50 protein-coding genes and 2 pseudogenes are annotated in these 47,020 nt (G+C 39.1%); 34 read left to right on the forward strand and 18 right to left on the reverse strand.

All coding sequences use genetic code 11. The features are described 5' to 3' along the window. A pseudogene (locus AAEY68_RS17470) lies at positions 1–287 on the reverse strand (DapH/DapD/GlmU-related protein); the annotation flags it as partial. A gap of 145 nt (positions 288–432) precedes the next feature. Between AAEY68_RS17470 and AAEY68_RS17475 the strand changes: the two are divergent. Continuing rightward, complete coding sequence (locus tag AAEY68_RS17475) at positions 433–1,026, forward strand: hypothetical protein (RefSeq protein WP_024594307.1); 594 nt, start codon at positions 433–435, stop codon at positions 1,024–1,026. 2 nt (positions 1,027–1,028) lie between these two features. Here AAEY68_RS17475 and AAEY68_RS17480 read toward each other — a convergent pair whose 3' ends face one another. Then, the gene (locus AAEY68_RS17480) at positions 1,029–1,409 is read right to left on the reverse strand and encodes a hypothetical protein (RefSeq protein WP_024591701.1); all 381 of its coding nucleotides are present in this window, start codon (positions 1,407–1,409) and stop codon (positions 1,029–1,031) included. A 99-nt stretch (positions 1,410–1,508) separates the two neighbouring features. Between AAEY68_RS17480 and AAEY68_RS17485 the strand changes: the two genes are divergently transcribed. Further along, on the forward strand, positions 1,509–1,949 hold the full coding sequence (locus tag AAEY68_RS17485) for a tellurite resistance TerB family protein (RefSeq protein ID WP_007584919.1): 441 nt from the start codon (positions 1,509–1,511) through the stop codon (positions 1,947–1,949). A 21-nt stretch (positions 1,950–1,970) separates the two neighbouring features. Here AAEY68_RS17485 and AAEY68_RS17490 read toward each other — a convergent pair whose 3' ends face one another. Continuing rightward, positions 1,971–2,537 (reverse strand): NADPH-dependent FMN reductase, encoded by a 567-nt coding sequence (locus tag AAEY68_RS17490; protein WP_007584922.1) that lies wholly within the window; start codon positions 2,535–2,537, stop codon positions 1,971–1,973. A gap of 119 nt (positions 2,538–2,656) precedes the next feature. Here AAEY68_RS17490 and AAEY68_RS17495 point away from each other — a divergent pair, with 119 nt between their 5' ends. Next, positions 2,657–3,556 (forward strand): LysR family transcriptional regulator, encoded by a 900-nt coding sequence (locus tag AAEY68_RS17495; protein ID WP_121955622.1) that lies wholly within the window; start codon positions 2,657–2,659, stop codon positions 3,554–3,556. Between the two features lie 32 nt (positions 3,557–3,588). On the opposite strand, the gene norR is transcribed toward AAEY68_RS17495, so the two are convergent. Next, on the reverse strand, positions 3,589–5,145 hold the full coding sequence (norR, locus tag AAEY68_RS17500; protein ID WP_024594305.1) for a nitric oxide reductase transcriptional regulator NorR: 1,557 nt from the start codon (positions 5,143–5,145) through the stop codon (positions 3,589–3,591). A 160-nt stretch (positions 5,146–5,305) separates the two neighbouring features. Between norR and AAEY68_RS17505 the strand changes: the two genes are divergently transcribed. From AAEY68_RS17505 to hmpA, 3 genes are read left to right on the forward strand one after another with little or no spacing between them, the layout of a single operon-like run. Next, a complete protein-coding gene (locus AAEY68_RS17505) occupies positions 5,306–5,575 on the forward strand; it encodes a hypothetical protein (protein WP_007584928.1) in 270 nt (89 codons plus the stop codon). After that, positions 5,575–6,807: an NnrS family protein gene (locus AAEY68_RS17510; RefSeq protein WP_024594304.1), complete on the forward strand. Its 1,233-nt coding sequence runs from the start codon at positions 5,575–5,577 to the stop codon at positions 6,805–6,807. Before AAEY68_RS17505 ends, AAEY68_RS17510 begins: the two co-directional genes overlap by 1 nt. A gap of 20 nt (positions 6,808–6,827) precedes the next feature. Beyond that, positions 6,828–8,009, forward strand: coding sequence for an NO-inducible flavohemoprotein (gene hmpA / locus AAEY68_RS17515; protein WP_002959635.1), 1,182 nt, complete (start codon positions 6,828–6,830; stop codon positions 8,007–8,009). Between the two features lie 80 nt (positions 8,010–8,089). Here hmpA and AAEY68_RS17520 read toward each other — a convergent pair whose 3' ends face one another. The 3 genes from AAEY68_RS17520 to AAEY68_RS17530 all read right to left on the reverse strand — a co-directional run bounded on the left by AAEY68_RS17520 (position 8,090) and on the right by AAEY68_RS17530 (position 10,812). Further along, on the reverse strand, positions 8,090–8,461 hold the full coding sequence (locus AAEY68_RS17520) for a hypothetical protein (protein WP_002959634.1): 372 nt from the start codon (positions 8,459–8,461) through the stop codon (positions 8,090–8,092). Further along, positions 8,461–10,059: a S41 family peptidase gene (locus AAEY68_RS17525; RefSeq protein WP_350586573.1), complete on the reverse strand. Its 1,599-nt coding sequence runs from the start codon at positions 10,057–10,059 to the stop codon at positions 8,461–8,463. The genes AAEY68_RS17520 and AAEY68_RS17525 overlap by 1 nt, the downstream gene beginning before the upstream one ends. Positions 10,060–10,158: 99 nt before the next feature. Next, positions 10,159–10,812, reverse strand: a complete 654-nt coding sequence (locus AAEY68_RS17530; protein ID WP_029751433.1) for an endonuclease — start codon at positions 10,810–10,812, stop codon at positions 10,159–10,161. Between the two features lie 231 nt (positions 10,813–11,043). Here AAEY68_RS17530 and AAEY68_RS17535 point away from each other — a divergent pair, with 231 nt between their 5' ends. After that, positions 11,044–12,012, forward strand: coding sequence for a DnaJ C-terminal domain-containing protein (locus AAEY68_RS17535; RefSeq protein WP_024594302.1), 969 nt, complete (start codon positions 11,044–11,046; stop codon positions 12,010–12,012). Further along, entirely contained in the window at positions 12,012–12,332 is a 321-nt protein-coding gene (locus tag AAEY68_RS17540; RefSeq protein WP_007584937.1) for a chaperone modulator CbpM, read from the forward strand. The genes AAEY68_RS17535 and AAEY68_RS17540 overlap by 1 nt, the downstream gene beginning before the upstream one ends. A gap of 75 nt (positions 12,333–12,407) precedes the next feature. Here AAEY68_RS17540 and AAEY68_RS17545 read toward each other — a convergent pair whose 3' ends face one another. Next, positions 12,408–13,133: a membrane protein gene (locus tag AAEY68_RS17545; RefSeq protein ID WP_024594301.1), complete on the reverse strand. Its 726-nt coding sequence runs from the start codon at positions 13,131–13,133 to the stop codon at positions 12,408–12,410. Between the two features lie 313 nt (positions 13,134–13,446). On the opposite strand from AAEY68_RS17545, the gene AAEY68_RS17550 reads away from it, so the two are divergent. Beyond that, the gene (locus AAEY68_RS17550) at positions 13,447–13,827 is read left to right on the forward strand and encodes a hypothetical protein (protein WP_008138697.1); all 381 of its coding nucleotides are present in this window, start codon (positions 13,447–13,449) and stop codon (positions 13,825–13,827) included. Here the strand turns inward: AAEY68_RS17550 and AAEY68_RS17555 are convergent, their stop codons facing one another. After that, a complete protein-coding gene (locus AAEY68_RS17555; RefSeq protein WP_007584940.1) occupies positions 13,828–14,268 on the reverse strand; it encodes a PaaI family thioesterase in 441 nt (146 codons plus the stop codon). Between the two features lie 167 nt (positions 14,269–14,435). Here AAEY68_RS17555 and lexA point away from each other — a divergent pair, with 167 nt between their 5' ends. From lexA to AAEY68_RS17580, 5 genes are all read left to right on the forward strand, one after another. Next, on the forward strand, positions 14,436–15,053 hold the full coding sequence (lexA, locus tag AAEY68_RS17560; protein WP_007584941.1) for a transcriptional repressor LexA: 618 nt from the start codon (positions 14,436–14,438) through the stop codon (positions 15,051–15,053). A 483-nt stretch (positions 15,054–15,536) separates the two neighbouring features. After that, positions 15,537–16,679, forward strand: coding sequence for a cytochrome c oxidase subunit II (coxB, locus tag AAEY68_RS17565; RefSeq protein ID WP_024594300.1), 1,143 nt, complete (start codon positions 15,537–15,539; stop codon positions 16,677–16,679). Continuing rightward, on the forward strand, positions 16,679–18,271 hold the full coding sequence (gene ctaD, locus AAEY68_RS17570) for a cytochrome c oxidase subunit I (RefSeq protein ID WP_024594299.1): 1,593 nt from the start codon (positions 16,679–16,681) through the stop codon (positions 18,269–18,271). Before coxB ends, ctaD begins: the two co-directional genes overlap by 1 nt. Then, a complete protein-coding gene (locus AAEY68_RS17575; protein ID WP_002959612.1) occupies positions 18,271–18,801 on the forward strand; it encodes a cytochrome c oxidase assembly protein in 531 nt (176 codons plus the stop codon). The genes ctaD and AAEY68_RS17575 overlap by 1 nt, the downstream gene beginning before the upstream one ends. Positions 18,802–18,836: 35 nt before the next feature. Continuing rightward, positions 18,837–19,712: a cytochrome c oxidase subunit 3 gene (locus tag AAEY68_RS17580; protein WP_024594298.1), complete on the forward strand. Its 876-nt coding sequence runs from the start codon at positions 18,837–18,839 to the stop codon at positions 19,710–19,712. On the opposite strand, the gene AAEY68_RS17585 is transcribed toward AAEY68_RS17580, so the two are convergent. After that, a complete protein-coding gene (locus AAEY68_RS17585) occupies positions 19,615–19,923 on the reverse strand; it encodes a DUF2909 family protein (protein ID WP_076916441.1) in 309 nt (102 codons plus the stop codon). The genes AAEY68_RS17580 and AAEY68_RS17585 overlap by 98 nt on opposite strands. Positions 19,924–19,937: 14 nt before the next feature. Here AAEY68_RS17585 and AAEY68_RS17590 point away from each other — a divergent pair, with 14 nt between their 5' ends. The 13 genes from AAEY68_RS17590 to AAEY68_RS17650 all read left to right on the forward strand — a co-directional run bounded on the left by AAEY68_RS17590 (position 19,938) and on the right by AAEY68_RS17650 (position 32,018). Beyond that, positions 19,938–20,678 carry an SURF1 family protein gene (locus tag AAEY68_RS17590; protein ID WP_024594297.1) on the forward strand — a complete coding sequence of 247 codons (741 nt, stop codon included), beginning with the start codon at positions 19,938–19,940 and terminating at the stop codon, positions 20,676–20,678. Next, positions 20,668–21,162: a hypothetical protein gene (locus AAEY68_RS17595; protein WP_007584950.1), complete on the forward strand. Its 495-nt coding sequence runs from the start codon at positions 20,668–20,670 to the stop codon at positions 21,160–21,162. Before AAEY68_RS17590 ends, AAEY68_RS17595 begins: the two co-directional genes overlap by 11 nt. Before the next feature lie 28 nt (positions 21,163–21,190). Continuing rightward, positions 21,191–22,180 carry a COX15/CtaA family protein gene (locus AAEY68_RS17600; protein ID WP_024594296.1) on the forward strand — a complete coding sequence of 330 codons (990 nt, stop codon included), beginning with the start codon at positions 21,191–21,193 and terminating at the stop codon, positions 22,178–22,180. A gap of 12 nt (positions 22,181–22,192) precedes the next feature. After that, on the forward strand, positions 22,193–23,122 hold the full coding sequence (gene cyoE / locus AAEY68_RS17605) for a heme o synthase (RefSeq protein WP_024594295.1): 930 nt from the start codon (positions 22,193–22,195) through the stop codon (positions 23,120–23,122). Then, the gene (locus AAEY68_RS17610) at positions 23,119–23,736 is read left to right on the forward strand and encodes an SCO family protein (protein WP_024594294.1); all 618 of its coding nucleotides are present in this window, start codon (positions 23,119–23,121) and stop codon (positions 23,734–23,736) included. Before cyoE ends, AAEY68_RS17610 begins: the two co-directional genes overlap by 4 nt. 152 nt (positions 23,737–23,888) lie before the next feature. Continuing rightward, on the forward strand, positions 23,889–24,161 hold the full coding sequence (locus AAEY68_RS17615) for an STAS domain-containing protein (protein ID WP_024594293.1): 273 nt from the start codon (positions 23,889–23,891) through the stop codon (positions 24,159–24,161). An 8-nt stretch (positions 24,162–24,169) separates the two neighbouring features. Further along, a complete protein-coding gene (locus AAEY68_RS17620) occupies positions 24,170–24,532 on the forward strand; it encodes a response regulator (protein WP_007584956.1) in 363 nt (120 codons plus the stop codon). Positions 24,533–24,542: 10 nt separating this feature from the next. Then, positions 24,543–26,633 carry a chemotaxis protein CheA gene (locus AAEY68_RS17625; RefSeq protein WP_024594292.1) on the forward strand — a complete coding sequence of 697 codons (2,091 nt, stop codon included), beginning with the start codon at positions 24,543–24,545 and terminating at the stop codon, positions 26,631–26,633. Beyond that, complete coding sequence (locus tag AAEY68_RS17630; protein ID WP_007584959.1) at positions 26,630–27,115, forward strand: chemotaxis protein CheW; 486 nt, start codon at positions 26,630–26,632, stop codon at positions 27,113–27,115. The genes AAEY68_RS17625 and AAEY68_RS17630 overlap by 4 nt, the downstream gene beginning before the upstream one ends. 45 nt (positions 27,116–27,160) lie before the next feature. Continuing rightward, positions 27,161–29,467 (forward strand): methyl-accepting chemotaxis protein, encoded by a 2,307-nt coding sequence (locus tag AAEY68_RS17635; RefSeq protein ID WP_010554953.1) that lies wholly within the window; start codon positions 27,161–27,163, stop codon positions 29,465–29,467. Positions 29,468–29,546: 79 nt separating this feature from the next. Next, positions 29,547–30,377, forward strand: a complete 831-nt coding sequence (locus AAEY68_RS17640; RefSeq protein WP_024591684.1) for a CheR family methyltransferase — start codon at positions 29,547–29,549, stop codon at positions 30,375–30,377. Beyond that, entirely contained in the window at positions 30,361–30,978 is a 618-nt protein-coding gene (gene cheD / locus AAEY68_RS17645) for a chemoreceptor glutamine deamidase CheD (RefSeq protein ID WP_024594291.1), read from the forward strand. Before AAEY68_RS17640 ends, cheD begins: the two co-directional genes overlap by 17 nt. An 8-nt stretch (positions 30,979–30,986) precedes the next feature. Further along, positions 30,987–32,018: a protein-glutamate methylesterase/protein-glutamine glutaminase gene (locus tag AAEY68_RS17650; protein ID WP_007584963.1), complete on the forward strand. Its 1,032-nt coding sequence runs from the start codon at positions 30,987–30,989 to the stop codon at positions 32,016–32,018. Here AAEY68_RS17650 and AAEY68_RS17655 read toward each other — a convergent pair. After that, complete coding sequence (locus AAEY68_RS17655; RefSeq protein WP_024594290.1) at positions 32,008–33,045, reverse strand: polysaccharide deacetylase family protein; 1,038 nt, start codon at positions 33,043–33,045, stop codon at positions 32,008–32,010. The two genes, AAEY68_RS17650 and AAEY68_RS17655, sit on opposite strands and share 11 nt — an antisense overlap. A 42-nt stretch (positions 33,046–33,087) precedes the next feature. On the opposite strand from AAEY68_RS17655, the gene AAEY68_RS17660 reads away from it, so the two are divergent. Continuing rightward, complete coding sequence (locus AAEY68_RS17660) at positions 33,088–34,359, forward strand: MATE family efflux transporter (protein ID WP_024591683.1); 1,272 nt, start codon at positions 33,088–33,090, stop codon at positions 34,357–34,359. Between the two features lie 14 nt (positions 34,360–34,373). On the opposite strand, the gene AAEY68_RS17665 is transcribed toward AAEY68_RS17660, so the two are convergent. Then, positions 34,374–34,643 (reverse strand): hypothetical protein, encoded by a 270-nt coding sequence (locus AAEY68_RS17665; protein ID WP_002959572.1) that lies wholly within the window; start codon positions 34,641–34,643, stop codon positions 34,374–34,376. A gap of 9 nt (positions 34,644–34,652) precedes the next feature. Then, positions 34,653–35,228, reverse strand: coding sequence for a Fe-S biogenesis protein NfuA (gene nfuA / locus AAEY68_RS17670; RefSeq protein ID WP_007584966.1), 576 nt, complete (start codon positions 35,226–35,228; stop codon positions 34,653–34,655). Between the two features lie 146 nt (positions 35,229–35,374). On the opposite strand from nfuA, the gene AAEY68_RS17675 reads away from it, so the two are divergent. Continuing rightward, positions 35,375–37,924, forward strand: coding sequence for a M14 family zinc carboxypeptidase (locus AAEY68_RS17675; RefSeq protein ID WP_350586574.1), 2,550 nt, complete (start codon positions 35,375–35,377; stop codon positions 37,922–37,924). Between the two features lie 223 nt (positions 37,925–38,147). Here AAEY68_RS17675 and AAEY68_RS17680 read toward each other — a convergent pair whose 3' ends face one another. Then, complete coding sequence (locus AAEY68_RS17680; RefSeq protein WP_350586575.1) at positions 38,148–38,825, reverse strand: ComF family protein; 678 nt, start codon at positions 38,823–38,825, stop codon at positions 38,148–38,150. Between the two features lie 74 nt (positions 38,826–38,899). Here AAEY68_RS17680 and bioH point away from each other — a divergent pair, with 74 nt between their 5' ends. The 3 genes from bioH (at position 38,900) to AAEY68_RS17695 (ending at position 40,895) form a co-directional block, all read left to right on the forward strand. After that, positions 38,900–39,637 (forward strand): pimeloyl-ACP methyl ester esterase BioH, encoded by a 738-nt coding sequence (gene bioH, locus AAEY68_RS17685; protein ID WP_350586576.1) that lies wholly within the window; start codon positions 38,900–38,902, stop codon positions 39,635–39,637. 90 nt (positions 39,638–39,727) lie between these two features. Continuing rightward, positions 39,728–40,036: a hypothetical protein gene (locus tag AAEY68_RS17690; RefSeq protein WP_007584971.1), complete on the forward strand. Its 309-nt coding sequence runs from the start codon at positions 39,728–39,730 to the stop codon at positions 40,034–40,036. Positions 40,037–40,040: 4 nt separating this feature from the next. Then, positions 40,041–40,895, forward strand: coding sequence for a putative metalloprotease CJM1_0395 family protein (locus AAEY68_RS17695; RefSeq protein WP_350586577.1), 855 nt, complete (start codon positions 40,041–40,043; stop codon positions 40,893–40,895). A gap of 72 nt (positions 40,896–40,967) precedes the next feature. Here the strand turns inward: AAEY68_RS17695 and AAEY68_RS17700 are convergent, their stop codons facing one another. The 4 genes and pseudogenes from AAEY68_RS17700 to AAEY68_RS17715 form a co-directional block, all read right to left on the reverse strand. Further along, positions 40,968–43,295: a Tex family protein gene (locus tag AAEY68_RS17700; RefSeq protein WP_024594285.1), complete on the reverse strand. Its 2,328-nt coding sequence runs from the start codon at positions 43,293–43,295 to the stop codon at positions 40,968–40,970. Between the two features lie 168 nt (positions 43,296–43,463). Then, entirely contained in the window at positions 43,464–44,045 is a 582-nt protein-coding gene (locus AAEY68_RS17705) for a CBS domain-containing protein (protein ID WP_024594284.1), read from the reverse strand. Between the two features lie 50 nt (positions 44,046–44,095). After that, the gene (locus AAEY68_RS17710; protein WP_007584977.1) at positions 44,096–44,407 is read right to left on the reverse strand and encodes a hypothetical protein; all 312 of its coding nucleotides are present in this window, start codon (positions 44,405–44,407) and stop codon (positions 44,096–44,098) included. A 116-nt stretch (positions 44,408–44,523) separates the two neighbouring features. Beyond that, a pseudogene (locus AAEY68_RS17715) lies at positions 44,524–44,862 on the reverse strand (GreA/GreB family elongation factor); the annotation flags it as partial. A gap of 138 nt (positions 44,863–45,000) precedes the next feature. Here AAEY68_RS17715 and gmtY point away from each other — a divergent pair. Both gmtY and AAEY68_RS17725 read left to right on the forward strand, forming a co-directional pair. After that, positions 45,001–46,305 carry a gamma-mobile-trio recombinase GmtY gene (gene gmtY / locus AAEY68_RS17720; protein WP_024591678.1) on the forward strand — a complete coding sequence of 435 codons (1,305 nt, stop codon included), beginning with the start codon at positions 45,001–45,003 and terminating at the stop codon, positions 46,303–46,305. Next, entirely contained in the window at positions 46,302–46,961 is a 660-nt protein-coding gene (locus tag AAEY68_RS17725) for an integrase repeat-containing protein (RefSeq protein WP_350586578.1), read from the forward strand. The genes gmtY and AAEY68_RS17725 overlap by 4 nt, the downstream gene beginning before the upstream one ends. Positions 46,962–47,020: the final 59 nt, after the last annotated feature.

Raw genomic sequence — 47,020 nt, forward strand, 5'->3', positions numbered from 1 at the left:
GCATTACATTTTTAGTAACCACAGCACCCGCACCCACAATACTATTTTCACCAATACTCACACCCGCTAAAATAATTACACCTGCGCCAACCCATACGTTATTGCCTAACACGATAGGTGCTGCAAAGTTTTCCTTATTAAGCCTTTCTGCTGGATTAGTAGCATGTGACACAGCTAAAAGCTGAACGTTCGGGCCTATTAAGCAGTCATCACCCATGGTGATTGAGTGATTGGCCAATGGCTAGTTGAGGTGTGTAATTAATATTTATAAAAGTAGGATTGTTAATGAAGGCTGAGATATTTAGTCGTTAATCGCTATTTAGTAGTTTTACCTAGTTGTCTTGTTCTAAATTTTATATAGATACTTCTAATAAAGTACTTAAGAAAACTGTACTATTACAGGTGTTTTAAAATAACTATAACGAGAAACATATGAAATTATTAACTGCAGCAACTTTAATAGTTGCTTCATCGACAGCTTTTGCACGCCCTGCACCGCTAGTGTCTATTCCTACTCATGATGCCTTTTTTAATAGTATTGCAGCGCATTGCGGTAAAGCTTTTGAAGGTGAAGTAGCGGTAGATAACGCGAAAGGGCCAAGCTCATTTACAGATAAAAAGCTGGTTATGCATGTACGTAAATGTAGCGAGACTGAGTTACAAGTGCCGTTTCATGTAGGAGACGATGCATCACGTACGTGGATCATAACTAAAACGGGTAGTGGCTTGAGTTTAAAGCACGATCATCGTCATAAAGATGGAACAGACGACGCATCAACTATGTATGGTGGCCATACGCTTGATGCAGGGTTCGCGCAAATGCAGTCGTTTCCAGCAGACCAATACTCTAAAGAGTTATTTGTAAAACAAGGCATTGCACAGTCTGTAGGTAATACATGGCAAATGTATATTTACCCAGAAGTATTTACTTATCGATTAATTCGCCAAGGACGTGAGTTTAAGGTGGATTTTGATTTAACTAAACCGATTACTCCACCATCAGCACCTTGGGGTTATAAAGACTAAGGCTACTTACCCTTGTTTGTATCTTCTTTAGTTTCGCATTGTAGTAAAACACTTAAATCTGGTTGGTAAGCACGTGGTTTTGTTGGAAAGCGCTCGTACTCTTGCACGCCTTCAAGTATTTTCAACATAAAGGTATTGCCGCGGCATAGACGGTCCGCATGGCGTAATAAAAATACACTTTGATTGGTAAAGTGTTTGTAATCGTCTGACTGGATTTCTATTTTATAGTTGTCTTCGCCAATTTTGGTTTGGTAGTAATGCACTTTGTTGTCAAAGTCGTAGAGCTTCTCTGTTTCGGCTTTTTCAGCAAGTGCAGTATTTGCACTTGAAAGGGCCACCAGTGTAGCGCCTATAAATAAGCGTGGTGCGTTTATTCCTTTCATAAAATATATCCTTTAATTTGCGAACTTTATACCCATTAATAAGAGTAATAAGGTCAATTTCTTTACGTATTAGTCTAACACCCAAAAAGGGAAAGTGTGATGTTCAAACAAATAAAACAACTTTTTGCTGTATTCGATGAACAGCAGCCAAGTATGCAAGAGCACGATTTAAAAACAGCTGTTGCTGCATTATTAATTGAAGTTATGCGTGCAGATACCAAGCTTGAACATGATGAACAACGAACCCTGACTGTAACCTTAAAAAAGTATTTTAATTTAACAGATATTGAGGTTAATGAGCTTACTAATAACGCGGCAAGCAGCTTAGATGATTCGATAGATTACTTTCAGTTTTCAAAACAGATTAATGAGCATTGCAGCGCGGCGCAGCGAATTGAAATAATAGAGTTATTATGGCGCTTAGCGTATGCCGATGGAGAAATAGATCCCCAAGAAGACTACGTAATACGTAAAGTAGCAGGGCTTTTATATGTAACGCATACCGATTTTATCGCCGCAAAACTCGCGGCGACAAAGTAATTAGTTATTTAGGCGTGCAAGTTACCTTAACTTACTTGCAACGCTTACTAACTGATGAGCAAGCGCCGATACTCGCTCTGCAGTAACAGGTTCATTAATTTGCCCATTTTCATCAAACAATGTGTGTACAGCGGGTACTGCAAGTTGATCGGCAAGCACTAACGATCCAATACCACTTAGTATATCACGTACATGATTTAAACCGCGTAACCCACCAAGTCCACCTGGTGATGCTGAAAACAGCGCCACTACTTTATTGCGAAAAGCAGGAACAGCACCTTGTTCCGTGCGCGATGCCCAATCAATCGCATTTTTAAGTGCTGCAGTTATAGATCCGTTGTACTCTGGGCTTGCTAGTAAAATACCGTCAGCTGCACGTAGTTTGTCTTTTAAAAGCTGTACATCGCTTGGTGTACCTTGCGCTTCAATATCTTCGTTAAATAGTGGGATGTTTAATTCGTTTAGTTTTATTACTTCTACTTCAGCACCTGTTTGTAGAGCAAAACGTGCTGCCTCATTAATAATTTTTTGATTAAAGCTTTCTTGTCGAAGACTTCCTGCTAGGGCGATAATTTTTGGTGCTGACATGCTAGTGACCTTTTAGTGTTTAAACTTACAACGCTAATGTAGCAAAATTTTGCTTGTAGAAAACCCCAATAAACGCAACACTTGTGTGCGTAAATGCACATAAGTATAAGGTAAGCAGAATGGCGATAAAATTTGAAGATTGGCAAGACGTTAAAGTAGCGTTTGAAGTAGCACGATTAGGCACGTTAACGGCGGCAGCAGAAGAGCTTAATGTGCACCACAGCACAGTACTTAGGCGAATTAATAATCTTGAAAAAAACTTAAATGCACGCCTTTTTCATCGCCATGCTCGTGGTTACAAGGTTACTGAAATTGGCACCAAGTTATTTGCAACAGCACAAACTATCCATAGCTCCTTAGAGCAGTTACATAACGATATAGCAGCAGCCGATAGCACCCTTAGAGGGAGTTTATTGCTAACGACGGTAAGTGGCTTTATGGATGTACTTGGTGATGTATGTGAGCAATTTCAGGTATTACATCCGCAAGTGCAGTTAGAAGTTATTTTAGAACAAAAAAGGTTAAGGCTCGATCACGGACAAGCACATATTGCAGTTCGTGCAGGCCCAAGACCTGATGAGGGCGATTATATTGCTCAGCATTTAGCGCAGTTATCATCGGGTTTATACGCGAATAAACGTTACATTAATAAGTACGGCATGCCTAAATTATTAAGTGATTTACAACAACATAATTTTGTATCGGGTGTGGCGGGTTTTAATGCCCGCGTGCCTTATTTTGCATGGGCTGATGAACATATTCCTGCATCGCAAATTAAGCTGCGAGTATCTGAAACCGCAGAAGCGACTCGTGCAATAATTAAAGGGCTAGGCATTGGCGGATTACAGCATGACGTAGCGGCGCAATATTCTGATTTAGTACCTATATTACACAGTGAGTTAAGCTGGCCTACCGATGTATGGTTAGTCACGCATCACTTAGTGCATCGCACTGCTAAAGTACAAGCTTTTGCAGGGTTGTTAAAAACACATTTTAGTAAGTTAGCTGCTAATCAATAGTTTTAGCAGCATTTTAGCTGTGTTTTAAATGATTATAGTGTTTTTTTTACTTCTATCCCTAGGCGTTTGGCCAAGCGTACTAAGTTAGCTCTATCTAATTCAAGTACTCTTGCTGCTGCTGACCAGTTGTAGTTATGCTTCTTTAATTGCTCAGTAATTACGTTGTATTGCAACGATTCTACAGCTTGCTTTAAAGGTTGGTTGATTAAGGTGTTGGTTGTAATTTGGCTTGCTACTAGAGAGTTTTGCGGCGCACTCGGGGTTAAATCACAGTGCTCGCTTGTAATGGTTATTATTGGATTTTGCCATTGGCTTTGTTTTGCTTTTAGGGCGCTGCGGCTAATGACATGTTCAAGCTCGCGAACGTTACCTGGCCAGTTGTACTGATTAAGCAGTACTTGTGCTTCAGGGCTTAGTTTTAATTGTTTTATCCCTAATTTACGGGCTGTTTGCTCAATAAAATAACCAGCTAAGAGTGTTATGTCGTGCTCGCGTTTACTAAGTGGTGGCACAGTAATAGGGTAGACACTGAGGCGATGGTATAAATCGGCTCTAAAGCGACCTTGAGCTACTTCTTCTTTTAAATTTCTGTTGGTTGCGGCAACGACGCGTACATCTACGTACTTTGGCGTGTCTTCTCCTACCGTTTGTATTTCGCCACTTTGTAGCACTCGTAATAGTTTACTTTGCATGGCAAGGGGTAGTTCGCCAATTTCATCTAAAAATAACGTGCCGCCATCAGCTAATTGAAATTTACCTTGGCGCGAGTTTTGTGCGCCTGTAAAAGCCCCTTTCGCATGACCAAAAAATTCACTTTCGGCGAGGTTTTCGGGAAGCGATGCACAATTTAAGTGAATAAGCGGTTGATCTTTGCGAGCTGAATTTAAGTGAATATTACGCGCAACAAGTTCTTTCCCTACCCCTGTTTCACCTAATATAAGCACGCTAAAGTTAGATGCTGCAACGAGTTTAATTTCGTTTTTAAGTGTTTGCATTAGCGGACTTTGACCAATAATTTCACCGCCGTCCCGTGTTAACGCTTCACGATTTAGTTCTTGCACTAATGCACTTGAGTGCTGTGCATGCTGTTTGTAATGGGCAAGCTCTAAAGCTGTTTTAAAATGCGCACTACACAGCGTTTGTAAGGTATTGAGTGTATCAGCGCTTATGCTGTTAAATGCATTGGCGTTAAGGCTATCAAACGTAAGTACGCCAAGTAGCGCGTTTTTATCATAAAGAGGTAAGCCTAAACATGCATGTACCGGTATGTCGCCGGTTTTAGCTAATAGCAATCCGTCGTATGGATCGGGTAGTGGGCAGTCGTGCGCAAATTGCAGCGCGAGTGTGCTTTTGCAAATAGCTTCTAGGCGAGGGTGTTCTACTATTTTAAATCGTCTGCCAAGGCTGTCGGACATTAACCCTTTAATTGCCAGTGGTTTTAATTGCTCGCCCTGAAGCACTAATAACGCACTTGCATCACTAGGAATCACCCGCTCAACCGTTGCTAGTAATTGATCAAAGCTATGCTCGTGTAGTGTACTTTGAGCAAGCTCTAGAGCAACTTGTGTAAGGTTGAATTGCTGATTCATGTCAAAATGACCTATTCGAGTTTTTATGAGTTAATTTATAGTAGGTCATAAAGACTCATACTGTAAAGTGGTTTAATTTAACATATTGAATTTAATTAATTAAATTTGTTGGCACAGTATGTGTAATAGCTAAGTAACGTAGTTAGTTACAGAGATCGCCATGAACACACTAATGCTGAATAATTTAAATAATCAAACACAGTTTAGTTCACTATACGAAACAGTATTATTTGCTGCCAATACTGCATTAGCTGTGAGTTTAGTGTGTATTACGGCAAGTATTTTAATTAGCTACCCGTTTGCTGAGTACTTTTCCATGGCGGTGCAAGTATCAGCTCATATTGGGACTATTGTTATTGCTGCTATTTTAAAAGTAAGTTACGTACTGCGCTGTGTTGCACAACATGGTTTAGGGCAGGAGGTACGATAATGCGCCCTATAAACTTAATTGAGCCAATGCCAGCACGCGTTGCTATTCATAAAGTATCTCAATGGCCATTATGGATGCTCGCTTTTAGACCTTTCTTTTTAGGCGGTGGCTTATTGGCATTTTTGTCGGTGGGGTATTGGCTACTTATTTTAACAGGCCATGCAAGTTGGCACTCATCGATACCTGCGACATTATGGCACGCGCACGAAATGCTGTTTGGCTTTGCAGGAGTTGTAGCTGTTGGCTTTTTACTTACCGCTGCACAAACATGGACAGGCGTACCGAGCATAAGTGGGAAAGCCCTTATGTGGCTTACGTTTATATGGCTTGCAGCGCGCTTAGCCTTTTTTGTGATATTGCCTGATATTGCTCATTTTAATTTATATGCTGCACTTACATTACAAGTTATTTGGTGGCTAGGCGCCATAGCAGTACTGGCTAATATGTTATTAAAAGCCAATAGCAAAAGTAACTATCCGTTTTTAGCTATTTTAGCTGTGCTTTGTGGGCTCAATGTATTGTATTTAATACTTGTTTTAAAACAAAACATGCAGCTTGCACTTGGTGTGGTTGATACCGCAGTACTGGTAATTACTTTACTAGTTGGCATTGTTGCGGGTCGCGTTCTACCATTTTTTACCGCTAAAGGTCTAGGTTTAACCGCACAAGTTCGCACTCCTAAAATAGATAAAGCGGTGATGTATTTATCTATTTTGGCTATCACTTTATTTTTCATCAACAAGTTGTTTTTGAACACGATTAATCCTGCGTTAGTTGTTGCAACTGTTGCTGCGCTTCACCTGGTCAGGGCTGGTTTTTGGTGGGATAGCAAGGTATTGAGAGTGCCGTTGTTATGGTCTTTACATTTTTCCTACTTAGCGTTAGGCGTAGGGTTAATGATGGTTGCATTTAGCTTTTATAGCAGTGCAATACAATTTAAAGATGCGCTGCACTTAATCACTATTGGCATAATAGGTATGATGATTTTAGCAATGATGACGCGTGTATCACATGGTCATACAGGGCGTACACTCGCTATTCCTCATTACATGGCTGTTGCTTTTGCGTTTTTGCTTGTGGCCGCTATTACTCGTTCATTACTCCCTTTTATTATTGGGCCTCACCTTGCTTGGCAAATAAGTGCTTTGCTGTGGTTAGTGGCTTTTTCATTATTTTTAATTCACTGCACACCTATATTAACGCGGCGTCGTGTTGATGGGCGTCGTGGTTAGTTCATCCATAGGAAACACATATGTTATCTGATAAAACCATTGAGATTGTAAAAAGCACAGTTCCGTTATTAGCGCAGGCGGGTACGGTTGTTACCGATCATTTTTATAAGCGTTTATTTAGCCATAATCCTGAGCTTAAAAATATTTTTAATATGGCGAATCAAGATACAGGTCGTCAGCAATTTGCACTTTTTAATGCATTGGCTGCGTATGCACAAAATATTGATAATTTAGCCGTATTAAAAGAAGCGCTAACACGTATTAATCATAAGCATACAAGCTTGAATATTTTACCTGAGCATTACCCTATTGTAGGTGCACACTTAATTGGTACGCTTAAAGAGCTTCTTCCTGAGCAATTTACTCCCGATGTTGAATACGCTTGGCGCGAAGCTTACGGCGTACTTGCTGATATTTGTATAACCGAAGAAGCTGCTTTGTATGAGCACAGTAAAAATAAACACGGTGGTTGGGCGGGAACTCGCCAATTTGAAATAACCAACAAACAGGCTGAATCAGAACTAGTAACGAGTTTTACACTTACGCCAGTTGATGGCGAAGCTGTTATTACACATAAACCAGGGCAGTATTTAGGTATTAAAGTTAAGCCAGAGGGCGCTGAATATGAAGAAATTCGCCAGTATTCTATTTCACAAAAAAGTAACGCTAAAAACTACCGTATTAGTGTTAAAAAAGAGCTACAGCCAAAGCCTGGTATGGTGTCTAATCATTTACACTCATTAGAGCAAGGCACTATTGTTGAGCTATACCCGCCGGCAGGAGACTTCTTTTTACGTAATAATACAAGTCCAGCGGTACTCATTTCAGCAGGTGTTGGGCAAACGCCAATGCTGGCTATGCTTGAAACGTTATTAAGTGACAACTCTAATCAAGAGATTATGTATTTACATGCCTGCGAAAATACTCAGCAGCATTCGTTTTCAAAATATTTAAATGAGTTAAATGCAGTTTATAACCGCTTACAAACAATGACGTGGTTTAACCAAGCGACAGAGGGCGCTGACTTTACTGGGTTAATGAACCTAAACGCAGTACAAGCACAGCTACCATTGAGTAATGGTGACTTTTACTTATGTGGTCCTGCCGGTTTTATGGCATTTATAAAAAACCAGTTACTTGAATTAGGTGTTAAAAACGAGCAGATTCATTATGAAGTGTTTGGTCCGCATCAAGACTTGTAATAACGCTTTAAAATAGAAAAAGGCGCGCAGCGATATGCTGCGCGCCTTTTTTATTAATTTATAAACATTAATAAAGTGCCTTATAACTCTTTACAGGTAACACCTTCAAGTACTGTAGTAAGCTCTTTTTTAGGATAGTAAAGCTCGCATTGGTTATTACGTAGTTGCAAAATAAACTTCTCAGATTTTATATTATGCGCGCCCATAATTACTCTGCCATCAGACCCTTTACTCATTGCATGATCAATTAGCAGTTCGCTACGTTTAGTAAATACCGAATCGGCAAGTGTTACTAATGTGCCTCCCTTAGCTTGTTGAATTGCCTGTTGTAGTGTTGTAATAACGCTGGGATTAACGCTCGTTAATATAGCGGGTTTAGCAGGCTCACTATCTACACTTTGGCATCCGCCTAAAGCGAGCAAGGTGGCTAATGGGAGTAATAATTTAGCCATTACCTTTCCTCACCCAGCGTTGGCCAAGTTAAGTCCATATTACGCTGGGTAAATTGTACCGGCATATTTAAAGGAATGAGAGATTCACGAGAGCTTGAAAAATTAGCTGGTTCTGCTTTTGCAGCAGCCGTTCTAACTGGACAACTGCCATTTTCAACATGAAATAATGCGGTGGCTAAAACGGCCTCGTCACTGTCGCCTAACTGATGATCAAAGTCGTCCTCAATTTCACAACCTTGAACATCAGCATCAAATTGTGGAGTAGGGGTTGGTGTAAAACCCGCAGCGTATTCGCCAAATCCTTTGCTATTTACGCCACTAAACTGAATAGTGTAATAGGTTGTTGCGCAGTTATGAGTTGGGGTAAAGCCATAGGGCTTACCGCAGGTTGTGTCGCCAATTAAAATAACTTCTGCGTCTATACCTTTTAAACCATTAATAAAAGCTTCTGATGCCGAACAGGTGCCTGATGTGCTTAATACATAAACCTTTGATAGGTTTAAATCAGGTAGGTTTTCACCTGTGCTAAAAAAAGTAGAGTAATCTATTTCCTCATCAATAAATGGGAAGGGCGAATCAACAGGTTGTTTATCGTTTTGTTGAGTTTGATAATAAAAGCGGTTGTTAACGTTGGCATTACCGGCAACCATATAAGCTAATTGTGCCGACAGTGCTAATAAACCACCACCGTTATATCTAAAGTCGATTACAAGCTCATCAATACCATCGGTTTTAAACTTATTTACCGCATCAATAAGTCCTTCTTGGGCAATGCTTATATGGCTATTAAATTGCATGTAACCCACGCTTGAACCATTTGCGGTTGTAATCGTTTTAACATTTTGAACAGGTGTTTGTTCAATATTACCAGCGGTTACATTAAATGTTTTTTCGGCGCCATCGTTACTGCGTACAACAATAGTATGTGAGTCGCCGTTAGTAGGACTAAATAAACCTTCGTTAAGCGTATCTACACCCGACTCTGTATTGGTATTAATGCTAACACCGTCAACTGAAAGTACAGTATCACCACGTTGAAAGCCTATTTGGCTTGCAGGTGAATCATCTTCAAGATAAGCGACGCGTAAAATACGGTCGGCTGTATCGCCAATAAATGCCCAATTTATACCGTAACCAGAAGTAACGCCCGATTGCGCTTCTTGAAAGTAATCTTCAGTAGGTTCTGAAAAATGAAAGTTATCTTTTTTTGCCCCTGAGTCGGTAAGCTGCTCTGTTTTTAATTGAGCGAAGTAATCGGCTACTGTTGTAAAGCTTTCAGGGTCGTTATCGGCAATCTCATCATACCAAAGGTAGGTTTCGTCGCTCCAAGAGCGAAGCCAGAGCTTTTCATAAAGGGCAGAACCCGCTTGATCTGGGTAGGGGTTGTTGTTATTAAAGGGATCGTTACCCGTACGAGGGGTTTCGCAAAAGTTTTTTAAATCGTTAGAGGGCTCAAATACCGCCGCTGTCCATGTTGGGCTGCTACTAACAGGTGTTGTAACTACAGGAGCAGAGTCGATACCGCCTCCGCAACCCGTTAAAGCAAAGCCCGAAAGTGCTGCAAAAATGGCAAGCGAGGTTTTATTATTTTTAAACATAGTTAAGGACTTTCTGTAAATAAGTTGTTTAAAATATTACAACACTCGCTCGTTTATTCAACATTTATAACTTTGATTTATGTAAATGAGTGTTAAAGCTTAGAGCTTGCTCGCACTACTTGTATCTGCAAATGCTTGCTTTTTCCACGCATTAAATAACTTTTGCTGTTTATCAGAGATTTTTAAACCGTATGTTTTCTGCATGTAAGCGTAAGTGTCGGCTATACGTTTACGTGCATAGACAGGCGGTTCAACTACACGTTGCTTAAAGTTTACTTTTACTTCGCAGCGACCATACTGTGTGGCGTTTTCGCTAAGCATGCCAAAACGATAATTAGAGCGATCGGCATTAATTTCGCCAATAGCTGGCGCTAAGTTATTTATATCAGCTTCCATTTTTCTAAATTTAGCACTTACTTTACGGCAGTTTTTACGTCCGCCATCTTGCCAACATTGTAGCTGATGACCAAATTCCCACGCCGGAACAATATGTTCCCACTCAATGCGTAGTGCTCGCACATTTACTTTGCCTGAGCGGGTAAGTGTATTTCGAGGAATGTAACCACAGTTAGAAGGATCAGGAATGAGTTTTTTGCCTTCTTTTTTAATATCACAACCGCAGTAAATACTTTTGGCGTTGTCAGGGAGGGTTTTAATTAAATGTCTTTTAGCCGTTGAAAAACGGGTAAATTGTTCGGCAGATACCGAAAAACACACACAACAAGCCAGTAAGGCCAGAATAAATCGAGTCATATCCATCACAAATGTGAACTACAGGAACAGGCAGTTTAAAGCCTTGAAGATAAAAGATAAAGTTAACTTAAGGCCTGCACTTATATTACTAAAAAGTGTCCGATTAATTTTTTATTCAAAGTTATTTTCACTATTCATTTATTTCTTACTATTTATCGTATTTTAACCACACAAGATTATACGTTAAGGAGTATGCTTAAAGCTTACTCAATATGGGGATTTGGATTGCAAATGAAATTTGTTGATTATTATGCAGTGCTTGGAATATCGCCTGATGCAGACGATAAAGCGGTTAAAGTAGCTTATAAAAAGTTAGCCAGAAAATATCACCCAGATGTAAGCAAAGAGCCTCAAGCAGAAGATAAGTTTAAAGAAGTAGCAGAAGCTTACGAAGTCATTCATAACAAAGAAGAACGCACTAAATACGACGAGTTACGTCGTCATCAACAAAATCGTGCTCGTCAACAGCAAGGTAATTATGGTGGTAACAATGCTTCATCGCAAAGTAATTATCAGCAAAGCGATCCTCAAACCGATCAAGAGTTTTCTGATTTTGTTAATTCAATGTTTGGCGGCGCCGGTGGATTCAATCGTTCCGGGCAGGGCAGAAGTAACGCCGCTCGCGCGCAAAAAGGACAAGATGTGGAAATAGAGTTCCCGATTTTTCTTGAAGAGACTTTAGTTGATACCGTTAAGCCTGTTGAGTTTATGTTACCGCAGCGAGATAGTAGTGGTCGTGTCTCTGAAATTAAAAAATCACTTAAAGTGAAAATTCCCGCAGGTTCAGTAAATGGCGAACGAATTCGACTAAAAGGGCAAGGCGGATTAGGGTCAGCGAACGGGCAAAATGGCGATTTGTACTTACAAATTAGTTTAGTGCCCCACCCATTATTTGATGTTGAAGGTCATAACCTAAATATAGTCGTCCCTCTTGCACCATGGGAAGCGGCTCTTGGTACAAAAATAAATTTACCTACGTTGGCAGGCAAAATCCAATTAACTATTCCATCTAATAGTCAGTCTGGTCAACGCTTGCGTATTAAAGGTAAGGGATTAATGAGTAAAAAAGCCAAAGGTGATTTATTTGCTGTGCTTAAAATTGTTAATCCAACATCTGTTGATGATACCAGTAAAAAACTTTGGGAAGAATTAGCCGAAAAAGCTCACTTTGATCCCCGTAATAACTGGAGCAAGCCATAATGCAAATTATCGTGACACAAAAAGATGATTTACTTACTAGCAAAGAGCTATGTTTGAGTAGTGATATTAGCGAAGCAATTTTATATGAGCTAGTTGAGCACAATATTGCGGTTCCAATTGAGGGGAAGCATGTTACGCAGTGGCAATTTACGGTATCTGCAGTGACCTTAGTTAAAAAAGCGGCCCGTATTCAACATGACTTTTCGTTAGATTGGTCGGCAATAGCTTTAGTTTTACAATTGCTGGATGAGCGTGATGAGTTGATTTTCGAAAACGAAATGTTAAAGCGACATTTGAGTCGATTTAAACACTTGGAATAAAATCTGCCCTTGGGTACTTCCTAGGGCTTATTTACTCTTTGGTGAGAGTGCGCTAGTTCTTAAAAACCAATATGACTACTTTGATTTATTCTTACTTTTAATTCGGATAAATCGTTTTAGTCGTATGTTTTGCATAAGTAGTAATATTCCACTTAGGCAAAAAAGTACGCTGGTTGCTGCAAAACTAATAAGCAGCGGATTATTAAAATCCTCTCGCTCATCGTAATCCATAATATGTAACATCCAAAAAAAGTCGAAAATTCGCCATAGTGTGCTGCGAACGGTGATAACTTTGCCGTTATTTTCTGACAAATACAGTGTTGTGTTAAATGTGTCGTCAAATTGTACCTGCCAAACATTGGTTTTATATCCAACTTCTCGCATACCTTGCTTTAGCAGTACAGCGCTTGTCACTTGAGCATCAATAAGTAAGTGTGCTTTAGCATTTGCGGTAATTTGTATTTTAGTTGGCGGCTCAAAAGGCCGGCCTGTTATACCGTTAAAGCTTTGCTGTTCATCTTTATTTATTACTGTAATTATAGGTGTGGTTAAAAAGTTCTCAAAAATTATTTGTGTTGGATTAACCACCTGAGATGCAATATCGTTAAGGGAGGCAACATAATCAGCCTGCGTAAATGGGTTATTAAGAGTACGTGTTGCAAGATGCTCCCCATGAACTTTATCAAGAGGAATAGCGCTCATGACTAAACCGCCTAATAGCCAAGCTAAAATTTGTAATGTGAGCAAATAACCGAGCCATTTATGTAACTTGCGAGCATACTTAAATATTTTTTTATTCATGTTTTAGTCTTATTATTTTTAGAGGCTAGTTTATTACATTAATGGGATTAGTTACTGCGACATTTTGTCGCAGTTTAAACTATAGCTTACTGTAATCATTTAAAAATAAAAAAGATTACACTTAAATTGCTAACATGACTTATTTGTTTAATTGAGCTGAGTGTTTGATATCCAGCTAGCTTTAAACGCTAAAAAATACTTAAAAGCTGCGAAATATCTATATAAAGTGGTTAATAGAGCATAGTTGATTTGGTATAACGGTAAAACTGCGTTAAAGTTTGCAATGAAATTATTAGAGGATAAATACGAAACGATGTCGGAAATTCAATTTTTAAATGTAGATCTTGAGCTTGAATCAAAGCAAGATATTAGTTTGCTAGTGGCAGACTTGAAAAAAGTCGCGACGATTTTACATTATGACAAAGACGAATACCGTCAATTAGCGCGTATTGAAGCAACAGGTGTAGTAAACACGCCTGACAAAGCAATAAACCATATATGTGAGCTTATTGAATCGTGTTCGCGTAACGCGCTAAAGCAATGGTTAAGCTGTTCACGTAGAACGTTTGATATTGGTTTTGAATCAGGCACTTCCCCTAAGTGCTTTAATCAAGCCTTAGATGCAGATACATTACTACGTATATCTGCGATTGGTGCGGGTATGGAAATTACAATTTACCCAATCGAAAAGTAACTACCTTCGCTCTACGACTGCTGCGGTCATTTTTGATACGCAGCACAGCTCATTGCGGCTATTTGTAATTTTTATTTCCCACACTGAACTACGTTTGCCAATATGAAACGCTCTTGCCGTTGCTGTTAAAGTGCCGTTGCGAGATGCTTTTAAATGACTTGCGCTAATTTCCTGCCCCACGCAGTAAAATTTTGTAAAATCGACAACAAAGTTAGCTGCATAGCTGGCAACTGTTTCGGCAAGTACAACGTTAGCACCGCCGTGAACCATTCCCATTGGGTTATGATGCTCAGGAATTGCCGGCATAGTGGCTACTAAGTAATCATCACCAATTTCAGTGACTTCTATTCCCATGGTTTTCATTAATGTTCCTTGGCCATCAATGCCTTGTTCTAACTGCTTGCACAGCTCTAAAGTGATGGGCTGGTACCAAATACTCATAATGACTCCTTTGCTTTTTTAATCATTTATAAACCTAGCTTTAGTTATATCCCTAAAATGTACACAAGTGAAATTACTTTGGCTATTTTAAGGCTTAATTTAAATTTGCGATTTTTATTTAACTGTATATACTCACAGTTAAATATACTGTATGGAAAACCAGTTGTATGCGACCATTAACGAACCGCCAAGCTCAAATACTCGAACTAATTAAAGTTTTTATTAAAGACACTGGTATGCCTCCTACACGTGCTGAAATAGCGCAAACATTAGGTTTTAAAAGTGCCAATGCTGCTGAAGAACATTTAAAAGCACTTGCTAAAAAAGGCGCAATTAAAATGAAACCAGGTGCAAGCCGTGGTATTCAGTTAATTGAAGAAGAAGAGCCAGAACAATTAGGTTTACCGCTTATAGGGCGTGTTGCTGCTGGTTCACCTATTTTGGCGCAAGAGCACGTTGAAAGTCACTGCAAAATCGATCCATTAATGTTTAAACCGGCTGCAGATTTTTTACTACGCGTTAACGGTATGAGCATGAAAGATATTGGTATTATGGATGGTGATTTACTTGCTGTACATCGTACTCAAACCGCTGAAAACGGGCAAGTTGTTGTTGCCCGCCTAGACGAAGACGTAACTGTAAAACGTCTTGAGAAAGCGGGTCGTAAAGTATTACTTCATGCTGAAAACGACGATTTTGAATCTATTGAAGTAGATCTTGAAAATGAGTCTTTTAATATTGAAGGCTTAGCCGTTGGCGTTATAAGAAACGCTGATTGGATGTGACTTTAAAAATAGCTTTTAAACAAGCAGTTTTATAAATGCGTACTAATTAGTACGCATTTTTTGTTTTAAATTCGCACTAAAAATAGGGCATAAATAGCTCACTGACAATTTAAGCTGTAAACTTTTTTGCACTTATATTTTCCCCCTTCGAATGCGTTAAACCCCTTTGTTTTGCTCATCTTTTGAACTTACTGTTACCTAGTTGGTTACTGATTTTTTATTAATTACTCAATATCACCTGATTGTTTTTTATACTAAAACTTGCTTGTTGTTCATTTTTTAGCTAATTATTAATGTGCTGAGCTAATAATAACTCACAGCTTTTTAGTTTTGAGAACACACAATATACACAAACCCGTTGTTGGCGCAGCAAAACCAATCAATATTAAATGAGATTGACTAAAAAAATAAAAATAACGAATTGGCGTTTAAGCCGTATGCCTCTTCGCTTTGCATTCGCAATAGCATCAAAGGAGCCGTCACATGGGTAAACTGACCTCTACCTTGTGGCTTATATTATGTGTTTTTTCGCACCCAGTTTTGGCTAACAGCCAATACAATATGCGCAAAGGCGTAACCGATATAAGCAATAATGTATATCAGCTGCACATGACCATATTTATAATATGTTGTGTGATTGGGGTGATAGTGTTCGCAATTATGTTTTGGGCACTTATTCATCACCGTAAATCTAAAGGGGCTGTACCTGCCCAATTTCACGAAAGCACTAAAGTAGAAATACTTTGGACTGCAATCCCGTTTGTTATTTTAATTGCTATGGCAGTACCAGCCACTAAAACCCTAATTGCAATGGAAGATGCCAGCAAAGCTGATCTCACTATTAAAATTACAGGCTCGCAATGGAAATGGCATTATGAATATATGGGTGAAGATGTAGAGTTCTACTCTATTTTATCTACCCCGCAAGATGAAATAGCGAATCTTGCAGATAAAAATCCTAACTACTTACTTGAGGTTGATAAACCTCTCGTACTGCCAATAAATCAAAAAGTACGATTTTTAATGACTTCTGACGATGTTATTCACTCTTGGTGGGTACCTGATTTTGCAGTTAAAAAAGATGCGAATCCCGGCTTTATAAACGAAACATGGACGAACATAAACGAAGAAGGTACTTACCGAGGCCAATGTGCTGAGTTGTGTGGTAAAGATCATGGCTTTATGCCCGTTGTGGTGGTCGCTAAATCTGAGGCTGATTTTAAAACGTGGCTTGCAGATGCAAAGCAAGCTAAACAAAAAGCAGCATTAGCAGATGCCGCATTACTTGATAAAACCCTCCCAAAAGAAGAATTAATGACTTTAGGCGAACAAGTATATATGGCCAATTGTGCTGCATGTCATCAGCCTACTGGCATGGGGTTACCGGGTGTATTTCCTGCACTTAAAGGCAGCCCTATAGTGCTTGGCGATATAAAAGATCACATTGATGTAGTTATCCATGGGCGACCCGGTACGGCAATGCAAGCATTTGCCAAACAGTTATCTATAAAGCAATTAGCAGCGGTTATTACTTATAAACGTAATGCGTGGGGTAATGATACGGGTGATGTTATTCAACCGAGTCAAATACAGGCAGCACTTGATGCCAAAGTGGAGGCGAACTAATGAGTAGCATAGTAGAACAATCTAACGCCAATGAAGCTCATCATGCTCATCACCCAGCTAAAGGTTTTAAACGCTGGCTTTACACAACTAATCATAAAGATATAGGTAGTTTATATTTAATTTTTTCGCTGACCATGTTCTTAATTGGTGGTGGAATGGCCATGGTGATCAGAGCTGAATTATTTCAACCAGGTTTACAGTTGGTCGATCCTCACTTTTTTAATCAAATGACCACAGTGCATGGTTTAATTATGGTGTTTGGTGCGGTTATGCCGGCCTTTACAGGCCTTGCTAACTGGATGATACCACTCATGATTGGCGCGCCAGATATGGCATTGCCAAGAATGAATAACTGGAGCTTTTGGATTTTACCGTTTGCGTTTTTAATCCTATTGGCATCGTTATTTATGCCTGGTGGGGGTCCTGCATTTGGTTGGACTTTTTATGCACCACTGTCTACAACATACAGTAATGATAATACTGCATTGTTTGTATTTGCCGTACATATTATGGGGATTAGTTCAATAATGGGCGCAATCAATGTGATTGTAACCATAGTGAACTTACGTGCCCCAGGCATGACATGGATGAAGTTGCCCTTATTTGTATGGACGTGGTTAATTACTGCCTTTTTATTAATAGCGGTAATGCCAGTGCTTGCAGGAGCTGTCACTATGGTACTTACCGATAAGTATTTTGCGACCAGCTTTTTTGATGCCGCAGGCGGTGGCGACCCGGTGATGTTCCAACACATTTTTTGGTTTTTTGGTCATCCCGAAGTATACATAATGATTCTTCCTGCCTTTGGCATTATATCTACAATAATACCTACCTTTTCTCGTAAAAAACTTTTTGGCTATGCCTCAATGGTATACGCCACATCCTCCATAGCACTATTGAGCTTTATTGTATGGGCTCATCATATGTTTACCACTGGGATGCCGGTCGCTGGCGAGTTGTTTTTTATGTACGCGACCATGCTTATATCGGTACCTACAGGAGTAAAAGTATTTAATTGGGTTGCCACAATGTGGAAAGGCTCAATAACTTTTGAAGTGCCAATGCTTTTTAGTATTGCGTTTATTGTGCTGTTTACCTTAGGTGGCTTTTCGGGTTTGATGCTGGCAATTACACCTGCTGACTTTCAGTACCACGATACTTATTTTGTAGTGGCGCATTTTCATTATGTATTAGTAACAGGGGCTGTGTTTTCGATAATGGCAGGTGCTTATTATTGGCTACCCAAATGGACAGGCAACATGTTTAATATCACGCTAGCTAAATGGCATTTTTGGCTATCGCTGGTGAGTGTGAACGTACTGTTTTTTCCTATGCATTTTGTAGGGCTTGCCGGTATGCCGCGTCGAATTCCCGATTATGCACTTCAATTTGCCGACTTTAACGCAATCATAAGTATTGGTGGATTTGCCTTTGGTTTATCGCAATTGTTGTTTGTAGCTGTGGTAATTAAATGCGCGCGTGGCGGTGATAAAGTGCCTGCAAAAGTATGGGAAGGGGCAGAAGGGCTTGAGTGGGAAGTTGACTCTCCAGCGCCATATCATACTTTTTCTACGCCGCCGGTAATTAAGTAATGACACACGCACCGCTACTCAAACGTTTGGTACTTATTTGCATAGGCATGTTTGCCTTTGCCTTTGCTTTAGTACCTTTGTATGACGTGTTTTGTGATGTAACAGGGCTTAATGGAAAACCTTCGCTTGAGCAAGCAGAGCAAAGTACACAAATAGTACAAAACCGAGAAGTCGGCGTTAGCTTTACTACTCACGCACAAAGTGGTGCACCGTTTGAAGTTAAATCAAAAGAATACAGTGTAGTGGTAAAACCCGGTGCAATGCGTGAAGTAATGTTTAGTGCTAAAAATAACAGCAACCTAGATAAAGTAATGCAGGCTGTACCATCAGTCTCGCCAGGTAAAGCGGCAAAGTATTTACACAAAATAGCCTGTTTTTGCTTTGATCAGCAACCTCTAAAAGCAGGGGAAGAACTTGAATTTAAATTACTTTTTTATGTTGATACCGCACTGCCGAGCGATATTGAAGAATTAACTTTATCTTATACCGTATTTGATATTAGTGAACAGCTGGTGGCAAGTAACAACTAGCTTTTTAAACTAGTGTGAAACTAGGAGTAAATAAAATGAATCAAGAATATGAGCATTATTACGTACCTGAGCAAAGCCCATGGCCTATTGTAGGTGCTGTTGCATTGTTTTTTATTGCAGTAGGGGCAGGCTTGACTGTTATGAGTGTAGGTAAAGAAGGTGGTAGCGGGGTTTATCTGCTTTATGCCGGTATTGCTGTACTTGTGTATATGTTGTTTAGCTGGTTTAAAAATGTAATTAATGAATCGGACCAAGGTTTGTACTCAGCACAAATGGATCGCTCTTTTAGACAAGGTATGAGCTGGTTTATTTTTTCTGAAGTTATGTTTTTTATGGCCTTTTTTGGTGCGCTTTTTTATGCACGCGTATTGTCGGTACCTTGGCTTGGAGGCGCAGGCAATAATGCAATGACTAACGAGGTTTTATGGCCAACTTTCGAAGCTGTTTGGCCGCTAGTTTCAACACCTGCTGGTGAAACTACTCAAGCTATGGGCTGGCAAGGCTTACCGCTTATAAATACCTTAATACTGCTTACTTCCTCAGTTACTTTACATTTTGCCCACGTAGCGATGGAAAACAATAAACGCACTCCACTTAAAGTTTTTTTAGGCGCTACTATTTTATTGGGCGTTTGCTTTTTAGGGCTGCAAGTTGAGGAGTACATGCATGCATATAATGACCTTAACCTAACGCTAGATGCGGGCATTTACGGTAATACGTTCTTTTTATTGACTGGTTTTCATGGCATGCATGTAACGTTAGGAACCGTACTTTTATTTGTAATATTTTTACGGATATTAAAAGGGCACTTTACTAAAGATAAGCATTTTGCTTTTCAAGCAGCTGCTTGGTATTGGCACTTTGTTGATGTGGTGTGGCTGTGTTTGTTTGTATTTGTATATGTGCTGTAGCGTTTATTGGCGAATTATTTGCTTTAATAAAACCAAGTTTAAGCGCTGCAATAACAACAACTAAAACAACGACCGAAAACAATACGCGACGACCTAAAAAGTGAGACATAGGTCGTCCCCCAGTTTTCCCTGACACCATAATAAACAATGCTCTAAATAAGTTAAAAAGTATAAATATTAACAACAGTACGATAATAATTTTAATAATCACTGAGTTGACCCTTTATGCAGTTAGTTTTATGGCACAAACAAAAGCTTAGTTCACTAATCACACTTTGTATGGTTGTGGTTGTTGTACTTGTGTGTGTGCGACTAGGATTTTGGCAGTTGGAGCGGGGTGAGCAAAAACAGCAGCAACTAACCGCTATTGCTAAGCAACATACTCGTGGTGTGATGAGTTGGTCTCAATTACATAACCTGCCTGATAGCTGGAACAAAACAGGTGTATTGGTTGAGTTAAAAGGGCGGTTTGTACAAAACCAATATTGGCTTTTAGATAATCAAGTTTATAACGGACAAGTAGGGTACGACCTACTTGCTTTACTAAAGCCAGCCAGCGAAGAAAAAGTGATTTTAGTTAATTTAGGATGGGTAAAAGCGCCTATATCTAGAGATACACTGCCAAAGGTTACTCTGCCTACAGGTGTTTTTATTCTTAAAGCGCAAATAAAAGAAAATAACCTAAGTAGCTTTACGCTTGAAGATAAAACTACAAATAACGACTTACCTACAAGAATCCAATCTATCGACTTGAATATGCTGAGCACTCAAAGCCAGCAATCATTAATTAATTTTATGGCTTACAGACAAGGTACTGGTGATGAGATTGCAACACCTCATTATGAGGCAGTTGTTATGAGCCCTCAAAAGCATAATGCCTACGCTGTGCAATGGTTTTTAATTGCTATTGCATGTGCTGTTGTGGCTATTTTTGCGAGTAAAAAAAGGACACATAATGAAAAATAACCCCCTTGTGTTGTTTGTGGGCTGCTGCGCTATCCCATTAATTTTGGCATATGGCGCATTAAAGTTTGATTGGTTGCCTACTGCAATTACTAATAATGGCGAGTTTTTAAGCCAAGAAATAAAACTTAAAAATTGGCCGCAAAATAATCCCAAGCAATGGACTATCGCACTTAATTATTCAAACGAATGTAACACCCCATGCAGCGAACAACTCAATGCACTTAATAATTTATATGTGGCACTTGGTAAAAACCAAGGCAAGGTTGATATGGCTGTAATGGGAAGCCCTGACAATAAAAATCTACCATGGAAAATTATTACCGAGCAACAGAGTTTAAATCCTGCAAGTTTGTATTTGATTGATCATATGGGGTTAGTGGTACTTGAATACCCCTTTAAGGTCGAGCCACAAGAAAACCGTTTAGTACAAAAAGGGTTATTAAAAGATCTAAAAAAATTACTTAACTATTCTCGTTCTAGCTAACTAAGTTGAGCTTAAGTTGGAGTATCTGATGTATAAAAATTATAAAAACTTAGTATTAATAACAGGATTACTCGCTTTGATTGTAGTTGCTTTAGGTGCGTACACCCGCTTAAGTGATGCAGGTTTAGGGTGCCCCGATTGGCCTGGTTGTTATGGTTTTTTAACGGTACCTAAGCATGAGGCTGACATAGCCTTAGCAACTCAAAGCTACCCCGATATGATGTTCGAAACCGCAAAAGCGTGGAAAGAAATGATTCATCGCTACTTTGCAGGTGCTTTAGGCTTACTTATTTTAGGTTTATTTGTGTTGGCTTTTTTAAAACGCCAATATCCAACTACGCCAGTTAAATTGCCTTTGGCTTTACTTCTACTAGTGGTGTTTCAGGCTGCCCTTGGTATGTGGACAGTAACCATGAACCTTCAGCCGCTTATTGTAATGGGCCACTTATTAGGTGGCTTTAGTATTTTGTCACTTATAACGCTTTTATATTTACGGCTAACCGCAAAACCTATTATGGGTGGCGATAGCGGCGCAAAACGCTATTTCGGTTTAAGTTTAGTAGCGCTCAGTGTATTAATTATCCAAATTGCACTTGGTGGTTGGCTGGCTGCAAATTACGCCGCTCCACATTGTAGTGGTTTGCCATTGTGTAATTACGCACAACCGTTTTCATTGAGTAGCGTATTTCAATTACCACTTGAGCACAGTAATTATGAGTTTGGTGTGTTATCGCAGCAAGCGCGTATGTCTATTCATTTATTACATCGCATTTGGGCACTCGTTACTTGCATTGTTCTGGCGTTAATTATGTGGAAAATATACAGCCAAGCGCACTCTAAAAAAATTAAAAATTGCGTTGTGAGTGTATTACTTGTTTTGCTTTGCCAAATTAGCTTAGGGCTTATTTTAGTACATTGGCATATTCCGTTGGGAGTTGCACTGGCGCATAACTTGATGGCAGCCATACTGTTATTAAGCATGGTTAGGTTGTGTTATTACCTAAAATCACGCACATAAAGGGGAAATATGATGGCACTTATAATAGATAAAAAAATACTGCTACCCGTTAATACTCAATCGCTAATTTCGCGTACTCATAGTTTGCTGCAAGACTACTTAGCAATTAGTAAATTTAAAGTGGTAGCTATGTTGGTGCTAACAGCTTGGGTTGGTTTAGCGCTGGCTCCCGATGTAGGGCGCGGTATGGTCGTACAGTTTATTAGCTTGTTAGGTATAGGGCTACTTTCTGCTGCTGCAGCGGTTATTAATCATGTGGTTGATAGCGAGATAGACTCAAAAATGGCACGGACTCGTCATCGCCCTGTGGCTAAAGGGCGTTTAAGTAAAACACATGCGCTTAGTTTTGCAGCTGTTATTGGGGTTGCTGGTTTTATTATGCTAATGGTGTGGGCTAATACCTTAACCGCTATATTAACGTTATTTGCATTGGTAGGTTATGCATTTGTTTATACATCATTTTTAAAGCGTGCTACACCGCAAAATATTGTTATAGGTGGGTTGGCTGGCGCAATGCCTCCATTATTAGGTTGGGTGTCAGAAACAAACCAAATGGCAGCAGCCCCTTGGTTACTTGTAATGATAATATTTACCTGGACTCCGCCACACTTTTGGGCGCTGGCTATAGCACGAAAAAGTGATTACGAACGCGCTAAAATCCCTATGTTACCAGTAACCCATGGAATCGACTTTTGTAAAACGTGCGTCGTTGCTTACTCTGTTTTACTCGCTGTAGTTTGCGTATTGCCTTATTTAATTGGTATGTCTGGATTAATCTATTTGATAGGTGCATGTGTATTAAATGCAGTGTTTATATATAAAGCCGTCAAATTAAAAATTGCTGGAAATGATGAGACTGCAATGGACTTATTTCGTTTTTCGATTATTCATTTAATGGTACTCTTTGTAATCTTATTTATAGATAAATGGCTCCCTTTATGAAGCAGTTATGGCTTGGATTAATCGTTGTTTTAGTTTTGTTTTTATCAGCATGTTCAAATGAAAATAGTCCACCAGATGTAGATGCATTAGTTTACGAAAATGCAAAGCCATTGTCTGATTTTACGCTAAACGATCAGCGCGGCGAATTAGTGACTAAGCAACAATTTGTAGGACAGTGGAATTTAGTATTTTTAGGCTATACAAGCTGTCCAGATATTTGTCCATTAACACTTGCTAAGTTAAATGCTGTTTATAAAAACTTACAAGCAGATTATCCGCTGCAAATTTGGTTTTTATCGGTTGATCCAAAACGCGATACACCAGCTAAACGAAAGCAATATATAGATTACTTTAACCCAGACTTTTTAGCTGTATCAGGGGAACATAAACACCTTTTTCCTGTTGTTCGAGAGCTTGGTTTAATTTACGCCATTAGCGATAGTAGTGAATCAGAATATGCTGTTGATCATAGTGCCTCGGTCGCTATGGTTGATCAAAATGGAGCCGTTAGAGCTATTTTTAAACCAGAATTTAAACAAGGTAGTGTGCCATTAATTAATGCGACGACTTTAACTGAAGAGTTTAAAAAAATAGCTGATTACTATAAAAACTAGTTTTTTACTTTTTACCAATTTTAAAGGAGCTTTAGGCTCCTTTTTTTGTATTTTAACGACAGGTTAAATTTAATTAAGCATTTTATGGCAATTTTAATAACTAGGGCTAAGCTTTTGTTATGAATTGAATTGACAGGGAATGCACTTACTAAATGCTAAAACTTCCGAGCGAACTTGCTATTACGCAAGTTGAAACACTACATCAAGACTTACTACACGAACTCAATAGCAACGATGATATCTGTCTTGATATTAACGATGTGATTTCTGCTGATACTGCCTCAATTCAACTTTTATGCGCCTTACAAAAACACCTACTTACTATACAGCACAAAATAATATGGGTAGGCAGTAGCAAGGCCTTAACGCATACAATTAATAAACTTGGCTTAAGCCAATACTTAACAACCGAAAGTAAAAGTTAGGGGTATATATGAAAAGAATTTTAGCGGTTGATGATTCAGCATCGATGCGTCAAATGGTGAGCTTTACATTAAAAACTGCCGGGTTTGATGTAACCGAAGCTAAGGATGGCAGTGAAGCTCTCGCTATTGCCAAGCAACAAGATTTTGATGCCGTGATCTCAGATGTAAACATGCCAATAATGGATGGAATTACATTAATACGAGAGCTGCGTACTTTACCGAGTTATAAATTTACACCATTACTAATGCTTACTACAGAGTCGGGCTTAGAAAAAAAGATAGAGGGTAAAGCTGCTGGTGCAACAGGCTGGATTGTAAAACCATTTAATCCCGATCAGCTACTAGCGGTAATTAAAAAAGTTATTCGCTAAGGAGCGCAGTGTGAGTATAGATTTAAGTCAATTTTTTGAAGTTTTCTTTGAAGAGAGTTTTGAAGGCCTAGATACCATGGAGGCTGAGCTATTAAACTTAGTGCCAGGTGAGGAAGATTTAGAAACTATCAACACTATTTTTAGAGCTGCTCACTCAATAAAAGGAGGCAGTGGCACTTTTGGCTTTAGCTCCGTTGCTGACTTTACTCATGTACTTGAAACACTACTGGATCAAATTCGCCAAGGTGAACGAGAGCTTAGTACCGAGCATGTCAATTTATTACTCAAAGCTGTGGATTGCTTGCGCGCTTTACTTGCTGCACTTCAAGGTGAGCAAGAGCCAGATTTAACTGAGGCAGATTTGTTAAAAGTACAATTTGAACATGTACTTGGAATGAAAAACGAAACACAAGAAAATAAACCTCAAAGCTTTGGCGAGCAAACAAGTAGTAACACCTATCAAATAGACTTTAAACCCCATCATCATTTATTTAAAACAGGAAACGAGCCACTGTATATGATCAGTGAGCTCGAAGAGCTAGGTGAGTTAGAAACCACAGTATTTTACGATGAAGTTCCAGAAATTACAGATTTGAGCAGTGATGAATGCTTTTTACATTGGCGCTTTTTTTTAGATACTAGCCATGATGAAAAAGCCATAAAAGAAGTATTTGAATGGGTAGAAGACGATGCCGACATAAAAATTGAATTATGCGGAGGCTTATTTGGCAATGATGAGCAAATACAACCTAATCAAGGTGAGATATCTAAAGCTGTTGAGCTTGAAACATCCGATTTAATAAAAGTAGCTGAGCTACCTAGTAAGCCAAAGCAACCCGCTGCTAATAAAGATAAAAAACCTGCAAGTACACCAGAGTCTACCTCCATTCGAGTTGGTATTGATAAAGTTGATTCGTTAATAAACATGGTTGGCGAACTTGTTATTACACAAGCGATGCTAAATCAACTCAGCGAACAAGAAATCACACCAGCCACAATTACTTTACTACAAGAAGGCCTAGCGCAACTTGCCCATAATACGCGTGATTTACAAGAAAATGTGATGCGCATTCGTATGCTGCCAATAAACTTTGTATTTAGTCGTTTTCCTCGATTAGTGCGAGATATAGCGCAAAAACTAAATAAGCAGGTTGAGCTAAAGTTGATTGGAGAGCAAACCGAGCTTGATAAAACAGTAATGGAAAAAATATCCGATCCTATGGTGCATTTAGTGAGGAACTCACTTGATCATGGATTAGAGACTGTTGAGCAAAGACTGGCGGCAGGTAAAGATCCCGTTGGCACAGTAACCTTAAATGCGTTTCATCAGGGTGGAAACATTGTTATTGAAATAATGGATGATGGGCAGGGGTTAAATACAAAAAAAATAAAAGAAAAAGCCATCACTAACGAATTAATCTCAGCTGATAACCATCTCAGTGACGATGAAATAAATGAGCTTATTTTTATGCCCGGCTTTTCGACAGTAGATGAGGTAAGTGACTTATCTGGTCGTGGAGTTGGGATGGATGTAGTTAAGCGAAATATTCAATCATTAAATGGCTCAGTGGAAGTAACCTCAGCGCCCGGTGTTGGTTCTACATTTACTATTAGATTACCACTTACTCTCGCTATTTTAGATGGGCAATTAGTTAAGGTGGCTCAGCATACTTATATTATCCCGCTCATTTCTATTGTGGAATCTCTGCAAATTGATATTGCTAAAGTGAGTCGAGTGGGTAAAAACCTTGATGTATTGAGACTTCGGGACGAATACATTCCTATTTTAAGGCTCTACGATATTTTTAATCATAAAAATGCCATTGAATCACTCGATAAAACGCTGCTTGTTGTTGTAGAAACAGATAACCAAAAGGTGGGTTTATTAGTTGATGATTTACTGTCTCAACAACAGGTTGTTATTAAAAGTTTAGAGGCTAACTATCATAAAGTTGATGGCGTATCGGGAGCCACTATTTTAGGCGATGGGCGTGTATCGCTGATTGTGGACATTAGCGGCTTAATAAAGCTCTCAGGTTTAAAAAAACCAGGTAGCCAAGAACTAACTATTGAAACGCAAGCCACTTTGGAGGCGTTATGAGCTCAGAGCAAAGCCAGTTAAGTAATCAATTAAATCTTCAGCAACAGCAAGGTGTAAAACAGTTTTTAACTTTTATTATGGCTGATGAAGAATACGGCGTTGATATTTTAACAGTACAAGAAATTCGCAGTTGGGAAGAAATTACAGTATTGCCCAATGCGCCTGAATTTGTAAAAGGCGTTATTAATTTACGTGGAACAATAGTGCCAATTATTGATTTACGGTTGCGCTTTGGATTACCAAGTGTCGACTATGGGCCATTAACGGTGGTTATCGTTGTCAAAATAGAATTTGAACTAGGTAGCAAAATTATAGGTGTTGCTGTTGATGCCGTTTCTGATGTTTACAGTATTGCGGAGCAAGATGCGAAAGCGGTTCCTAGTTTATCTGAGTCGAATAATTGTGAATATGTAGCTGGGTTGGTGAATGTTGGTGAAAAAATGGTAGCGCTAATTGACCTGCAAAAAACAATGAATATTTAGCAAACAGAAACTAAATGAATAATAAACTTAAAGGTGGTGATGAGCATGGGATGGTTTAGTAATCCAAAGCAGTCAAAATCAAGTAATGATTTAATTGTAGACGCATTGAATAAATCATTAGCGGTGATTGAGTTTGAACCTAACGGAAAAATAATTACTGCAAATATGAATTTTCTAAACGCGATGGGCTATCGTCTTGAAGAGGTTCAAGGCCAGCATCACTCTATGTTTGTTGACCCAGATGAAGCTCAGGGCAACGATTATAAGAACTTTTGGCAACGCCTGCGTAATGGCGAGTTTATCTCAGATGAGTTTAAGCGGAATGCAAAAGGTGGAGCTGAGGTATGGATCCAAGCAACTTATAACCCAATTGTTGATGAGCAAGGGCAAGTATTAAAAGTAGTTAAATTTGCCACCGACGTGACCGAGCAAAAGTTAATAGCAGCAGAAGCCTCAGGGCAAATTAGTGCTATAAGTAAATCTCAAGCGGTTATCGAGTTTAATTTAGATGGCACTATTATTGATGCCAATGATAACTTTTTAAATGCACTTGGTTATCAACTTAGCGAGATTAAAGGTCAGCACCATAGGCTTTTTATTGAACCCGAACATGCAAATAGTATCGAATATAAAGAATTTTGGGCCAAACTAGGTCGTGGTGAATTTGATTCAGGGGAATATTTAAGAATAGGGAAGCAGGGTCAGGAGGTTTGGATTCAAGCATCTTATAACCCAATTTATGATATGAACGGCAAGCCGTTTAAAGTGATTAAATACGCATCTGATATTACTGAACAAAAAGAGCTTGAAAAAGCATCTCGCAAAGCAGCCGATTTAGCAAATGCGCTTAAAGTTTGCCAAGCGAACGTAATGATTGCTGATGAAGACCTTAATATAGTATTTGTGAACGATCGTGTTCAGCAAATGCTAAAAGTCCGCGAAAAAGAATTACAAACTGTATTACCAAGCTTTTCTGTTGATAATTTAATTGGCACATGTGTTGATGATTTTCATAAGCACCCTAATCATCAGCGCGATTTATTAAAAAACCTCGATAAGCCTCATAAAGCCGAATTACTTTTAGCAGGTGTCACTTTCACCTTGATTGCTTCACCTTGGATTAGCCAAGATGGAAAGCATTTAGGCACCATTGTTGAGTGGGAAGATAGGACCAATGAGGTTGCGCTTGAAAAAGAAATAGCCGAACTTATTAGCGCTGCAGGTAATGGCGAATTAGATACAAGAGTCGCGGAAGAAGGCAAGGAAGGATTCTTTTTACGTTTGGCTCAAGGGCTAAATAGCTTAGTTAAAATAGTTGATGATGCAGTTGCTGACACGGGCAGTATGCTCGATGCGATGGCAAATGGTGATTTATCAAAACGAGTTGAAAAAGAATATAAAGGCTCATTTGATAAACTCAAACGCGATGCTAATGCTACGGCAGATAAGTTAACGGAAGTGATTAATCGCATTAATTCATCGGCAACGCTTGTAGCCAGTGGTGCAGAGGAAATCTCTCAAGGTAATGCTGATTTAAGCCAACGTACAGAAGAGCAAGCCTCGTCACTTGAAGAAACAGCGTCGAGCATGGAAGAGATGACTAGCACCGTTCGCCAAAATGCTGATAACGCAAAAGTGGCAAACGATTTAGCAGAAGAAACATGCGAAAAGGCGATTCAAGGTGGTGAGGTTGTAAATAGAGCAGTTACGAGCATGTCGGCAATTAATGAGTCGAGCAAGAAAATTGCAGATATTATTGGTGTCATTGACGAAATAGCATTTCAAACTAACTTATTAGCGCTTAATGCTGCAGTAGAGGCTGCAAGGGCTGGTGAACAAGGTCGAGGCTTTGCGGTTGTTGCAGGTGAAGTGCGTAATTTAGCACAGCGCTCTGCAGGCGCAGCGAAAGAAATTAAAGAGTTAATAAGAGATAGTGTAGGCAAAGTAGCTGATGGCTCTCAATTAGTTAATGAGTCGGGCGCTACACTTAAAGAGATTGTTGTATCGGTACAAAGAGTGACGCAAATGATTTCTGATATTACAGAGGCATCTGAAGAACAAAGTGCGGGTATTGAACAAGTTAATACCGCCATCTCACAAATGGACGAAATGACGCAACAAAATGCCGCCTTAGTAGAGCAAGCCTCTGCCGCTGGCGAGTCTATGGCTGAGCAAGCTAATGAGATGCGCCAACTACTCAACTTTTTCTCAATAGGTCAGCAAGAGATGGCAATGATTTCGCCGACTATGCGCACACCTAAATTATCTCATAAGTCGCAAAGCAGTTTTGTAAGTAATAAACCCAGAGGCGATAACTTTGTAGACTCTGCTGATGAATGGGAAGAATTTTAACAACCAATCTTCTTATATACCTCGCTGAATACATAATCACAGCGAGGTATTATTTGGCAGGCTAAATTGAGAGCGAACAATGAAAGAGTTTTTGTGTACCGACCGCGACTTTAAAGAAATTGCCAGTTTAGTTTATAGCGCATGTGGAATTGTATTAGGTGAGCATAAGCGAGAGATGGTTTATTCACGCTTAGCAAGACGTATTAGAGAGCGAAAACTAACTGACTTTAAAGCCTATTTAGAGTATTTAAATAGCCATAAAGATCAGGAGTTTGATGCCTTTATTAATGCAATAACAACTAACTTAACGTCATTTTTTCGTGAAATACACCACTTTGAATTTATAAAATCTGAGCTTGTACCTGCTCTCTTAAAGGCAAATAAAAATAGTAAGCGAGTAAGAATCTGGTCTGCAGGTTGCTCAACAGGAGAAGAGCCCTACAGTTTGGCGATGACTTTAAATAATGCATTTCCGAGCAATTGGGATGTAAAAATACTAGCAACCGATTTAGATTCTAATGTATTGGCAAAAGCACAAAAGGGTATTTACACCGCAGCGAATGTTAACGGCTTAGATGACGTGCAACTTAAGCGTTGGTTTTTAAAAAGTAAAGACGGTGAAAACTATAAAGTTAAAGATAGGCTAAAAGAGTCTATTTCATTCAAGCGTTTAAACTTATTGCAAGATTGGCCAATGAAAGGATCATTTGATCTTATTTTATGTCGTAATGTTGTTATTTACTTTGATAAAGAAACAAAAGATCAGCTTTTTAAGCGTTACGCCAATATATTAAATGAACAAGGTTATTTGTTTTTAGGTCACTCAGAAAGTATGGGAAAAGAGCATACGCAATTTAAAAATTTAGGAAAAACTATGTACCAAAAGGGACAAAATGCACGCAGAGTTTAGGCCGGTATTACCTAACTTTGAACATATTAAACGATATTGGGACTCGGGCCGAGGTAGCGTTGTTGCTAAAGTGCTTCCGGGTGAGTTTTATGTTTCTAAAAATAATGAGCTAATCTCTACAGTTCTGGGTTCGTGTATCGCGGCTTGTGTTTACGATGAAGTACTAGGGGTTGGGGGCATGAATCACTTTATGTTACCAATTCAAAAGGGAGTAGAACTTAAGAATGCGCATAGTTTAAGTTGTCGGTATGGCAATTGGGCTATGGAGTATCTTATAAACGAAGTTTTAAAAAATGGTGCATCTCGCCGTAACCTAAAAGTAAAACTTTTTGGTGGGGGTAAAATTATTAGTGCGATGACTGATATAGGGCTGGGTAATATTAGTTTTGCAGCGGCGTATATTAAAGAAGAGGCATTAAATCTAGTTGCCCACGATATGGGTGGACCATGGCCACGAAAAATATTTTTTCATCCGAACACCGGTAAAGTTCATATGAAAAAACTTAAAAACCTACATAATAATACGATTGAAAAACGCGAAGTCCGTTACTTACAAAACCTTAAAAAGCAAGAAGTAGTAACTGATATAGAGCTGTTTTAGGAGTATGCATGATTAAAGTATTAATAATTGACGACTCCCCCTTAATTAGGCGTTTACTCACTGAAATATTACAGCAAGCTAAAGATATTACGGTAGTGGGGAGCGCTGAGGATCCCTACGAAGCTCGCGAAATGATAAAAAAGTTAAATCCTGATGTATTAACGCTCGATGTAGAAATGCCAAAAATGGATGGCATTAGTTTTTTAAAAAACTTAATGCGATTAAGACCAATGCCAGTAGTGATGATTTCAACACTGACCCAAAAAGGCTCTCCTATTACACTCGAGGCACTCGAATTAGGGGCTGTTGATTTTATAGCTAAGCCTACTAACAACGTAAGAGAGCAATTGAGCCAATATGCATCACTTGTTCAACAAAAGGTGCGAATAGCTGCTGGAGCAAGAGTAAGAAGCTATAAAAAAACGGTCGTCACAAATGAGCCTATTAATACCCATTCTCAATTTTTACTTAATAAAGTAATTGCGATAGGTGCTTCAACGGGTGGTACTGAGGCTATCAAAGAAGTACTTATTAAGATGCCACAAAATTGCCCGCCCATTGTAATTACTCAGCATATTCCTCCTGTGTTTAGCGCCTCATTTGCTGAGCGAATGAATCGTACATGCACGATAAATGTGAAAGAGGCTGAACATGGCGATAAGCTTAGCACTGGCTGGGCTTATATAGCACCAGGTGGTTTTCATTTAAGTATTAAAAAGCGAGGTGTTAGCTTGTATTGCCAGCTTGATGATGGCGAGCCGGTCAACAGACATAAACCTGCGGTAGATGTGCTGTTTAACTCATTAGTTGAGACAGGGGCTAAAAACGTAGTTGCAGCCATACTAACAGGGATGGGGAGTGATGGCGCAAAAGGGTTACTTGCACTAAAACAAAACGGTGCGTATACCTTGGCTCAAGATGAGTACTCATCGGTGGTATGGGGTATGCCTAAGGCTGCCGCTGAGTTAAATGCAGCGGACGAGATAGTTGCGCTGGATAAAATAACCCAGCGACTATTACATCAGGCAGTTAAGGTTTAGGCGCTTCAATTACCCAAGGCTGCGAAAACCAAAAATAATCACCAGGGCTAGAAATAGAAGGGGCCGTGCAATTAAAACGAGATCGCCCTTTATTAAGCACCTTTGGTGAGGTTATTTCGACTGTATTTTTATTTACCCATTTTAAATCTGCTTGGCCTACGCTTGATACGTAACAGGCAAATTGGCTTTTATGAAAGTCACCCATTTTAAATTCAATTGTGAGCGTGGGTGGATTTTGTTGTGTAACGCTATCTTGATAAGTTAAATTGGTGATATTAAACGCGCGTGAGTTAAGCTTAGTAATAAGAGTTTCTAGTTTGCTGTAAAAGCCTGATGCAGGAAAACGCGGTAAGCGGCTAAAATTAGAGTCTTTATTTACAGCGCCGGAGTGCTGACCAATACCCACAAAACCAAGCTCTGTCACAAGTGCTTGCAGCTCGTTATTAAACTCACCATACGGGTATGCTAAGTATTTATAGTCGTGGCCTATTTCTTCTTTTATACGCTTTTGAGAGCTAAGAATATCTTGCTTAATACGTGATTGCCATTGTGCATCGGTTTCGTTTTCAAGCTTAAGGTGTAAGTAATCATGTTGTCCGCTATGATTGGCTATTAATGCCCCTTTTTTAGATAATTCTTTGAGCTTATCCCACCACATTACGTAGCTCATGCCCTCGTCTATTAATTTAGGATTTACAAAGATAGTGTACGGGTAGCCAAACTTTTCTAAAATAGGCGCCGCTTGTTCATAGTTATTGTTATAACCATCATCAAAGGTGATGGCGACAGTTTTATCAGGTAAGGTTTCACCTTGCTGAAGTGCGCTTATTAAGTCATTAAGAGGAATAACGTTAAAGTTGTGCTCTTTTAAATAGCTCAAATGTTTAGTGAATGTATTGGCGCTAACGCTCGTTACAGCGGGTAGGGTTTCACTAACATGATGATACTGTAAAATAACGGCTGCTTGAGCCCGCACAGATACACTAATGAGGATAAATAATACTAAATGAAACAATTTCTTATACATAATAAGGCACACCATAAAAGCTTGCTGTTGTTAGCGGGTCCGATGATACTATCAAATATCACAGTGCCGTTGTTAGGAATTGTTGATACCGCTGTAATTGGGCACTTAGGAAGCGCTCATTACTTAGCGGGTATTGCCCTTGGCTCTGCAGTTATATCTATTTTATTTTGGCTTGCTGGTTTTTTAAGAATGAGTACCACGGGGCTCGTGGCACAAGCATACGGAAAAAACGATTTAACCCAACTTGCCGCTTTACTTAAACGAAGTCTATTGCTTGCAAGCGCAGTGGCTGTGCTATTAATTGTGTTATCCCCATTAATAAAGCACGCTATTGCTTACCTCTCCGCCGCCAATAGCGATGTACTTATCCAAGCGTATCAGTATTTTAGCATTCGTATTTTTAGTGCTCCAGCAGCATTGTGTAATTTAGTGTTACTGGGTTGGATGCTTGGTGTGCATTATGGTCGAGGTCCATTTTATTTATTACTCGTCACTAATATCGTTAATATAGTACTCGATATTTATTTTGTTGTTTATTTAGATTGGGCAGTTGCAGGCGCTGCGTGGGCTTCACTTATTGCTGATTATACGGCTTTAGTATTTGCACTGTTTTTAGTGGTTAAACTAGCTAAAAAACAAGACATTGATCTAAATGTACCGAATTGGTTGAGTATTAGCAAAATGGCTGAATTATTGAGTTTGAATAGAGATATATTTATTCGCTCTTTAATACTGCAATTATGCTTTAGTTTTATGACGTTTTACGCAGCGCGTATAGGCGAAACCACATTAGCTGCTAATGCTGTTTTACTTAACTTTCTAATGTTGGTGAGTTTTGCTCTTGATGGCGTTGCTTACGCGTCTGAGGCAAAAGTAGGGCAAGCTAAAGGCCAAGGAAGCGTTAAAAATATAGAGCTTTGGGTTAAAATAAGTGTATTTTGGGGCATGCTTTTTGGCGTCTTATATAGCGCTTTTTTTGCATTATTCGGCAGCGGTATAATCAAGCTTTTAACCAATGTGCCAGAGGTTATTCAAGAGGCAACACACTATTTACCATGGCTAATAGTGTTGCCTATTTTGGCCATGAGTTGCTTTTTGTTTGATGGTGTTTTTGTAGGGCTTACGCGAGCAAAGAACATGCGTAACAGTATGATACTTTCAGCTGGAGTTGGCTTTTTTGGTGTGTTTTGGGTGTTTATAGACTTGCAAAATAACGGGTTATGGCTGGCTATGAGCTGTTTTATGTTAATGCGCGGGGTTACATTAATAATTAAATATCACCACTTAAAAATAAATAATCAGCTATTAGATTAAACTAAATAAATGGTTTATTTCCAGAGATCGGGGTCGTGGTGTTTAGGGCCCATATCTTTTAAAACTTGTGAAAAACGATTAGCAAAAATACCGCAGTAGCCCCAACCGGCAAAAAATAATGCGGGGAGTAAAATTATAACGCCAATTATTTGTAAGCTGTAGTGAGTGTAATACCCAATAGATATGAATATCACGGCTAGCACAAACAGTGCTAAGCCGCGAAAAAAGCGCTTTAAGCTCAGCTTAGGGTTGCTCCCTAAGCGATAAATAAGCTGCTTTAGCATTTACAAGGCCTAATAGTAAGAGTGATCGCCCGCTTCGTGCTCTGTTATATCAGCAACACCGGTGATTTCTTCAAACTTAGCTATCATTTCTTTTTCAATGCCTTCTTTTAGCGTTACATCGATCATAGAACAACCGTTACAACCACCACCAAACTGAAGTATAGCAATACCTGCAGCTGTAATTTCAACAAGGCTTACTTGGCCACCGTGGTTAGCAAGTTGTGGATTTACTTCGGTTTCTAGCATGTGCTGTACACGTTCGTTTAACGATGCATCGTTACCTATTTTACGCGCCTTTGCATTTGGTGCTTTTAGCGTTAACTGAGTACCCATTTTGTCGGTAACAAAATCGATTTCAGCTTCTTCTAAAAATGGAGCACTTTCTGCATCTACAACGGCATCAAAACCGTTAAAGTTTAGGCGAATATCGCTCGCTTCTACAGCGTCTTCTGGACAATAAGACACACCACATTCCGCTTGTGATGAACCAGGGTTTACAACAAACACACGAATATTGGTTTGTTGTGATTGATCTGCTAATAGTTTAGCAAAATGCGCTTGCGCTGTTTCGGAAATAGAAATCATAAAACCATCTATACTTGACTAAATTACTCGGATACTGCGTATCATACTCCGCTCATCGTGTTGCGGCTAGTGTTGAGCGTAAAAAGTTGGCATCTATTTTAAGCAATGGTAGCGTGCAAACAACGAACATTTTTTGAGTGATTTATATGCGTTTGGTATTAACATTAATGGTGGTGCTGCTTAGCTTTTCAAGTGTAGCTAAGCCACTTTCGTATTATTTTGAACAAGATGTAAAATTTGACCCTTCAATTCCTACTCCTGAGCAAGTACTCGGTTACGAAGTAGGAGAGTGGCACGTGAGACACGATCAGCTCGTACGTTATATGGAAATACTTGCTGATAAAAGCGACCGTATAAATTTTGAGGTGATTGGCCGCACGCATGAACAACGCCCGTTAGTAATGCTAACAATTACTGCTGCTGATAAGCTATCAAGCATAGAGCAGACACGCCAAGCTCACTTAGCACGCTTAAGTAATAACAGTAGTAAAGCACAAGACGACCCTGCTGTTGTATGGATGGGATACAGTGTGCATGGTAATGAGTCATCAGGTAGTAACTCATCTTTGCTGGTGGCATATTATTTAGCTGCTGCACAAGGTACTGAAATAGATGAGCTATTAAATAACACGGTTATTTTACTCGATCCTTCACTTAACCCAGATGGCTTAGCGCGTTTTGCTAATTGGGCCAACAGTAATCGAGGCATGAATTTATCAAGTGACCCTAAAACCCGTGAACATGTTGAAAACTGGCCAAGTAGTCGTACCAATCATTACTGGTTTGATTTAAATCGTGACTGGTTATTACTACAGCATCCTGAATCGCGTGCGCGTATTGCTAAATTTCATCAGTGGAAACCAAATGTCTTAACCGATTTTCATGAAATGGGGCCTAATAGCAGTTACTTTTTTCAACCAGGTATTCCAAGCCGTAAACACCCAATAACACCTGATGAAAATGTAACGTTAACTAAAGCGATTGCTAACTATCACGCAAAAACGTTAGATAAAAACAACGCACTTTATTTTACTGAAGAAAGCTTTGATGACTTCTATTACGGTAAAGGTTCAACCTATCCCGATGTAAATGGCGGCATAGGCATTTTATTTGAGCAGGCAAGTTCTCGTGGACATATTCAAGACACTATAAATGGACCTTTGAGCTTTCCTTTCACTATTAAAAATCAACTGTTAACGAGTTTATCTACCTTTAAGGCAGCAGTTGATAACCGCCAAGCATTACTTGATTACCAGGCTAAATTTTATAATCAAGCTACTGATTTAGCCAGCGATGAAAGCTTTGAAGGGTATGTTGTTGAAGGTGCAAGCGACAACACCCGTATTATGCACTTTTTAGAATTGTTAAAGCAGCACCAAATTAACGCTTACCCACTTACTAAATCATTAAAAGCAGATGGTAAGAATTTCAGTACACATAGCTATTTTGTACCATTAGCACAACCACAATATCGTTTGGTAAAAGCGATTTTTAGTGAGCAAAAAAACTTTGCCGATAATACTTTTTACGATGTATCTGGCTGGACATTAGCGCATGCGTTTAATTTGCCATTTTCTAAAGTTAAAAGTAGTTGGGGATTAAAAGTTGCTGATAAAGCATGGGAAAAAGTAGCAACCCCATCATTTTCTTCACTCACCGAAGGTTACGCATTTGGTTTTTCGTGGGATGATTATTTAGCACCTAAAATGTTAAATAGCTTATTACAGCAAGGTATAAAAGCACGTGTAGCGCTAAAAGCATTAACGGCTAAATCAACATCAGGAGAAATTAATTTTAAACCTGGAAGTATTATTATACCGGCTGGACTACAAACAAATACAGATTGGATTACCTTGCTAAATAAAGCACAAAATGAGTTTGGTATTGCAATCAAACCTATTACATCAGGCTTAACAAGCAAAGGAGCCGATTTAGGGTCGCGATCAATGGCGGTTGTTAGTGCTCCAAAAGTACTGCTTATTGGCGGGCAAGGCGCAAGCCAGTACGAAGTCGGCGAAGTGTGGTATTACCTAGATCGCTTTGTAGGTGTTGCACCAACAATTGTTGAAATGAACCGCTTTAGTTCACTCGAGTTAAGTGACTACAGTCATATTGTGCTTGCTCATGGCAATTACAATAGCTTATCTGATGCCGACAAAGTGGCTATTAAAAGCTGGGTAAGGAAAGGCGGCGTTATTTGGGGTCACAAAGGCGGCGCTAAATTTTTAGCTGATCAGCAATTACTCAAAGCAAGCTATCTATCACGACAAGATGTAGCAAGTGCATTTAAAACGACAGGTTTAAGTTATGGCGATAAAGATCATTTAGCAGGACGTCAACGCATTGCAGGTGCTATTTTTAATACTAATGTAGATTTAACTCATCCGCTTACATTTTCACTTAAGCGTAATACATTGCCCGTATTCAAAAACAGTACTTGGTTGCTAGAAGCTTCTGATGCTCCGTTCGTAAATGTACTTACCTACACTAAAAATCCATTATTGGCAGGCTTTACCGATGCCGTTAATGTTGAGCAAGTTGCTGGCGGCGCAGGCTTAATTGCTCACTCATACGGACGAGGTACAGTGATAGGCATGACCGACGACCCTGTATTTAGAGGTTACTGGTATGGGACTAGTCGACTACTAAGCAACGCTTTATTTTTTGGTCATACGTTTCGTGCAAATGGCGAATAATACCAATTCGCTTAATTAAGTGATCTATTTTGAGGATGGAAAAACGTGTTGATAGCTAGGCAAAAAATTCGCTATTTAGTTGTTCTCGGCAATTGCTCCTGCATTGCTCTACCTTCTGCATCCATGCAGTCGTAAATGAGAATTTTTTAACTCAGGTAGCGACACGTTTAGCCCCGCAAAATGATTAAGTATTATTGCGGATTGGTATAATACTTTTTAATAATTAAATAGGCGTTAAGCAAGTTGTAAAAGCCCACACTTGTTTAGCGCCTGCTTGTTTTAGTGCACTAGTAGCTGCGTTTAATGTTGCCCCTGTCGTCATCACATCATCAACAATAGCGACTGTTTTACCGCCCATATCCTGTGTACAAATAAAGGCATTTTTTAAGTTTTTAATACGTTTTGCTTTAGATAGCTCCGACTGAGCTTGTGTTTTTTTATTGCGAATAAGTACGTTACTCAGTGGCGCGTAATTATCTAAACATGGTTGCCACACTTGGCTTACCTGATTAAACCCGCGAGTAATGAATCGGCTTTTATGAAGAGGTAAAATAATAAAGGTATCTGGCAAAGTAGGGCTTTGCTCAAAAAACTGCGTTAATTGTTTTTGTATAACTTGCTGCAATGCCTTTTTATAATGAATTTGATTATTAAATTTTAGCCTTTTAAGCCAATGTTCAAAGGGAGGTTGATAAAAAGCACAGGCAAATAATTTATCAAACTCGCAATTAGGAAACATCTCAACAATATCGGGTCGATGCAGTAAATTCTTATGCTTACTAAAATCAAACAATGGTAAATCTTCAAGGCAATAATCACAAAGCCCTAAAGAGGTCGTAATCGTATTTTGACATTGCACGCAATAAGAGGGAAATAACCAATTTAAAATGGCTTGTTTCACTGACTCGCTCCTTGCATTGCAATCGCCTTTTTAAACGTTATGATGAGCCTAAGTTTGGTAAAGGTTAGGCAAATATGCAAAATGAGTTAGTGTTATTACATGGTTGGGGAATGAATCAGGGCGTATGGCAGTTAGTACAGCCAGAACTTGAGTTTTTATATTCAGGAAGTGTACGTAGCCTTGACCTACCTGGGTTTGGTAATAGCCATGTTTGCCCAAGCCCTTATACTTTGCATGATGCAGCAGAAACTTTAAGTAAGCAGTTAAAGCCGAAGACCATTTTAATGGGGTGGTCGTTAGGTGGATTATTTGCACTTTATATTGCTAAGCATTGGCCTGAAAAAATATCAAAAGTTATTTTAATTGCATCGACTCCTTTTTTTGCGGAGGCAGATAATTGGCCCGGAATAAAAGCGAATGTATTGGCGCAGTTTAAAGAGCAGTTAGTTAATCATCGAGAAAAAACAATAGAGCGCTTCTTAGCTATTCAAGCGATGGGTAGCGAGTCGGCGCGTGATGATATAAAGCTGCTTAAACAATTACTAAATCAGTACAGCGCACCACAAAGCGACGCCCTGAGCGCTGGTTTAGATATTTTACAAAACGACGATTTACGTGATTTATTTGCTCATTGCCCAGTACCTATCAAAGGAGTATTTGGCCGACTTGATGCCTTAGTGCCTTATAAAGCAATTAGTGAAATGTCAGTACTAAATACTGAGTTTGAATACGAAGTGCTAGATAAAGCGTCGCACGCGCCATTTATTTCTCATAAAAGTGAGTTTTTATCTGTCGTTAAATCAATGCTTTAAAATAGAGCTAAGAATAGCGCTGTTTAAAGCTTTATTTTGAGCAGAACCTGAGCGATAATTAAACAATGTTTATTTGGTGGAGGTTTTAATATGCCAATCGGATCTGTATTTAATAGTGGTGTAGAAGGGTTTAATCGAGCTAGCCAAGGTATTGAAAAAGCCAGTGCTGAGATTAACCGTGCCAGTATAGAACAGCAAGATGACGCGCAATTAGCGCAGCAACGTCAGCTTACAGCAGCACGCCCTGAAGAAGCTATTACTGCACCTGTAGCACAGCCTGCTCGTGTTGATGAAGCGCTTGTTAACTTAAAAGTTGAAGAGTTTAATGCCAAGGCAAATACGCAATCAATTCAAACGGCCGATGATGTACTTGGCACGTTAATCGATATTAAAGTTTAGTATTATGAATATTGTCACGCCATTTCCGTCTATCAATATAAACACTGCAAATGTTTATACGGAAACTGCACGGCGTGACAACCAACTACGCGAAGTTATTCCTGCTCCCGCATCTAGTAGCGCAAGCAATACAGAAACCAAAGCGCAAAGTGATTCTGAAAAAGCAAAATTACCAGGCAGTAGCGATGGTGCGACGTATAACGCAACGGGAAAAATAGCAGACGAAAAGTCAGTTCAGCAGCGCGATGGAAACTCAGAAAATCCTGAGGGCTCTGAGGAAGAAAGTGAAGCAATCGAGAAAAAAGAATCTGAGCAAGAAGAGCTGCAATTAGAACAAGAACAACAACAAATTACAGAGCTAAAAGCACGAGATACTGAAGTACGAATACATGAGCAAGCGCACGCTTCTGTAGGTGGGCAACATGCTGGCTCGCCAAGCTATGAGTATCAACGTGGCCCAGATGGTACTAACTACGCAGTTGGCGGAGAAGTACAAATAGATGTATCTGAAGTTCCCAATGATCCGCAAGCGACTATAGACAAAATGCAAACGGTACGAGCTGCCGCATTAGCGCCTGCAGAGCCTTCGGGAGCTGATCGCTCTATTGCTGCAGATGCTACGCAAAAGCTAGCAGCGGCTCAAGCTGAGCTTGCACAACCTGAAAAAGAAGACGACGAAGACGCAAAAAGTAAGCTTGAAGCTTCATTCTCTAGCGATGAAAGCAACGATACAAAAACAGCTAAAAGTGATGAGCAAACACGTGATGCCGATGTTGAGGCACGGGCGGAGCGTATTGCTAACTTTTATCAAATGGCTACATCGCCAGCGAGCCAAAGTAGTTTTTCAGCGTTAAGTTAATAATTTAGTAAAACGTAACCACAAAAAAACCGCTTACGCGGTTTTTTTCGTTTTAGCTTAGCTGTACAACTATTATTTTTTCACTTTAGCATTAGCGAACGCATCGGCAAATGCATTACCCATTAACGCATTACCGTTGTCACGTTTAGGCTTTGCAGCGCGAGGTTGCGAATTATTAGCACGTGCTTGTGGCTTTTGCGTAGCTGGCGCTGCTGACTTATTACTTGTGTCAATGTCGTCATCTAAGCGCATAGTAAAGCTTATACGTTTACGTGCAGCGTCTACTTCAACAACTTTAACCTTTACAATATCACCAGCTTTAACAACTTCACGCGGATCTGATATAAATTTATTCGTGATTGCTGAAATATGCACTAAACCATCTTGGTGAACACCTACATCAACAAACGCACCAAAATTAGCAACGTTTGAAACCACGCCTTCTAAAATCATACCTGGTTTTAGGTCACTAATTTTTTCAACACCGGCTTTAAACTCAGCTGTTTTAAATTCAGGGCGAGGATCTCGACCTGGTTTATCAAGCTCAGTAATAATGTCGGTAACGGTTGGTAAGCCAAATTTTTCGTCAGTGTAATCGTTTGCAGCAAGTTTAGTTAAAAAGTCGCTGTTACCAATTAGGTTACTGACATCTACGCTATTGCGTTCACAAATACGTTTAACAACAGGATAAGCTTCAGGGTGAACTGATGAGTTATCTAGAGGATCGCTACCATTGTTAATACGTAAAAAACCAGCCGCTTGTTCAAATGCTTTTGGCCCTAAACGCTCAACCTTTTTAAGCTCACTACGTTTAGTAAATGTGCCGTTAGCATCGCGATAATTAACGATATTTTGCGCTAATGTTTTGTTTAAACCAGATACGCGTGTAAGTAGCGGTACCGATGCCATGTTTAAATCTACGCCTACTGAGTTTACACAGTCTTCAACTACTGAAATAAGGCTTTGGCCTAATTGGCTTTGCGATACATCGTGTTGGTATTGGCCAACACCAATTGATTTTGGCTCAATTTTAACAAGTTCAGCAAGAGGATCTTGAAGGCGGCGCGCAATAGAGACAGCCCCTCGTATAGAAACATCTAAATCTGGGAATTCATTAGCTGCAAATTCAGAAGCTGAGTAAACCGATGCACCCGCTTCGCTAACCATAATTTTACTAAGCTTAAGTTCGCTGTTTGCTTTCATAAGCTCAGCAACCAACTTATCTGATTCGCGTGATGCAGTACCGTTACCAATCGCAATTAGCTCAACTTTATGCTGACGACAAAGTTGCTCTAACGTACGCACTGATTTATCCCAATGATTTTGTGGTGCATGAGGGAAAATAGTTTGTGTAGCTAGTAATTTACCTGTGCTATCAACAACGGCAATCTTACAGCCAGTACGAAGGCCTGGATCAAGACCTAAAGTAGTACGGGGGCCTGCAGGTGCTGCCATTAATAAATCTTTTAAGTTTTTAGCAAATACGTCGATTGCACCAGCTTCTGCTTTTTCGCGCATTGCTGCAAAAAATTCATTCTCTAGGTGTAATCCTAACTTAATTTTCCACGCCCATTGCACAACGTTTAATAACCAAGGACTTGCCGCTTTATATTTAATATCTAAACGGTAATGGTCAGCAATCATGTTGGCACATAGTTGCGCTGAATTTTCAGCGCTAGGCTCTGGATTAACATTTAACTGAAGTACACCTTCATTTCGGGCTCTAAGCATAGCAAGCGCACGGTGAGAAGGTACTTTTTTGAGAAGTTCTTGATGCTCGAAGTAGTCACGGTATTTTGCACCCGCTTGCTCTTGGCCTTTAATTACAGTGCTTTCAATTGCGCCGTTTTGGCTTATGTGGCTTCTAAATTTAGCAAGTAATTTTGCGTCTTCAGCAAAGCGCTCCATCAAGATAAATTTAGCGCCTTCGAGTACCGCTTTTGTATCTGCGAAACCTTTTTCAGCATTTACAAACTGCTCTGCTTGTTGCTCTGGGTCAAGGTTAGCATCTTTAAATAGTGCATCTGCAAGTGGTTCTAAACCAGCTTCAATTGCTATTTGGCCTTTAGTACGGCGCTTAGCTTTATAAGGTAGGTATAAATCTTCAAGTTCAGTTTTACTTTGTGCATTAGTTATATCGGCACTTAGCTCTGGCGTTAATTTATTTTGCGATTCGATGGTCGATAAAATAAAACTACGGCGCTCTTCTAGTTCACGTAAATACGATAAACGCTGCTCTAAAAGGCGTAATTGGGTGTCGTCTAGGCCGCCGGTAACTTCTTTTCTGTAGCGGGCAATAAAAGGAACAGTTGCGCCTTCATCAAGTAATTTTGTAGCTGCAACAACCTGTTGCTGCTGTGCGTTTAACTCACCGGCTAAACGTGCAGAGATATCGCTCATGCAAAAACCTTTTTATACAATAAAATAAGACCAGAAGCGTGTTACTGGCGCCGTTAATTGCTTGAATAATATCACAGGAGGTAGTAATAAAAAGCTCTTAAAGCAAGCTATTTCACTTGCTTTAAGATGGTTGGGAGGGGAGTAAATCAATTCAACTAAAAGAGCGCCCTAGTGAGGATGCTCAATGTTTTCTAATACTTCACTGAAAGAGTGAGCAATAGGGCTAATATGTAGTGGAATATGTAATGTTTTAGCTATTTGGCGAGCTGAAATTAAACCACAAATTTCGCTACTTGCTGTTGTTACTAATAAAAACATTACACCTTGATGCTCCATTGTTTGCAGCGCATCACCAATGCATGCATAGCTTAAGCTTTGCATGCTTACACCTGTAAGTCGGCTAATTGGCGTCATAATATCGCGCAAGCTTACTTCACTTCGTGGGGTATTTAAACGCTCTGCAATAATAGTAATTTTAGAGCTTTGTAAATCGGCGCTAGAAACAAGACCAATCAATTTTTGGTTCTCGTCGGTTACTAAAACAAAATCAGATTGTTGTGCACTAACTTGTTTAAGTGCATCTGTAATCGTTGTTGTATGCTCTGCACGAATGGGCGTTTTTTGAGTAAAGTTATTTACCATTTTTAGCGCTGGAGATGATAAATCAATCAATGGTTGGTCATCTGCAAATGTGCTTGCAATAACGCCGTGAGAAACATTTTGAGTACGTAATTCTTTAAAGTTAGACATAGTAGTCACCTTAGTAATTATAAAATTTAATTAAGTTGTAAAATAATGAATTAAATTAAATAGCTAGGTGGTCCGCGTTGGTACGCAGTGCTAAAAGGTCTGTTTAGGTTGGTGCTCTTATAAAAAGAATCTACGACATTAGGAAGTGGTTGAGGCGACCTAAAGGTAATAGTATTAACGTGAGAGTCTACGTCAAAATCGAGGTTTGCTTGGTCAGGAATGTCACAAGCAATAAAGTGATTAGATAGTTTAGCGTTATCAAGGTTTACTTCAGTGTTACTGGCATGCAGCGTCAAACTTACACTCATTAAAAGTGCAAACAATACGGCATTATTTAATATGCGCTGTACTATGTTTGACATAACCACGACCTTAATTAACTGCTTTCAAATTAAACAAATCAACTTGAATAATTCAGTTATAGCTTATTGGTTTAATTTACACAATCAAAAGTTAACATGATCTGAATCAAAACTTTTTATTTCTTTTTTTGGTAATCGATACTGTTTACATACCACTGTTTTTTACCCTGAGGAGTAGGTACCTCAAAATCGTCATCTACTTGTTTTTTAATCAGCGCCCGCGCCATAGGTGAGTCTATCGATATGTAATCTTTTCGGTCGTAAATTTCATCAGGTCCGACAATTCTGAATTTTTTAGTTTCACCTTCTTCGTTTTCAATTTCGACCCATGCACCAAAAAACACTTTTCCATCTTGAACGGGAGAGTAGTCGATGATTTTTAAATCAGGTATGCGTTTGCGTAAATAGCGTACACGACGGTCAATTTGGCGTAGCAAACGCTTGTTGTACTGATATTAGTTCTACTCTACTAACCATACTAATTATCATTAATTGAGTAATATAATTTGCTAAATCAATATTAATATTCTAAACCTAGTTGTATTAGTGTCACTAACTATATACTTAATAGTACAATTTATTGGATTGGTATTTTGGCTTATATTCTAAAACGGCGTGTCGATTATAAAGCAAATCAATCTGTCTTGTCTGTTAGCTTGCCATTACTCATAACAGATAAAGGTATATTAGTTTCACATCTTAGATTTCTTTATACAAAACGTAATAAATCTCAGTCTTGGCTTGAACGAAATGTGTTTGCGGTTGAGCAACTGCTTAAGTTTATGAATGCTCATACAAGTACATTCACATCAGCAACTGAGCTATTACGTTCGTTTGTTGATGTTCTCTGCTTTGGCTCAATAGATGATTCACAGAATGATCCCTCGAATTTGTATTGGTCCCCGCGAAAGGTTGAAGATGTTAATGTGTTATTGAGTCATATCAATTGTTATTGTGACTATCTTGATGAAATCTATGGATATGATCTTCCTAACCTAAATCCGTTAAGAAAAGCTACTAGAGCTGAAGAACGAATGCGCTGGTGTGCTTACTATAAACGTGAATCTAATTGCTTTTTAAATCATCTGAGTAACCCATCTAAAAATAGATTCGCAATGATACGAAGCATTCAAGGGCCAATGAATCATTTACTATCTATTGAGTCTGTAAATCGATTTCCAGAAGAGTACTTTCAACGCTTCTTGAAATATGGATTTCTCAATCATCGAACAAGAGAAGTTGATTTCGGATGCGTCCTAATAGTTATGTTAATGCATTATGGTGGACTAAGACTATCTGAATGCTTTCACATATATATTCGTGATATTACTATTGATGTAAAAAATAGTACGGCAATTTTTTCAGTTTTTCATCCAAGCGATGGAGCTAGTCCAGAGCTAGGTTTCTCTAATCGACGGGAGTATCTAAATACTCGCTTTCGACAAAAACCACGCAATGAATATAAACGCTCTCATAGGCTTTATTCAGGATGGAAGCAACCTCGATTAACGAATCAAAATCTTTCTTTTGATGTCATGATATTTCCAAATAACAAAGCTAAAGAACTGGCTTGGTTACTGGAACAATATTTAGCAGTAAGAGTTACTGGAAATCATCCATATCTTTTTACTAACTCAAATGGAGACCCTGAATCTAAAAAGAATTTTATCCAAAAGTACAAGCGTGGAGTCGAGCGAATTGGACTTGAGGCTGGAAAATGCTTCGGTACTAGCCCACATTCTCATCGGCATTCTTATGGATATAGTTTAAACCAAGCCGGCTTCAATCAGTTAGAGATACAAAAAGCTATGCATCATAAAAGTATTTTCAGTTGTTTGGTTTATTTGAAACCTAATGATATCGATATTCGTAATGTAATGAGAAAGAACGATATATGAGAAAGTACTTTTATCGAGAATACGCACTAGCCAAAAAACATGCACAATTGCTTGGTGTAAAAACTACCAAAGAATATAAACTAAGATATAAAGAAGATCCGCTGCTAGTTAGTACGCCCAATAATATCTATAAAAATGAATGGGAAGATTGGGAGAGTTTTCTTGGCACAAAAAAAGAATTTTATGCTAAATTATCTGATGCTAAAAAAGCAATACAAGCACTAGGCGTCAGTACAAGGGAAGAGTATAAGAGGCAATATAAATCAGACCCTTTACTGATTAGCACACCAAATATTTACTATGAAGATGACTGGAAGGGTTGGAGAGATTTTTTTGGTACTAATCAAAACTTTTATAGCTCTATCGATCTCGCGGAAAAAGCTGTGAGTGTGTTGGGTATCACGACAAGTACTCAATATATGGCACAATATAAACAAGACCCACAGTTGCCATCAGTCCCAGGAATAACTTATTCAAGCGAATGGAAAGGGTGGAAATCTTTTTTAGGTAAGGAAAAAGAGGTATATACTTCGTATAGCTTAGCTCAAAAAGCTGTTTTAGATCTTGGAATTAAGACCAAAAAAGCTTACATTTCGTGTCGTAGGAATGATCCTCTACTACCTTTCTCCCCTGACAAGCCCCCTGTGTCAGGATAGTTGTCGCCTCTAACTTTTAATAGAGGCAGATAAAATGAGACGTCGATTTACACAAGAAT

It is taken from the genome of Pseudoalteromonas sp. RB2-MNA-CIBAN-0110 (assembly GCF_040309305.1).
Taxonomy (GTDB): Bacteria; Pseudomonadota; Gammaproteobacteria; order Enterobacterales; family Alteromonadaceae; genus Pseudoalteromonas; species Pseudoalteromonas arctica.

Bases quoted from the DNA above. Each gene is read 5' to 3' on its own strand.
- AAEY68_RS17475 (WP_024594307.1), top strand. From the start codon at position 433: ATGAAATTATTAACTGCAGCAACTTTAATAGTTGCTTCATCGACAGCT.
- AAEY68_RS17480 (WP_024591701.1), bottom strand. From the start codon at position 1,409: ATGAAAGGAATAAACGCACCACGCTTATTTATAGGCGCTACACTGGTG.
- AAEY68_RS17485 (WP_007584919.1), top strand. From the start codon at position 1,509: ATGTTCAAACAAATAAAACAACTTTTTGCTGTATTCGATGAACAGCAG.
- AAEY68_RS17490 (WP_007584922.1), bottom strand. From the start codon at position 2,537: ATGTCAGCACCAAAAATTATCGCCCTAGCAGGAAGTCTTCGACAAGAA.
- AAEY68_RS17495 (WP_121955622.1), top strand. From the start codon at position 2,657: ATGGCGATAAAATTTGAAGATTGGCAAGACGTTAAAGTAGCGTTTGAA.
- norR (WP_024594305.1), bottom strand. From the start codon at position 5,145: ATGAATCAGCAATTCAACCTTACACAAGTTGCTCTAGAGCTTGCTCAA.
- AAEY68_RS17505 (WP_007584928.1), top strand. From the start codon at position 5,306: ATGAACACACTAATGCTGAATAATTTAAATAATCAAACACAGTTTAGT.
- AAEY68_RS17510 (WP_024594304.1), top strand. From the start codon at position 5,575: ATGCGCCCTATAAACTTAATTGAGCCAATGCCAGCACGCGTTGCTATT.
- hmpA (WP_002959635.1), top strand. From the start codon at position 6,828: ATGTTATCTGATAAAACCATTGAGATTGTAAAAAGCACAGTTCCGTTA.
- AAEY68_RS17520 (WP_002959634.1), bottom strand. From the start codon at position 8,461: ATGGCTAAATTATTACTCCCATTAGCCACCTTGCTCGCTTTAGGCGGA.
- AAEY68_RS17525 (WP_350586573.1), bottom strand. From the start codon at position 10,059: ATGTTTAAAAATAATAAAACCTCGCTTGCCATTTTTGCAGCACTTTCG.
- AAEY68_RS17530 (WP_029751433.1), bottom strand. From the start codon at position 10,812: ATGACTCGATTTATTCTGGCCTTACTGGCTTGTTGTGTGTGTTTTTCG.
- AAEY68_RS17535 (WP_024594302.1), top strand. From the start codon at position 11,044: ATGAAATTTGTTGATTATTATGCAGTGCTTGGAATATCGCCTGATGCA.
- AAEY68_RS17540 (WP_007584937.1), top strand. From the start codon at position 12,012: ATGCAAATTATCGTGACACAAAAAGATGATTTACTTACTAGCAAAGAG.
- AAEY68_RS17545 (WP_024594301.1), bottom strand. From the start codon at position 13,133: ATGAATAAAAAAATATTTAAGTATGCTCGCAAGTTACATAAATGGCTC.
- AAEY68_RS17550 (WP_008138697.1), top strand. From the start codon at position 13,447: ATGTCGGAAATTCAATTTTTAAATGTAGATCTTGAGCTTGAATCAAAG.
- AAEY68_RS17555 (WP_007584940.1), bottom strand. From the start codon at position 14,268: ATGAGTATTTGGTACCAGCCCATCACTTTAGAGCTGTGCAAGCAGTTA.
- lexA (WP_007584941.1), top strand. From the start codon at position 14,436: ATGCGACCATTAACGAACCGCCAAGCTCAAATACTCGAACTAATTAAA.
- coxB (WP_024594300.1), top strand. From the start codon at position 15,537: ATGGGTAAACTGACCTCTACCTTGTGGCTTATATTATGTGTTTTTTCG.
- ctaD (WP_024594299.1), top strand. From the start codon at position 16,679: ATGAGTAGCATAGTAGAACAATCTAACGCCAATGAAGCTCATCATGCT.
- AAEY68_RS17575 (WP_002959612.1), top strand. From the start codon at position 18,271: ATGACACACGCACCGCTACTCAAACGTTTGGTACTTATTTGCATAGGC.
- AAEY68_RS17580 (WP_024594298.1), top strand. From the start codon at position 18,837: ATGAATCAAGAATATGAGCATTATTACGTACCTGAGCAAAGCCCATGG.
- AAEY68_RS17590 (WP_024594297.1), top strand. From the start codon at position 19,938: ATGCAGTTAGTTTTATGGCACAAACAAAAGCTTAGTTCACTAATCACA.
- AAEY68_RS17595 (WP_007584950.1), top strand. From the start codon at position 20,668: ATGAAAAATAACCCCCTTGTGTTGTTTGTGGGCTGCTGCGCTATCCCA.
- AAEY68_RS17600 (WP_024594296.1), top strand. From the start codon at position 21,191: ATGTATAAAAATTATAAAAACTTAGTATTAATAACAGGATTACTCGCT.
- cyoE (WP_024594295.1), top strand. From the start codon at position 22,193: ATGGCACTTATAATAGATAAAAAAATACTGCTACCCGTTAATACTCAA.
- AAEY68_RS17610 (WP_024594294.1), top strand. From the start codon at position 23,119: ATGAAGCAGTTATGGCTTGGATTAATCGTTGTTTTAGTTTTGTTTTTA.
- AAEY68_RS17615 (WP_024594293.1), top strand. From the start codon at position 23,889: ATGCTAAAACTTCCGAGCGAACTTGCTATTACGCAAGTTGAAACACTA.
- AAEY68_RS17620 (WP_007584956.1), top strand. From the start codon at position 24,170: ATGAAAAGAATTTTAGCGGTTGATGATTCAGCATCGATGCGTCAAATG.
- AAEY68_RS17630 (WP_007584959.1), top strand. From the start codon at position 26,630: ATGAGCTCAGAGCAAAGCCAGTTAAGTAATCAATTAAATCTTCAGCAA.
- AAEY68_RS17635 (WP_010554953.1), top strand. From the start codon at position 27,161: ATGGGATGGTTTAGTAATCCAAAGCAGTCAAAATCAAGTAATGATTTA.
- AAEY68_RS17640 (WP_024591684.1), top strand. From the start codon at position 29,547: ATGAAAGAGTTTTTGTGTACCGACCGCGACTTTAAAGAAATTGCCAGT.
- cheD (WP_024594291.1), top strand. From the start codon at position 30,361: ATGCACGCAGAGTTTAGGCCGGTATTACCTAACTTTGAACATATTAAA.
- AAEY68_RS17650 (WP_007584963.1), top strand. From the start codon at position 30,987: ATGATTAAAGTATTAATAATTGACGACTCCCCCTTAATTAGGCGTTTA.
- AAEY68_RS17655 (WP_024594290.1), bottom strand. From the start codon at position 33,045: ATGTATAAGAAATTGTTTCATTTAGTATTATTTATCCTCATTAGTGTA.
- AAEY68_RS17660 (WP_024591683.1), top strand. From the start codon at position 33,088: ATGATACTATCAAATATCACAGTGCCGTTGTTAGGAATTGTTGATACC.
- AAEY68_RS17665 (WP_002959572.1), bottom strand. From the start codon at position 34,643: ATGCTAAAGCAGCTTATTTATCGCTTAGGGAGCAACCCTAAGCTGAGC.
- nfuA (WP_007584966.1), bottom strand. From the start codon at position 35,228: ATGATTTCTATTTCCGAAACAGCGCAAGCGCATTTTGCTAAACTATTA.
- AAEY68_RS17675 (WP_350586574.1), top strand. From the start codon at position 35,375: ATGCGTTTGGTATTAACATTAATGGTGGTGCTGCTTAGCTTTTCAAGT.
- bioH (WP_350586576.1), top strand. From the start codon at position 38,900: ATGCAAAATGAGTTAGTGTTATTACATGGTTGGGGAATGAATCAGGGC.
- AAEY68_RS17690 (WP_007584971.1), top strand. From the start codon at position 39,728: ATGCCAATCGGATCTGTATTTAATAGTGGTGTAGAAGGGTTTAATCGA.
- AAEY68_RS17695 (WP_350586577.1), top strand. From the start codon at position 40,041: ATGAATATTGTCACGCCATTTCCGTCTATCAATATAAACACTGCAAAT.
- AAEY68_RS17700 (WP_024594285.1), bottom strand. From the start codon at position 43,295: ATGAGCGATATCTCTGCACGTTTAGCCGGTGAGTTAAACGCACAGCAG.
- AAEY68_RS17705 (WP_024594284.1), bottom strand. From the start codon at position 44,045: ATGTCTAACTTTAAAGAATTACGTACTCAAAATGTTTCTCACGGCGTT.
- AAEY68_RS17710 (WP_007584977.1), bottom strand. From the start codon at position 44,407: ATGTCAAACATAGTACAGCGCATATTAAATAATGCCGTATTGTTTGCA.
- AAEY68_RS17725 (WP_350586578.1), top strand. From the start codon at position 46,302: ATGAGAAAGTACTTTTATCGAGAATACGCACTAGCCAAAAAACATGCA.